Origin of the sequence: Streptomyces yunnanensis, from assembly GCF_029011865.1 — a bacterium.
Classification (GTDB): Bacteria; Actinomycetota; Actinomycetes; order Streptomycetales; family Streptomycetaceae; genus Streptomyces; species Streptomyces yunnanensis.
This window is the reverse complement of record NZ_CP095749.1, coordinates 9,936,254-9,982,274: the sequence shown is the minus strand read 5'-3', so window position 1 is coordinate 9,982,274 and position 46,021 is coordinate 9,936,254. Positions and strand designations below refer to the sequence as shown.

Annotated in this window: 23 protein-coding genes and 6 pseudogenes (1 of these 29 only partly in view); 18 read left to right on the top strand and 11 right to left on the bottom strand. The window is 69.5% G+C overall.

Annotated features, from left to right (window positions below):
• Positions 1-24: 24 nt before the first annotated feature.
• The 7 genes and pseudogenes from MOV08_RS44385 (at position 25) to MOV08_RS43620 (ending at position 19,484) form a co-directional block, all read left to right on the top strand.
• A pseudogene (locus tag MOV08_RS44385) lies at positions 25-2,240 on the top strand (type I polyketide synthase).
• 53 nt (positions 2,241-2,293) lie between these two features.
• Positions 2,294-5,344: pseudogene (locus MOV08_RS43640) on the top strand (type I polyketide synthase); the annotation flags it as partial.
• A pseudogene (locus MOV08_RS44380) lies at positions 5,245-7,155 on the top strand (type I polyketide synthase); the annotation flags it as partial. The pseudogenes MOV08_RS43640 and MOV08_RS44380, both read left to right, overlap by 100 nt.
• Before the next feature lie 351 nt (positions 7,156-7,506).
• A pseudogene (locus tag MOV08_RS44375) lies at positions 7,507-10,721 on the top strand (type I polyketide synthase); the annotation flags it as partial.
• On the top strand, positions 10,710-11,852 hold the full coding sequence (locus tag MOV08_RS44435) for a phosphopantetheine-binding protein (RefSeq protein ID WP_476718413.1): 1,143 nt from the start codon (positions 10,710-10,712) through the stop codon (positions 11,850-11,852). The pseudogene MOV08_RS44375 and the gene MOV08_RS44435, both read left to right, overlap by 12 nt.
• Positions 11,853-11,910: 58 nt before the next feature.
• Positions 11,911-18,462, top strand: a complete 6,552-nt coding sequence (locus tag MOV08_RS43625) for a type I polyketide synthase (protein WP_275311652.1) — start codon at positions 11,911-11,913, stop codon at positions 18,460-18,462.
• A gap of 167 nt (positions 18,463-18,629) precedes the next feature.
• Entirely contained in the window at positions 18,630-19,484 is an 855-nt protein-coding gene (locus MOV08_RS43620) for an AfsR/SARP family transcriptional regulator (protein WP_275311651.1), read from the top strand.
• A gap of 85 nt (positions 19,485-19,569) precedes the next feature.
• Here MOV08_RS43620 and ribA read toward each other — a convergent pair whose 3' ends face one another.
• Both ribA and MOV08_RS43610 read right to left on the bottom strand, forming a co-directional pair.
• A complete protein-coding gene (gene ribA, locus MOV08_RS43615) occupies positions 19,570-20,223 on the bottom strand; it encodes a GTP cyclohydrolase II (RefSeq protein ID WP_039639787.1) in 654 nt (217 codons plus the stop codon).
• 26 nt (positions 20,224-20,249) lie between these two features.
• The gene (locus MOV08_RS43610; protein ID WP_275305689.1) at positions 20,250-21,008 is read right to left on the bottom strand and encodes a CDP-alcohol phosphatidyltransferase family protein; all 759 of its coding nucleotides are present in this window, start codon (positions 21,006-21,008) and stop codon (positions 20,250-20,252) included.
• Positions 21,009-21,118: 110 nt separating this feature from the next.
• On the opposite strand from MOV08_RS43610, the gene MOV08_RS43605 reads away from it, so the two are divergent.
• The 5 genes and pseudogenes from MOV08_RS43605 to MOV08_RS43585 form a co-directional block, all read left to right on the top strand.
• Positions 21,119-22,150 carry a zinc-dependent alcohol dehydrogenase gene (locus MOV08_RS43605; RefSeq protein ID WP_275311650.1) on the top strand — a complete coding sequence of 344 codons (1,032 nt, stop codon included), beginning with the start codon at positions 21,119-21,121 and terminating at the stop codon, positions 22,148-22,150.
• A 2-nt stretch (positions 22,151-22,152) separates the two neighbouring features.
• Positions 22,153-22,551: a 6-pyruvoyl trahydropterin synthase family protein gene (locus tag MOV08_RS43600; protein WP_039639791.1), complete on the top strand. Its 399-nt coding sequence runs from the start codon at positions 22,153-22,155 to the stop codon at positions 22,549-22,551.
• A complete protein-coding gene (locus tag MOV08_RS43595; RefSeq protein ID WP_275311649.1) occupies positions 22,548-23,669 on the top strand; it encodes a glycosyltransferase family 4 protein in 1,122 nt (373 codons plus the stop codon). The genes MOV08_RS43600 and MOV08_RS43595 overlap by 4 nt, the downstream gene beginning before the upstream one ends.
• Positions 23,669-24,553, top strand: coding sequence for a class I SAM-dependent methyltransferase (locus tag MOV08_RS43590; RefSeq protein ID WP_275305690.1), 885 nt, complete (start codon positions 23,669-23,671; stop codon positions 24,551-24,553). Before MOV08_RS43595 ends, MOV08_RS43590 begins: the two co-directional genes overlap by 1 nt.
• Positions 24,526-25,371 (top strand): annotated as a pseudogene (locus tag MOV08_RS43585) (lysylphosphatidylglycerol synthase transmembrane domain-containing protein); the annotation flags it as partial. The gene MOV08_RS43590 and the pseudogene MOV08_RS43585, both read left to right, overlap by 28 nt.
• A 48-nt stretch (positions 25,372-25,419) precedes the next feature.
• Here the strand turns inward: MOV08_RS43585 and MOV08_RS43580 are convergent.
• The 3 genes from MOV08_RS43580 to MOV08_RS43570 all read right to left on the bottom strand — a co-directional run bounded on the left by MOV08_RS43580 (position 25,420) and on the right by MOV08_RS43570 (position 27,315).
• Complete coding sequence (locus MOV08_RS43580; RefSeq protein ID WP_275305692.1) at positions 25,420-26,307, bottom strand: RibD family protein; 888 nt, start codon at positions 26,305-26,307, stop codon at positions 25,420-25,422.
• Positions 26,304-27,026, bottom strand: a complete 723-nt coding sequence (locus MOV08_RS43575; RefSeq protein WP_275305693.1) for a creatininase family protein — start codon at positions 27,024-27,026, stop codon at positions 26,304-26,306. The genes MOV08_RS43580 and MOV08_RS43575 overlap by 4 nt, the downstream gene beginning before the upstream one ends.
• 79 nt (positions 27,027-27,105) lie before the next feature.
• A complete protein-coding gene (locus MOV08_RS43570) occupies positions 27,106-27,315 on the bottom strand; it encodes a DUF5988 family protein (protein ID WP_039628527.1) in 210 nt (69 codons plus the stop codon).
• A gap of 381 nt (positions 27,316-27,696) precedes the next feature.
• Between MOV08_RS43570 and MOV08_RS43565 the strand changes: the two genes are divergently transcribed.
• The 5 genes and pseudogenes from MOV08_RS43565 to MOV08_RS43550 all read left to right on the top strand — a co-directional run bounded on the left by MOV08_RS43565 (position 27,697) and on the right by MOV08_RS43550 (position 39,603).
• The gene (locus MOV08_RS43565) at positions 27,697-33,963 is read left to right on the top strand and encodes a type I polyketide synthase (RefSeq protein ID WP_275311648.1); all 6,267 of its coding nucleotides are present in this window, start codon (positions 27,697-27,699) and stop codon (positions 33,961-33,963) included.
• A pseudogene (locus MOV08_RS43560) lies at positions 33,963-37,838 on the top strand (beta-ketoacyl synthase N-terminal-like domain-containing protein); the annotation flags it as partial. The gene MOV08_RS43565 and the pseudogene MOV08_RS43560, both read left to right, overlap by 1 nt.
• 95 nt (positions 37,839-37,933) lie before the next feature.
• Entirely contained in the window at positions 37,934-38,479 is a 546-nt protein-coding gene (locus MOV08_RS44365) for an acyl carrier protein (protein WP_420834270.1), read from the top strand.
• Between the two features lie 229 nt (positions 38,480-38,708).
• Positions 38,709-38,894 carry a hypothetical protein gene (locus tag MOV08_RS43555; protein WP_078876150.1) on the top strand — a complete coding sequence of 62 codons (186 nt, stop codon included), beginning with the start codon at positions 38,709-38,711 and terminating at the stop codon, positions 38,892-38,894.
• 130 nt (positions 38,895-39,024) lie between these two features.
• Complete coding sequence (locus MOV08_RS43550) at positions 39,025-39,603, top strand: transposase family protein (protein ID WP_275305698.1); 579 nt, start codon at positions 39,025-39,027, stop codon at positions 39,601-39,603.
• 104 nt (positions 39,604-39,707) lie between these two features.
• On the opposite strand, the gene MOV08_RS43545 is transcribed toward MOV08_RS43550, so the two are convergent.
• The gene (locus MOV08_RS43545) at positions 39,708-40,043 is read right to left on the bottom strand and encodes a DDE-type integrase/transposase/recombinase (RefSeq protein ID WP_420834331.1); all 336 of its coding nucleotides are present in this window, start codon (positions 40,041-40,043) and stop codon (positions 39,708-39,710) included.
• A 466-nt stretch (positions 40,044-40,509) separates the two neighbouring features.
• On the opposite strand from MOV08_RS43545, the gene MOV08_RS43540 reads away from it, so the two are divergent.
• Positions 40,510-40,989 carry a hypothetical protein gene (locus MOV08_RS43540; RefSeq protein WP_159030711.1) on the top strand — a complete coding sequence of 160 codons (480 nt, stop codon included), beginning with the start codon at positions 40,510-40,512 and terminating at the stop codon, positions 40,987-40,989.
• A 55-nt stretch (positions 40,990-41,044) separates the two neighbouring features.
• On the opposite strand, the gene MOV08_RS43535 is transcribed toward MOV08_RS43540, so the two are convergent.
• The 5 genes from MOV08_RS43535 to MOV08_RS43515 form a co-directional block, all read right to left on the bottom strand.
• Positions 41,045-41,212 carry a hypothetical protein gene (locus MOV08_RS43535; protein ID WP_275311646.1) on the bottom strand — a complete coding sequence of 56 codons (168 nt, stop codon included), beginning with the start codon at positions 41,210-41,212 and terminating at the stop codon, positions 41,045-41,047.
• A gap of 665 nt (positions 41,213-41,877) precedes the next feature.
• Positions 41,878-42,885 (bottom strand): ParB/RepB/Spo0J family partition protein, encoded by a 1,008-nt coding sequence (locus tag MOV08_RS43530; protein WP_275311645.1) that lies wholly within the window; start codon positions 42,883-42,885, stop codon positions 41,878-41,880.
• 625 nt (positions 42,886-43,510) lie between these two features.
• Positions 43,511-44,677: an IS701 family transposase gene (locus tag MOV08_RS43525; protein ID WP_275311644.1), complete on the bottom strand. Its 1,167-nt coding sequence runs from the start codon at positions 44,675-44,677 to the stop codon at positions 43,511-43,513.
• 130 nt (positions 44,678-44,807) lie between these two features.
• Positions 44,808-45,428 (bottom strand): TetR/AcrR family transcriptional regulator, encoded by a 621-nt coding sequence (locus MOV08_RS43520; protein WP_275311643.1) that lies wholly within the window; start codon positions 45,426-45,428, stop codon positions 44,808-44,810.
• A 451-nt stretch (positions 45,429-45,879) separates the two neighbouring features.
• Positions 45,880-46,021 carry the 3' end of an SDR family NAD(P)-dependent oxidoreductase gene (locus MOV08_RS43515; protein ID WP_039639801.1) on the bottom strand. It continues 593 nt past the right edge of the window, so 142 of the gene's 735 nt are visible here — the last part of the coding sequence; its start codon lies beyond the right edge, outside the window; it ends in the stop codon at positions 45,880-45,882.

Genomic DNA, 46,021 nt, shown 5'->3' with positions numbered 1-46,021 from the left:
AGCCATCCGCTGCTGGGCGCGGCGGTGGGGTTGGCGGAGCGGGACGAGTATGTGTTCACCGGGCGGCTGTCGCGGCAGGCCCACCCCTGGCTGACGGATCATGCGGTGGCGGGAACGGTGTTGGTTCCCGGGACGGGGCTGCTGGAGCTGGCCCTGCACGCCGCCGAGCAGGTCGGGAGCAGCGGGGTCACGGAGCTCGCACTCGCCGCGCCGCTCGTGCTGCCCGAGCACGGTGGCGTACAGCTTCAGTTGACAGTTGGTTCAGCCGATGAGGGCGGGCAGCGCGGCATCGATGTGCACGCCCGGCTCGACCATACGGGCGAAGACGGGCCGTGGACGCTGCATGCACGCGGGGTGCTAACCAGCGAACTTCCAGACTCTGCGCCCCGCGCCCTGACGTCCTGGCCGCCGGCCGGGGCGACAGAGGTGGATCTGATCGGTGCGTACGAGCGCCTGGCGGAGAGGGGTTATGAGTACGGACCGGCCTTCCAGGGCCTACGGCGCGCCTGGAAGAGCACGGCCGGCGGCGCGGTGTTCGCCGAGGTCGCACTTGACGATGAACTCCACGCCGAGGCAGCCCTGTTCGGTGTCCACCCAGCCATGCTGGACGCCGCCCTGCACACGCTGCTGCCGGGCGTGGTGGAGGACGATGCGCCGGCGGTCCTGCCGTTCGCCTGGTCCGGGGTCCGTGTACATGCCGTGGGGGCGTCGGTACTGCGCGTCCGTCTGGCCAGGACCGGGGCCGAGTCGGTCGCCCTGGACATCGCCGATGCGACCGGCGCTCCCGTCGCCACCGTCGAATCGCTTGCCACCCGACCCCTTGCGCAGGACGCCCTCGCGGCCGCGGCGACGACCACGCTCGACGGGCTCTTTCATGTGGAGTGGCGGCCGGTACCGGCACCGTCCGAATCGCCCTCGTATTCGGATGCCTGGGCTGTCATCGGTCCTTGCACAGACCTTGAACCGGGGCGTCATTACGCCGATCTGGACGCACTGTCGCGGGCGGTGGACGACGGTGCGGACGCGCCACCGGTGGTGATCCTGGCACTGACCGAAGACGGACCGGTGAGCGGGGACGTACCCGAGCGAGCCCACGCCGCCCTCCACCACACCCTTCAGACACTGCAGACCTGGCTGGCCGACGACCGGTTCGCCGCCACCCGCCTGACCATCGTCACCCACCACGCCATCGCCATCAGCCCGGACGAGGACGTCACCGACCTGACCCACGCCGCCATCTGGGGCCTGATCCGCACCGCCCAAACCGAACACCCCGACCGCATCCACCTCATCGACACCGACCACACCACCGCCCTACCCACCGCCCTGGCCACCGCCCTGGCCCTGGACGAGCCACAACTCGCCCTCCGCAACAACCAGTTCCTCATCCCCCGCCTGGCCCGCGCCACCCCCGACCCCACCACCACACCCCCCGACTGGAGCGAGGGCACCATCCTGATCACCGGCGGCACCGGCACCCTCGGCAGCCACCTCGCCACCCACCTCGCCACCCACCACGGCGCCCAACACCTCCTCCTCACCAGCCGCCAAGGCCCCAACACCCCCGGCGCAGCAGAACTCCAAGAAGAACTACACCAGTTGGGAACCCAGACCACCATCGTGGCCTGCGACGCAGCCAACCGCGACGCCCTGGCCGCACTCCTGGACACCATCCCCACCGAACACCCCTCACCGCCGTCATCCACACCGCCGGCACCCTCGACGACGCCCCCCTCACCACCCTCACCCCCCACCAACTCCACACCGTCCTCAAACCCAAAATCGACGCAGCCTGGAACCTCCACCAACTCACCCAACACCACCCCCACCTCAAAACCTTCATCCTCTACTCCTCCCTCGCCGGCCTCCTCGGCACCCCCGCCCAAGCCAACTACGCCGCCGCCAACACCTTCCTCGACGCCCTCGCCCACCACCGCCACACCAACAACCAACCCGCCACCTCCTCGCCTGGGGCCTCTGGCAAGACACCAGCACCCTCACCCACCACCTCACCCACACCGACCACCAACGCCTCACCCGCACCGGAATCCAACCCCTCACCACCCACCACGCCCTCACCCTCTTCGACACCACACACACCACCCCCCACACAACCCTCGCCCTCACCCCCATCAACACCACCACCCTCCGACAACAACACAACCCCACCCCCCTCCTCCGCGACCTCACCCCCACCACCCGCCGCACCACAGCCCAACAGCAAGCCGGACCGTCACTGACCCAACGCCTGGCGAACCTTCCGACCACCGAACGGGACCGCCTACTGACCGATCTCGTCCGCACCCACACCGCCGCCGTCCTCGGACACCCCGACCACACCGCCATCGCAGCCGACCGCTCCTTCCAAGAACTCGGCTTCGACTCCCTCACCGCAGTCGAGTTCCGCAACCAACTCACCACCGCCACCGGCCTGCGACTACCCACCACCCTCGTCTTCGACCACCCCAACCCCACCGCCCTCGCCACCCACCTCGCCACCCAGATCTCGGGCGCCCCCGCCGGGACGGCCTCGGCGCCCGCTGCGGTCGCCGGCGTGGACGAGCCGATCGTCATCGTCGGCATGGCCTGCCGCTATCCCGGCGGCGTCACCTCGCCCGACGACCTGTGGCGCCTGGTGGCGGAAGGCAGGGACGCGATCGGCGAGTTCCCGACCAACCGCGGCTGGGACCTGGAAAGCCTCTACCACCCCGACCCCGAACACCCCGGCACCTCATACGCCCGCCACGGCGGCTTCCTCCACGACGCCGACCAATTCGACCCGGAGTTCTTCGGCATGTCCCCGAGGGAGGCAATGGCCACCGACCCGCAGCAGCGACTGCTGCTGGAGACCGCCTGGGAAACCTTCGAGAACGCCGGAATCACCACACCGCAGCTCCGCGGCAGCCGCACCGGAGTCTTCACCGGCGTCATGTACCACGACTACGCGCCACAGACGCACACCGTCCCTCAGGAGTTGGAGGGCTTTCTGGTCGGTGGTATCGCGGGCAGTGTCGCCTCGGGTCGGCTCTCGTACGTCTTCGGGCTGGAGGGCCCGGCCATCACCATCGACACCGCCTGCTCCTCCTCCCTCGTCGCCCTCCACATGGCCGCAGGCGCCCTCCGCACCGGCGAATGCGACCTCGCCCTCGCCGGCGGAGCAACCGTCATGGCCACCCCCCAGGCATTCATCGAGTTCTCCCGCCAGCGCGGACTGGCACCCGACGGCCACTGCAAACCCTTCGCCCAGGCCGCCGACGGCGCAACCTGGTCCGAAGGCGTGGGCCTCCTCCTCGTCGAACGCCTCTCCGACGCCCGCAAGAACAACCACCGCATCCTCGCCGTACTACGCGGCTCCGCCATCAACCAGGACGGCGCCAGCAACGGACTGACCGCCCCCAACGGCCCCTCCCAAGAACGCGTCATCCGCCAGGCACTGGCCAACGCAGGACTGGTGGCCACCGATATCGACGCCGTCGAGGCCCACGGCACCGGTACGCCCCTCGGGGACCCCATCGAAGCCCAGGCACTGCTGGCCACCTACGGCCAGGACCGACCCGCCAACCAGCCCCTCTACCTCGGCTCCCTCAAATCCAACATCGGCCACACCCAAGCCGCCGCAGGCATCGCCAGCGTCATCAAAATGGTGCAGGCGATACGCCATGGCGTATTGCCCAAGACCCTCCACGTCGATGAGCCCAGCCACCACGTCGACTGGGACGCAGGCGATCTCTCCCTGCTCACCGAGGCCCTCGCCTGGCCAGAGACAGACCGACCACGCCGCGCGGGTATCTCCTCCTTCGGTATCAGCGGCACCAACGCGCACCTCATCCTCGAACAAGCACCCGCAGAGGAGACAACGGCAACAGCCACCGAGGAGCCCGCGCCCGTTCCGGTGGTGCCGTGGGTGCTGTCCGGCAAGACCGACAAGGCTGTACGGGACCAGGCCGCACGACTGCTAAGCCGGGTCGAGAACGATCCCTCGCTCGACCCCATCGATATAGCCTTCACCCTCGCCACAAAGCGAACCGCCCTGGACCACCGCGCCGCCGTCATCGGACGCAACCGCGACGAACTCATCGCGAACCTGTGCGCCCTGGCGTCGGGCGAGCCGGTCGCGGGGGTGGTGCAGGGGGTCCCAACGGACGGCAAGCTCGCCTTTGCTTTCACGGGGCAAGGCGCGCAACGGGTCGGTATGGGCATGGAGCTGTACCACACCTACCCCGCCTACGCCGAAGCCTTCGACACCGTCTGCACCGCACTGGACCCCTACCTCGACCAACCCCTCCACCACACCATCACCACCGGCCACCAACTCCACAACACCGCCTACACCCAACCCGCCCTCTTCGCCCTCGAAGTCGCCCTCCACCACCTCCTCACCACCTTCAACATCCACCCCGACATCCTCGTCGGACACTCCATCGGCGAACTCACCGCCGCCCACATCGCCGGCATCCTCACCCTCCCCGACGCCGCCCGCCTCGTCACCGCCCGAGGCCACCTCATGCAAACCCTCCCCACCGGCGGCACCATGATCGCCATCCAAGCCACCGAAAACGACCTCACCCCCCACCTCACCGGCCACGAACACCACCTAAGCATCGCCGCCATCAACGACCCCACCTCACTCGTCATATCCGGCGACCACCACACCGCCCAACACATCGCCAAAACACTCCAACAACAAGGCCACAAAACCAAACGCCTCACCGTCTCCCACGCCTTCCACTCCCCCACATGGACCCCATCCTCAACCAATTCCACGCCATCACACAGGAACTCACCTACCACACCCCCACCATCCCCATCGTCTCCACCCTCACCGGCAACCTCACCACCAACGAACTCACCAACCCCCAATACTGGGTCGACCAACTCCGCAACACCGTCCGCTACGCCGACGCCCTCCACACCCTCACCCACCACGGCACCACCACCCTCCTCGAACTCGGCCCCGACACCACCCTCACCACCCACACCCGCAACACCAACCCCACCATCAACGCCCACCCCACCCTCCGCCACAACCACCCCGAACCCCACACCCTCACCACCACCCTCACCCAACTCCACACCACCGGCACCACCCCCAACTGGCACACCCTCCTCCCCCACACCCACCACACCGACCTCCCCACCTACCCCTTCCAACACAACCGCTACTGGTTCAACCACCCTGCAACCACGGGCAATGCAACAGGACTTGGGCTCAACCCCACAGACCACCCCTTGCTCGCCGCCACGGTGGCGCTGGCCGAGCGCGACGAGTACGTGTTCACCGGGCGGCTTTCCCTACACAGCCACCCCTGGCTGCTCGATCACGCGGTCGCGGGCACACATCTGATTCCCGGAACCGTCCTGCTGGAGCTGGCCCTACACGCGGCCGAGCAGGTCGGCGCCGGACAGGTCGAGGAGCTCACCCTCACCGCGCCACTGATGCTTCCCGAACGCGGGGGCCTTCACCTGCAGTTGACAGTCGGCGCCGAGGACGAAGCGGGGCGCCGCACCTTCGATATCCACGCCCGTCCCGAGACCGAGCGCGCGGATGCCGCATGGGTGCGGCACGGCGGTGGCACGCTCACCGCCAGGTCAGCGGCACCGGCCACCGTCCACACCGACTTCGCTTCCTGGCCGCCGAGCAATGCCACCGAGCTCGATCTCACCGGCGGCTACGAGCGCCTGGCCGACCAGGGTTACGAGTACGGTCCTGCCTTCCAGGGCCTGCGCCGCGCGTGGAAGCACAGCACCGAGAACACCGTGTACGCCGAGATCGGCCTCGACGGCGAATTGCACGCAGACCTCGACCGCTTCCACCTCCACCCGGCTCTGCTGGATGCCGCCTTCCACGCCCTCCTTCCGGGCATCGCGGACGACGACGTCGAAGCAGCTCTCCCCTTCGCCTGGTCAGGCATCGAAATTCAGGCCGGCGGCGCCTCTACCCTCCGCGCCCGCCTCACTCGTACGGGAACGGAGTCCGTCTCCCTCACCATCGCCGACGGCGCCGGGGCTCCGGTCGCCACCATCGACGCCGTCACCACCCGCCCGTTGTCCCTGGACACCCTGCGGGCTGCCGCCCCTGCCGTCCGCGACGGGCTCTTTCATGTGGAGTGGCGGCCGGTACCGGCACCGTCCGAATCGCCCTCGTATTCGGATGCCTGGGCTGTCATCGGTCCTTGCACAGACCTTGAACCGGGGCGTCATTACACCGATCTGGACGCACTGTCGCGGGCGGTGGACGACGGTGCGGACGCGCCACCGGTGGTGATCCTGGCACTGACCGAAGACGGACCGGTGAGCGGGGACGCACCCGAGCGAGCCCACGCCGCCCTCCACCACACCCTTCAGACACTGCAGACCTGGCTGGCCGACGACCGGTTCGCCGCCACCCGCCTGACCATCGTCACCCACCACGCCATCGCCACCAACCCCACCGAGGACGTCACCGACCTGACCCACGCCGCCATCTGGGGCCTGATCCGCACCGCCCAAACCGAACACCCCGACCGCATCCACCTCATCGACACCGACCACACCACCGCCCTACCCACCGCCCTGGCCACCGCCCTGGCCCTGGACGAGCCACAACTCGCCCTCCGCAACAACCAGTTCCTCATCCCCCGCCTGGCCCGCACCACCCCCGACCCCACCACCACACCCCCCGACTGGAGCGAGGGCACCATCCTGATCACCGGCGGCACCGGCACCCTCGGCAGCCACCTCGCCCGCCACCTCGCCACCCACCACGGCGCCCAACACCTCCTCCTCACCAGCCGCCAAGGCCCCAACACCCCCGGCGCAGCAGAACTCCAAGAAGAACTACACCAGTTGGGAACCCAGACCACCATCGTGGCCTGCGACGCAGCCAACCGCGACGCCCTGGCCGCACTCCTGGACACCATCCCCACCGAACACCCCCTCACCGCCGTCATCCACACCGCCGGCACCCTCGACGACGCCCCCCTCACCACCCTCACCCCCCACCAACTCCACACCGTCCTCAAACCCAAAATCGACGCAGCCTGGAACCTCCACCAACTCACCCAACACCACCCCCACCTCAAAACCTTCATCCTCTACTCCTCCCTCGCCGGCCTCCTCGGCACCCCCGCCCAAGCCAACTACGCCGCCGCCAACACCTTCCTCGACGCCCTCGCCCACCACCGCCACACCAACAACCAACCCGCCACCTCCCTCGCCTGGGGCCTCTGGCAAGACACCAGCACCCTCACCCACCACCTCACCCACACCGACCACCAACGCCTCACCCGCACCGGAATCCAACCCCTCACCACCCACCACGCCCTCACCCTCTTCGACACCACACACACCACCCCCCACACAACCCTCGCCCTCACCCCCATCAACACCACCACCCTCCACACACACAGACACAACCTCCCCGTCCTCCTCCACGGACTCGCGCCATCAGCCACCCGCCGCGCGACCACCCGACAGGAAATCGGTCGGTCGGCGACGGAACGACTGGCAGGGCTGGCACCTTCGGAGCGCGACAGTGCGCTGATCAGCCTCGTACGTACCCACGCCGCCAAGGTGCTCGGCCATGCGAACCCCGACGCCATCGCCACCGAACAGGCCTTTCGTGACCTGGGCTTCGACTCCCTCACCGCAGTCGAGTTCCGCAACGAGATCTCCACCGCCACCGGCCTGCGACTACCCACCACCCTCGTCTTCGACCACCCCAACCCCACCGCCCTCGCCACCCACCTCGCCACCCAGATCTCGGGCGCCCCCGCCGGGACGGCCTCGGCGCCCGCTGCGGTCGCCGGCGTGGACGAGCCGATCGTCATCGTCGGCATGGCCTGCCGCTATCCCGGCGGCGTCACCTCGCCCGACGACCTGTGGCGCCTGGTGGCGGAAGGCAGGGACGCGATCGGCGAGTTCCCGACCAACCGCGGCTGGGACCTGGAAAGCCTCTACCACCCCGACCCCGAACACCCCGGCACCTCATACGCCCGCCACGGCGGCTTCCTCCACGACGCCGACCAATTCGACCCGGAGTTCTTCGGCATGTCCCCGAGGGAGGCAATGGCCACCGACCCGCAGCAGCGACTGCTGCTGGAGACCGCCTGGGAAACCTTCGAGAACGCCGGAATCACCACACCGCAGCTCCGCGGCAGCCGCACCGGAGTCTTCACCGGCGTCATGTACCACGACTACGCCTCTCAGGTGCACAGCTTCCCGGAGGATCTGCAAGGTCTGCTGGCAAGCGGCAACGCGGGCAGTGTCGCCTCGGGTCGGCTCTCGTACGTCTTCGGGCTGGAGGGCCCGGCCATCACCATCGACACCGCCTGCTCCTCCTCCCTCGTCGCCCTCCACATGGCCGCAGGCGCCCTCCGCACCGGCGAATGCGACCTCGCCCTCGCCGGCGGAGCAACCGTCATGGCCACCCCCCAGGCATTCATCGAGTTCTCCCGCCAGCGCGGACTGGCACCCGACGGCCACTGCAAACCCTTCGCCCAGGCCGCCGACGGCGCAACCTGGTCCGAAGGCGTGGGCCTCCTCCTCGTCGAACGCCTCTCCGACGCCCGCAAGAACAACCACCGCATCCTCGCCGTACTACGCGGCTCCGCCATCAACCAGGACGGCGCCAGCAACGGACTGACCGCCCCCAACGGCCCCTCCCAAGAACGCGTCATCCGCCAAGCCCTCACCAACGCAGGACTCACCCCCACCGACATCGACGCCATCGAAGCCCACGGCACCGGCACCACACTCGGCGACCCCATCGAAGCCCAGGCACTACAAGCCACCTACGGCCACGACCGACCCACCGACCAACCCCTCTACCTCGGCTCCCTCAAATCCAACATCGGCCACACCCAAGCCGCCGCAGGCATCGCCAGCGTCATCAAAATGATCAAGGCCATGCACCACGGCACCCTCCCCCAAACCCTCCACATCGACGAACCCACCCACCACATCGACTGGGACACCACCCCCCTCACCCTCCTCACCGAAACCACCCCTGGCCCCACACCAACCACCCACGCCGCGCCGCCATCTCCGCCTTCGGCATCAGCGGCACCAACGCACACCTCATCCTCGAACAAGCACCCGCAGAGGAGACAACGGCAACAGCCACCGAGGAGCCCGCGCCCGTTCCGGTGGTGCCGTGGGTGCTGTCCGGCAAGACCGACAAGGCTGTACGGGACCAGGCCGCACGACTGCTAAGCCGGGTCGAGAACGATCCCTCGCTCGACCCCATCGATATAGCCTTCACCCTCGCCACAAAGCGAACCGCCCTGGACCACCGCGCCGCCGTCATCGGACGCAACCGCGACGAACTCATCGCGAACCTGTGCGCCCTGGCGTCGGGCGAGCCGGTCGCGGGGGTGGTGCAGGGGGTCCCAACGGACGGCAAGCTCGCCTTTGCTTTCACGGGGCAAGGCGCGCAACGGGTCGGTATGGGCATGGAGCTGTACCACACCTACCCCGCCTACGCCGAAGCCTTCGACACCGTCTGCACCGCACTGGACCCCTACCTCGACCAACCCCTCCACCACACCATCACCACCGGCCACCAACTCCACAACACCGCCTACACCCAACCCGCCCTCTTCGCCCTCGAAGTCGCCCTCCACCACCTCCTCACCACCTTCAACATCCACCCCGACATCCTCGTCGGACACTCCATCGGCGAACTCACCGCCGCCCACATCGCCGGCATCCTCACCCTCCCCGACGCCGCCCGCCTCGTCACCGCCCGAGGCCACCTCATGCAAACCCTCCCCACCGGCGGCACCATGATCGCCATCCAAGCCACCGAAAACGACCTCACCCCCCACCTCACCGGCCACGAACACCACCTAAGCATCGCCGCCATCAACGACCCCACCTCACTCGTCATATCCGGCGACCACCACACCGCCCAACACATCGCCAAAACACTCCAACAACAAGGCCACAAAACCAAACGCCTCACCGTCTCCCACGCCTTCCACTCCCCCCACATGGACCCCATCCTCAACCAATTCCACGCCATCACACAGGAACTCACCTACCACACCCCCACCATCCCCATCGTCTCCACCCTCACCGGCAACCTCACCACCAACGAACTCACCAACCCCCAATACTGGGTCGACCAACTCCGCAACACCGTCCGCTACGCCGACGCCCTCCACACCCTCACCCACCACGGCACCACCACCCTCCTCGAACTCGGCCCCGACACCACCCTCACCACCCACACCCGCAACACCAACCCCACCATCAACGCCCACCCCACCCTCCGCCACAACCACCCCGAACCCCACACCCTCACCACCACCCTCACCCAACTCCACACCACCGGCACCACCCCCAACTGGCACACCCTCCTCCCCCACACCCACCACACCGACCTCCCCACCTACCCCTTCCAACACAACCGCTACTGGCTGGAAGCCGGACAGCAAACAACCGATGCCGCCGCCATAGGACTCACCGACACCGGCCACCCCCTCCTCGGCACCGCCATCACCCTCGCCGAAACCAACGAAACCCTCTTCACCACCCGCCTCTCCCTCACCACCCACCCCTGGCTCACCCACCACACCCTGAGCAACACCACCACCCTCACCCCAGCAACCCTCACCGAACTCGCCATCCGCGCCGGCGACCACCACGGCGCCACCACCCTCGACCACCTCACCCTCCACACCCCCCTCACCCTCCCCCCACACCAAGCCATCCAACTCCAAGTCCGCATCACCACCCCCGACCACACCAACCACCACAACCTCACCATCCACACCCGACCCGACAACAACGACACACCCTGGACCTGCCACGCACACGCCCGACTCCTCACTGAGGAGTGCGGTGACTTCGACGTCGACGCCTGGATCGCAGCATCGACGCCGAGCGGTGACGGGAGCGGCGCGGTCATCGAGGCGGAGGTGCCCGTGGAGGACCTCGCCGAGTCACTTCAGGACGTGTCCCGGTTTGGGATTCATCCGGCCTTGCTGGACGCCGCCCTCCTCAACCACCCCTTCCTCCCCCGCGAAGGCACCCTCCTCCTCCCCACCGAATGGCACGGCGTACGCCTCCACGCCACCGGCGCCACCACCGCACACATCCGGCTGACCCGCACCGGCGACAACACCGCCACCGCCCTCCTCACCGACCAAACCGGACAACCCCTCCTCACCATCGACAACCTCACCTACCACGAAATCCCACACGAGCAACTGGTCCCCGCGGCCGGATGCGGTGGCGGCATGCAGCTCCCTGGTCCTCGGGGTCCGGTCCGCCGCACCGCAGCCACGACCGGCTCGGCAGCCGGAGCCATCGCCTCGCTCGCCGACCGCCTGTCCGGGCTGTCCCCGCAGGAGCAAGAGCAGTTGACCCTGCATCTGATCCGTACTGAGGTGGCATCCGTTCTGGGGTACCGGGACAGCGCCGCGATCGATCCGGACCGGGCCTTTCAGGAGCTGGGCTTCGACTCGCTCCTGGCGGTCGAGCTGCGTAACCGGCTCAATGCGATGGCCGGTGTGCCGCTGCCCGCAACGGTGATCTTCGAGCATCCGACCCCCGCCGCACTCGCTGGTGCGCTGCTGGCGCGTGTGGTCCCCGAGAGTTCGGCAAGGCCGCCGCTGATCGCTGGACTGGAGCAGCTGGAGGCGTCCTTGACGGATCTGACCGCTGGTTCGTGGGACGAGCTGGGTCTTGACCACAGTGCGATCAGCGTGCGTCTGCAAACCCTGCTGGCGAAGGTACGAGAGGCAGCTGACGCGGCGGATGGGCCGGCGCGGGCCACCGGTGCGGCCGGTGCGGCCGGTGCGATCGAATCGGCCACGGCGGAGGAGATCTTTGCTCTGATCGACTCCGAGCTCGGCCCGCCGCAGTGATCACCACGGCGCCCGCCCGTGCATTCATTCCGACCGCCTAGGAAGGCCGAGGCTTCGCATGTCCCACACCACGTCCGAGACCGCGTCCAACGCCGAGTCCACCAACGAAGAGAGCACCAACGAAGAGAAGCTGCTTGCCTACCTCAAGCGGGTCACCGCCGACCTGCAGAAGACTCGACAGCGGGTAGCGGAGCTGGAGTCCGGCAGCGAGGCACCGATCGCGATCGTGGGGATGGCCTGCCGCTATCCAGGCGGTGTGTCCTCGCCCGATGAGCTGTGGCAGATGGTTCTGCACGGCACCGACGGCATCGAGCCGATTCCCACCGACCGCGGCTGGGATATCGAGCGGATCTACGACCCGGACCCCGACAAGCCTGGTACCGCCTACACCCGCGAAGGCGGGTTCGTCAGCGGTGCGACGCACTTCGATGCCGCGTTCTTCGGTATCTCGCCGCGCGAGGCGCTGGCCATGGACCCGCAGCACCGGCTTCTTCTGGAGGCTGCCTGGGAGACCTTCGAGAACGCCGGTATCGACCCGGCATCCTTGAAGGGCAGCCGGACCGGTGTGTTCACCGGGCTGGTGGAACAGAGCTATCTCGGCCTCAACGGTCCCGAGGAGCTGGAGGGCTATCTCATGACGAGCAAGCTCAGCAGCGTCGCCTCGGGCCGGGTGTCGTACTTCTTCGGGTTCGAAGGCCCCGCGGTCTCCCTGGACACGGCGTGCTCGTCCTCGCTGGTCTCACTGCACCTTGCCGTCCAGTCGCTGCGCCGGGGTGAATCGGACCTCGCCCTGGCCGGCGGCGTCTCGGTGTGGGGGTCGCAGGGTGGCATGGTCGACTTCTCGCGGCAGCGCGGGCTGGCGCCCGACGGACGCTGCAAGTCCTTCGCCGCGGCGGCAGACGGCACCAGTTGGTCCGAGGGGGTGGGCCTGCTTCTGGTCGAGCGGCTCGCGGATGCGCGTAAGAACGGCCATCAGGTGCTGGCCGTCGTGCGGGGCACGGCGGTCAATCAGGATGGTGCATCCAACGGCCTGACGGCGCCCAGCGGCCCATCCCAGGAACGCGTCATCCGCGAGGCGCTGGCCGGCGCGCGTCTCACGTCGGCCGACGTGGACGCCGTCGAGGCCCACGGCACGGGAACGCGGCTTGGCGACCCGATCGAGGCGCGGGCGCTGTTGGCCACCTACGGCCAGGGCCGACCCGCCGACCGACCGCTGTATCTGGGGTCGTTCAAGTCGAACATCGGCCACTCCGTCGCCGCTGCTGGTGTCGGAGGTGTGATCAAGATGGTCCAGGCCATACGGCACGGGGTACTGCCCAAGACCCTCCATGTCGATGAGCCAACGCCCTTTGTGGACTGGGAGGCAGGGGCGGTCGCGTTGCTGACCGACGCAAGGCCCTGGCCGGATACCGGGCGGGCACGGCGCGCGGGGGTCTCGTCGTTCGGAGTGAGCGGCACCAACGCGCATGTGATCCTTGAGGAGGCGCCGGCCGCGGACACCGAGCCGGCCGCCGGCGAACCGGTAGCGCCGCACACCCTGCCGTGGGTGCTGTCCGCCAAGTCCGCCACGGCACTGCGGAACCAGGCGGGACGTCTGTTGCGTCGGGTCGAGTCCGATCCCGCACTCGACTCCGTCGATATGGCATTCACCCTGGCCGGACGCTCGGCTCTCGATCATCGCGCAGTCGTGATAGGCCGCGACCGGGAAGAACTCACCGCAGGTCTGCGGGCGCTGGCCAACGACACACCAGCCCCCAACCTCGTCGCGTCCGCCACGGGCACCGGCAGCCGAGCCGGGCAGCGGGTGGTCTTCGTCTTCCCCGGACAGGGCTCCCAGTGGACCGGCATGGCCACCGAACTCCTCGACACCACACCCCTCTTCGCACAACACCTGGAGGAATGCGCAGACGCCCTGGCCGAGTTCACCGACTGGGAGGGCTGGAGCCTTCAGGACGTGTTGCGGCAGACACCCGGAGCCCCGGATCTGGACCGCGTCGACGTCGTCCAGCCCGCCCTCTTCGCCGTGATGGTCTCCCTAACGCGCCTGTGGCAGGCACACGGCATCACACCGGCCGCCGTCATCGGCGCCTCACAGGGCGAGATCGCCGCCGCCCACATCGCCGGCGCACTCACACTGCGCGACGCCGCCCGCATCGTCACCCGCCGAGCCCAGATCCTGCGCACCCTCACCGGGCGCGGCGGCATGGCCTCCCTGACGCTGCCCGCCGACCGGACCGCCGACCTCATCGCGTCCTGGGGCCAACAGCTGTCCATCGCCGCCCATAACGGCCCCACCACCACTGTCGTCTCCGGCGATGCCCGAGCACTCGACGAGTTCCTCGCCCACTGCGCCACGCATCACGTCCACGCTCGCCGCATCCCCGTCGACTACGCCTCCCATTCTGCTCAAGTCGAGGACCTGCGCGCAGAACTGGCACAGGCGCTCTCGGGCATCGTCCCCCTGGCCGCCCACATCCCGTTCTACTCGACGGTGAGCGCCGCACCGGCTGACGGCACCGCCCTCGATCCCGTCTACTGGTACGACAACCTTCGCCACCCCGTTCGGTTCCAGGAAACCGTCGCCGCGCTCCTCGCCGACGGCGACGCACTCTTCGTCGAAGTCTCCCCCCACCCCGTCATGACCGTCGGCATCGAGCAGACCGCCGAAGCCCACAACGCTCCCCGCACGCAAGCCCTGCCCACCCTCCGCCGCAACGAAGGCGGCCCCCACCACTACCTCGCCTCCGTCGCGCGCGCCTGGACCCATGACGCCTCCGTCAACTGGGCCGCGCTCTTCGAGAACACCGGCGCCCACCGCGTAGATCTCCCCACCTACGCCTTCCAACACAACCGCTACTGGCTGGAAGCCGGACAGCAAACAACCGATGCCGCCGCCATAGGACTCACCGACACCGGCCACCCCCTCCTCGGCACCGCCATCACCCTCGCCGAAACCAACGAAACCCTCTTCACCACCCGCCTCTCCCTCACCACCCACCCCTGGCTCACCCACCACACCCTGAGCAACACCACCACCCTCACCCCAGCAACCCTCACCGAACTCGCCATCCGCGCCGGCGACCACCACGGCGCCACCACCCTCGACCACCTCACCCTCCACACCCCCCTCACCCTCCCCCCACACCAAGCCATCCAACTCCAAGTCCGCATCACCACCCCCGACCACACCAACCACCACAACCTCACCATCCACACCCGACCCGACAACAACGACACACCCTGGACCTGCCACGCACACGCCCGACTCTCCTTTTCCGTTCCCGGGGTTGTGCCCGCGCTCGGCCAGTGGCCGCCACAGGGGGCCGAGGACACCGACCTCGAACGGACCGTGTGGCAGCAGGGAGACGATCTCTTCTCCGAGGTCCGGCTGAGCGAGAAACAGATCGGCCGCTCCGGTGACTTCGGGATTCATCCGGCCTTGCTGGACGCCGCCCTCCTCAACCACCCCTTCCTCCCCCGCGAAGGCACCCTCCTCCTCCCCACCGAATGGCACGGCGTACGCCTCCACGCCACCGGCGCCACCACCGCACACATCCGACTGACCCGCACCGGCCACAACACCGCCACCGCCCTCCTCACCGACCAAACCGGACAACCCCTCCTCACCATCGACAACCTCACCTACCACGAAATCCCACACGAGCAACTGGCCGGGGGGTGGGAAGCCACACCGGACGCGCTCTTCCAGCTCGACTGGACGCCGGTGGCCGTGCCGCGGCCGGCCGAGGCGGCGGCGTGGGGCGTGCTGGGAGCAGACGTACCGGGTCTGTTCGGAGCGGCGGAGCGCTTCGCGGATGTGCCGGCGGTGGCCCGTGCCGTGGAGTCCGGCGCTCGACTGGCAGCTGTAGTTGTTCCGTTCGCCGACACGGACGAGGTCGTTGACGCTGATGTGGACGACATGGCGGCCGCTGCCCACCGCACCACCCGGCGCGCGCTCGCTCTCGTCCAGGCCTGGCTGGCCGACGAACGTCTCGTCGACACCCCGTTGATCGTCCTCACCCAAGGAGCCGTGAGTACCTCCGACGGCGCCGAAGACCTGGCCCCAGCCCGAGCCGCCCTGTGGGGCCTGCTGCGCTCGGCGCAGTCGGAGCACCCCGGCCGGCTCACCCTCGCCGACCTCGACTCCGCCACGCCGCACCCGCTGGAAGCTCTCCAAGCCCTCCTGATCTGCGGCGAACCCCAGGCAGCCATCCGCGAGGGCCGCCTCTTCCTCCCTCGCCTCCAGCGGGTCCAGACGGCCCGGGCCGCCCGCCGTCCCGCTCCCTGGAACCCGGAGGGGACGACTCTGATCACCGGTGGTACCGGTACGCTCGGTGCTCTCTTCGCGCGCCATCTGATTGCCGAACACGGCATCAAACGGCTGCTGCTCACCAGCCGCCGCGGTCTCAAGGCCGAAGGTGCCGACCAACTCGTCGCGGAACTGTCCGGATTGGGGGCTGAGGTCACCGTTGTCGCGGCCGACGCCGCCGACCGGGCCGCGCTCCGGGCTGCCCTGGACGTCATTCCGGACGAGCACCCGCTCACCGGTGTCGTCCACACCGCCGGTGTTCTGGACGACGGCCTGTTCAACGCCCTCACTCCCGAGCGCCTCGAAGCCGTGCTGCGCCCGAAGGTCGACGGGGCCTGGAACCTCCACGACCTCACCCGCGACCAGCAGCACCTCACAGCGTTCGTCCTCTTCTCCTCCATCGCGGGCACCATCGGCGGCCCGGGCCAGTCCAACTACGCCGCTGCCAATGTCTTCATGGACGCCCTGGCCCAGCACCGCCGGGCCAACGGCCTGTCCGCCACCTCCGTCGCCTGGGGACTGTGGGAACAGATCTCGGGAATGACCGGGCAACTGGACGAGACCGATCTCAAGCGCATGGCCCGCGCCGGGTTCAAACCGGTCGGGATCCAGGACGGCCCGGCCATGCTCGACAGCGCGCTTCAGCTGGACCGGGCAGCCGTGGTGGCCAACCCGCTGGACATCGCGGCCATGCGACGTCAGCCGGGAAAGCCGCTCACCGTGCTGGGTGCCCTGGTGCGTACACCGTTCCGTGGCAAGGCGCGCAACACCGGCACCGGTGGGGGCACGCTCGCCGAGCAGTTGGCCGTGCTGGCCCCGGAAGACCGGCTCGCGTTCCTGGTCCGCCGGCTGCTCGCGGAGGTCGCCGAGGTGCTTGGCCACACCGACGCCGGGCGCATCGACGCCGAGCAATCCTTCACCGCTCTCGGGTTCGACTCCCTCACCTCGGTCGAGCTGCGCAACCGCATCAACGAGTTCGCCGCAACCAAGCTGCGGGCCACGGTGGTCTTCGACTACCCCACCCCGGCCGCGCTGGCCCATTTCCTGCTGACCCAGGTGGTGGCTGAGCAGGAGACCGCTGATTCCCGTACGCAGACGGATCATGCCGCCGCGCCGGCGGTGGACTTCGCCGCGGACATCCGTCTCGACGCCGACATCCAGCCCGCCCCCGAGGTCGCGCACACCGTCCACGAACCGCAGGAGATCCTGCTCACCGGCGCGACCGGCTTCCTCGGGGCGTTCATGCTGCGTGACCTGATGCGTACCACCCGAGGACGCGTCCACTGCCTGGTACGGGCCGAGGACGGGGCCCGGGCATGGGAGCGACTGCGTGCCAATCTGGAGTGGTACCGCGTCTGGGACGAGGTGAATCCCGAGCGGATCACGGTGCACTCAGGCGACCTGACGCAGAATCACCTTGGGCTGGACGAAGTCGATTTCGACGAGTTGGCACGCCGTGTCGACGTCGTCTACCACTGCGGGGCCGCCGTGCACTGGCTGCGCCCCTACTCGGATCTCAAGGCGGCCAACGTCCTGGGCACACAGGAGATTCTGCGGTTGGCCGCCCGGCACCGCACCGTCCCGGTCCACCACGTGTCCACCGCCGGGGTCTTCGCCGGCGGCGGAGACGGTCACGCACCGCTGCGCACCGACGCCCCGACGGGCCCCGGCGAGGCACTGCCCAGTGGGTATGTGCAGAGCAAGTGGGTGGCGGAGCAGGTCATCGAGCTGGCCAGGGATCGCGGCCTGCCGGTGTCTGTCTACCGGGTCCATGTGATCTCCGGCGACCAGATCAACGGTGCCTGCCAGACACAGGACTTCGTCTGGCTGAGCCTTAAGGGCATGGTGCAGGCGGGCGCCGTTCCCGCGACCGGTGGTGGGCGGTTCCACCTGCTCCCGGTCGACTACACCAGCGCGGCCATCATCGGCCTTTCCCGGCAGGAAGAGAGCGCGGGCCGGACGTTCCATCTGTTCAACCAGAACGCACTGAGCCTGGCCACCTGTGTTGAATATCTCCGCTCGCTCGGCTACCCCTTGGCCGAGAAGGAATTGGGAGAGTGGAGCGCATGCATACGCGGTGACCACGACAACGCGGTGACCCCACTGCTCGACGCCTTCGAGTACATGGTCACGGAAACGGATTCCTTCTACCCGCCCATCGACACCAGCGAGACCGATGCCGCCTTGCTGGACAGCGGTATCCAGTGCCCGCCGGTGACTGAAGAACTCTTCGCGAAATACATAGAGTTCTTTGTGGCCGCCGGACATTTTCCGCCCGCGGGAGGGCGCGTCGGGCGCTGACCACGTCAGCGAAGGAGAGTCTTTACCGCAGGCCGCGTCCCGGTCTAGTCTCTCGTCATCTCCTTTCAGGATCCCAGCGCCGCGTGGGGGCCGGTGAATTCGGCGGCAGTTCTCAGCGGTTTCGCTGCCCTGAGAACGCCGACCGGACCGGAACGGGAGCATACGCCGTGCGATTCAACCTTCTTGGCCCGTTCGAAATCAGGACCGATGACGGGAGAACGTATGCGCCCAAGGCACCGAAGATCTCTCAGCTGCTGGCCCTGTTGGCGCTCAGGCCCCGCGAGGCGGTAGCGGTGGATGTACTGGCCCGAGAGCTGTGGGGCCAGAGCCCTCCGGGCAGCGCGCTGCGAACGCTGCAGACGCACGTCTACCACGCGCGCAAGATGCTGGCCGGGGAGCGAGTCACCGAACCGGGCCGGGACCTGCTGCTCACCGAGGCGCCCGGCTACCGGCTCCAGGTGGACGACACCGAAGTGGATGCCTTGACGATGGAAGGGCTGGTCCAGCGGGCGCAGCGGGAGTTCGCGGCCAGGGCGTGGGAGCGAGCGGCCGACCTGGTGGAGCGGGCACTGGAGTTGTGGCGCGGCCCGACGCTGAGCAACGTCCCGGTCGGCGGTGTGCTGCTGGGCCGGCTCGGGTGGTTGGAGGAACTGCGGATCCGTGTACTGGAGCTGCGGATCGATATCGCCGGTCAGCTCGGCCGGCATAAGGAGCACCTGCCGGAGCTGCGGACGCTGGTGGCCGACTATCCGCTTCACGAGTGGTTCCACGGCCAGCTGATCACGGCGCTGTACCGTTCGGGCCGCCGTATCGAGGCGCTGCAGGCGTATCAGAATCTCCATGCCATCCTCCAGCGCGAGTTGGGCGTTGAGCCCCCGGCCCATCTCCAACGACTGCGGGCCGACATTCTGGACCGGGCCGGCAGCGATCCGGCTCTGCTGTGGGACCGGTCCGGCGGTGCCCCCGCCCGCCCGGAGAGGTGCCGACTGATGACGTCGACGACGACCGGCACAGGCGGGTGACGCCCGCAGTCGGACGGCGCACAGCGACGTGGCCGGCACCGGATTGCGGTGTCGGCCAGGCTGGTTGGCGAACGTCGCTCTTGTCTCAGTGGGCAGCCAAGCCGTCCAGCTGCGGAAGGATGTGGTCCAGGCGCTCCCGTTTGGTGCGCAGATAGCGGAGGTTCTCCTTGTGCGGGGTCGCCAGCAGTGGGACCCGTTCGGCGATTGTGATGCCGTTTCCCTCCAGCGCTTCCTGCTTTCGCGGGTTGTTCGACATCAGGCGGACGGAGCGCACGTTGAGGTCGTGGAGAACCTCGGCGGCCACGCTGAAATCGCGAGCGTCCACAGGGAGCCCGAGTGCCAGATTCGCCTCGACGGTATCGAGGCCCTCGGACTGTAGTTTCATCGCCTTGAGCTTGGCCAGCAGGCCGATGCCGCGCCCTTCGTGGCCCCGGATGTAGAGAAGGATTCCGCGCCCTTCGGCGACAATGGCCTGAAGCGCGGCGGAAAGCTGATCGCCGCATTCACAGTGCCGGGAAGCGAAGGCGTCTCCGGTAAGGCATTCCGAATGGACCCGGGTCAGCATCGCATGCTCTTGGATTTCGCCGTGGACCAGGGCTATCTGCTCCTGCCCGGTGCTGCGGTCCAGATAGCCGACGGCGACGAATTCGCCGTACTCGGTGGGCATCCGGACATCCACCACCCGCTCGATCCCGGATATCCGCGAAACACCGTTTAATGCGAGAGCTTGGTCTGCCATGCGCTTGATCGTACCCGCGCGGTTGATCATTCGCCCGTTCCGCCCAGGCGGAGCCGGGGCAAGCCGAGTTGGGAACGGCTGGATTGCCACAACCATATGGTGTCGCGCCCGAACGACCACACCAGCAGGGCCAGGGACAGACCAACCACGGCTGCCCCAAACGGATTCGGCAGGAGTGTGGAAGCGGCGAGGACGAGGGCGATCCCCTGGGCAGCAGCCACGGCCTTACGGGCGAAACTCGGCGGCAGCGGCGCCTGCATCCACGGCAGAGTCAGCTCCAAGGCGGCGAAGGCGTACCGCATCGCGCCGATGGCCAACACCCACACGCCGTAGAAGGTGGAGACGAAGACACTGAGCACGAGGATGAGCAGCGCATCGATCTCCATGTCGAAACGCGCTCCCACAGCCGAGGCCGTCTCGGTCCGCCGGGCGACCTTGCCGTCGACCGCGTCGAGGACCAAGGCGGGTACCGACAGGGCCACGAGAGCGAGGGGTGCCGAGTGCGGACCGGAGTCGGCCACCAGCGCCAGTACGCCGCCGATGAGCGTGGCCCGCGCCACGGTCACGCGGTCGGCCGGCCCCAAGGAAAGTGCCCCGGACCTGCGCAGGGCGCGTATGAGGACCGCCCAGACGGTGACGGCCGCGGCCGTTCCGGCCAGCCATCCCACCGCGCCCAGGCCGACGGTGGACCCCAGCAGCGCCAGGAGGGCGAGCTGGGCGGCCGTTCCGGTGAGCGCCTGCCGGATCAACGCGTCCGGGCGGCGGCCGTCTTGCGTGATCAACATGTCTCCTGTCGGAGTGTGGCGGAGTTCGAAGGAGCTGCTTACGGTACTTGTCGCCATGGCGATACGACGTGTCGTGAGTTGTCGGCCCATTGTTGTTCTGGAGGATGCCGATGGAGTGCGCAGTCCGCGCCTACTGGCTCCGTTCCCCCGGTCTCGGCGAGATCCGCCCGGGGTCCGTACCCGCGCCCGATGAGGGAAATGTACTGGTCCGTACGCTGTATTCGGGCATCAGCCGAGGAACCGAAACCCTGGTCTTCGACGGCAGGGTTCCCGCGAGCCAGCGGGCTTCGATGCGGGCACCTTTTCAGGAGGGGGAGTTTCCCGGGCCCGTGAAATACGGCTATCTCAATGTGGGGGTGGTCGAAGAGGGCTGTGGAGAAGACGCCTTGGCGCTGCTGGGGCGTACGGTCTTCTGTCTCTATCCGCACCAGACCCGGTATGTGGTCCCGGCGAGTGCGGTGACACCTGTGCCGGATGGCGTGCCGCCTCAGCGGGCCGTGCTCGCCGGGACGGTGGAGACCGCGGTGAACGCGCTGTGGGACGCGGCACCGCTGGTCGGTGACCGGATCGCGGTGGTCGGCGCGGGGATGGTCGGCTGCTGCGTGGCTGCCCTGCTCGGCCGTTTCCCGGGCGTGCGGCTGCAGTTGGTCGATGCCGATCCCACACGGGCCGCCGTCGCCCGGGCGCTCGGAGTGGACTTCGCGCTTCCCGAAGGGGCCAACGGGGAGTGCGACCTGGTCGTGCACGCCAGCGCGTCCGAGGCCGGGCTCGTCCGCTGCCTTGAACTGCTCGCCCCGGAAGGCGAGGTCATCGAGCTGAGCTGGTATGGAGACCGCCGGGTCAGTGTGCCGCTGGGCGCGGCCTTCCACTCCCGCCGACTGGTGCTGCGCAGCAGCCAGGTGGGTGCGGTTCCGGCTGGCCGGCGGGTCCGCCGCGGCTTCACGGACCGGATGTCACTGGCCCTGCACCTGCTGAGCGACCCTGTGTTCGACGCCCTGTTCACTGGTGAATCCGACTTCGAGGAGCTTCCCCGTGTAATGCCCCGCATCGCCAACGGCGAGATCTCTGCCCTGTGTCATCGCATCACCTACGGCCGCACCTGTGACGAACAGACGGCTGCGGTCCCTGGCTCCGGAGAGTGACCTTGTTCAGCATTACCGTCCGCGATCACATGATGGTCGCGCACAGCTTCCGCGGCGAGATCTTCGGACCCGCGCAGCGGCTGCACGGCGCGACCTTTGTGGTGGACGTGACCTTCCGCCGCGCCGAACTGGACGTCGACAACGTCGTCGTCGACATCGGGCGGGCCGGCGTCGAGTTGGGCTCTGTGCTCGGCGAGCTCAACTACCGCAATCTCGACGACGCCCCCGCCTTCGCCGAGGTCAACACCACCACGGAGTTCCTGGCCAAGGCCGTCGCCGACCGGATCGCCGACCGGGTACGGGCCGGTGCCCTGGGGAAGGGCGCGCTCGGCCTGGACTCGATAGCCGTGACGCTGCACGAGTCGCATATCGCCTGGGCGTCCTACGAGCGGCCGCTGTGAGCTGGGACGTGGGCCACGCGGCGGCATCCGCCCCCACCGTGCACATGGTCCTGCCCGCCGGCGTGGACGACCCGGCTGCTCCCAGTGGCGGCAACGTCTACGACCGCCGCGTCTGCCAGGAGCTGCCCTCGGCGGGCTGGTCGGTGCACGAGGTGCCGGTCCGGGGCCGCTGGCCGCGGGCCGGCACGGCGGCGGGCGCCGAACTGGCGGAGGCGCTGGCGAAGTTGCCCGACGGTGCCGTCGTGCTGATGGACGGCCTGGTGGCCTGTGGCGTGCCCGAGATCGTCGTGCCACAGGTCCGGCGGCTGCGCCTGGCGGTGCTGGTGCACCTCCCGCTGGCCGACGAAACAGGGCTGGCGCCCGGCGTGGCCGCGGAGCTGGAGCGGCGGGAGGGAGAGACACTGCGCGCCGCGAGCGCGGTCGTCGCGACCAGCCCGTGGGCCGCAAGACAGTTGACGGACCGTCACTGGCTTGATCCGAACCGGGTGTACTACGCCGCGCCGGGCATCGACCCCGCCCCACCCGCCCGCGGCAGCCACGGCACTCCGCAGCTGTTGTGCGTAGCCGCCCTGATCCCCCGCAAGGGGCAGGATCTGCTGGTCGATGCGCTGGCGGCGGTCGCCGGACTTCCGTGGCGCTGCGAGCTGGTGGGAGCGGGGGACCGGGACCCGGTGTACACGGGGCGGTTGCGTGAACGCATCGGGGAGTTGGGGCTGACCGGTCGGGTGCGGCTGGGGGGAGTGCGCACCGGCGAGCGGCTCGCGGGCAGCTACGCCGCCGCGGACCTGTTGGTGCTGCCGTCTCGTGCTGAGACGTACGGGATGGTGGTGACCGAGGCGCTGGCCCGCGCGGTACCCGTACTGGCCTCGGCGGTGGACGCAGTGCCCGACACACTGGGGCGGGCCTGCGACGGGAGTGTGCCGGGCCTGCTGGTGCCGCCACAGGATGCGCGCGCGCTCGCCACGGCGCTGCGCCGTTGGCTCACCGATCCGGTGTTGCGTCGTCAGCTGGCGGCCTCGGCACTACGGCGACGAACCGCGCTGGATGGCTGGCAGGGAACGTCCCGCCGGCTGGCCGAGGTGCTCAGCCGCCTCGGCCGCGAGCCCCGGAGGGCCTGATGACCACTGCCGATTCGAACCTGGCCGGCACCCCCGGCTCCCCCCGTTTCGCCTCCCAGTGGCTGACGCTGCGCGAACCGGCCGACGCCGCGGCCCGCGCCCCTGAGCTGCTCGGCCCGCTGCGCGCGTATCTGGACCGCGTGCGCCGGCCAGGCGAGGTGCCTGCCTTCCGCGATCTGGGCTGTGGCACCGGGTCGATGGGGCGTTGGCTGGCCGCACGGCTCGGCGGCCCGCAGCGCTGGATCATGTGTGATCGCGACCCGGCTCTGCTGGCCCGCGTCGGTGCGCGGATGCCACGCCGCAGTGCGGACGGCGGCCGTGTCGAAGTGACCACCGAACAGCGGGACATCACCCGGCTGAGCTCGGGTGACCTGGCGGGTACGGCGCTGGTGTGCGGGTCGGCTCTGCTGGACCTGCTCACCGAGGACGAGGTGCACCGACTCGCCTCGGCCTGTGCCGAGGCTGCCTGCCCGGTGCTGCTGGCGCTGTCCGTCGTGGGCGAGGTCGTACTGGAGCCCGCCGACCCGTTGGACGCCGAATTCACCGCCGCCTTCAACGCCCACCAGCGCCGCAACGACGGTGGGCGACGGCTGCTCGGACCGGACGCCGTCGACGTGGCGGCGGCTGCCTTCGAGCGGCACGGTGCGCGGGTGCACACCCGTGTGAGCCCGTGGCGGCTGGGGGCGGACCAGGCAGGTCTGGCCGAACAGTGGCTGCTCGGCTGGGTCGCGGCGGCCTGCGCGCAGCGCCCGGCCCTGGCCCGGTGCAGCGAGCGCTATGTCAGCCGACGGCTTGTCCAGTGCCGGTCCGGTGCGCTGCGGGTCACCGTCGGGCACCGTGATCTGCTCGCGCTCCCGTGCTCCTTGGGGAGCGTGACCTTGTGACCCGCACGCTGTGGGGGCGGTTGCGGATACCGGCCGTCCTCGGTCTCCTCGTGGCCGTGGCGTACGAAGTGGGCAGCACGCAGTTCCTGAAGGTGCTGGCCCACATCGACGTCCTGGTCGTCGTGGCCACGTTCGCGGTCAGTGTGCCGACCACTGTGTGCGCTGCCTGGCGGTGGTGTCTGGTGGCCCGGCGGCTGGGGCTCGAACTGTCGCTGGGGACGGCGGTGGCGGACTACTACCGGTCGCTGTTCCTCAACGCCGTACTGCCCGGAGGCGTGCTCGGCGATGTGTACCGCGGGATGCGACACGGCAAGGAATCCGGGGCGCTGGGCCATGGTGTGCGGGCCGTGGTCCTGGAACGCTGCGCGGGCCAGATGGTGCTGGTGACCGCCGGGCTGCTGGCGCTGGTGGCTGGACCGTCTCTGCCGGCGGTTGTCGGCGCGGCAGGGGTCCCGCTGTCGGTGACCGCGGCCGTGCTGGGTGTGTCGGCCGGAGCTCTCGCGCTGGTGCTGTGGCGGGGGTGGGGTGCGGCGCGGTGGCGACGGGCGCTGGCCGTGGTGCTGGCGGAGGTGCGTGTGGGGTTGTTCGGCCGCGACGTCCTGCCGGGCGTGCTGGTGCTGTCCGTGCTGACGCTGACTGGTCATCTGGGGCTGTTCGTCATGGCCGCGCGGGTGGCGGGGGTCACGGCGTCCGTAGCGACGCTGGTGCCGCTGCTGCTGTTCGCTCTGATGGCGATGGCGCTGCCGGTGGGTCTGGGCGGATGGGGACCGCGGGAGGGCGCGTGCGCGCTGGTGTTCGGCGCTGCCGGGCTGGGGGCCCGGCAGGGCCTGGCCGCCTCCGTGGTGTACGGGGTGCTCGCGCTCGTCTCAAGCCTGCCTGGCGCCGGGGTGCTGGCCGTCCGTTCCCTGGCCGGGCGTCGCACGGGTTCTCAGATCCAGTTCGAAGAGGGTGTCCTCACCGAGCGCGAAGGTGCGGACCGAGGGGCGTAGCGCCCCGTCCATACGGTCGGGGCCGGAGAAGCGCAGACCGGGCACGCCGTCCCCGAGCAGGACGGGGGCGATCGTGACGTAGAGCCGGTCCAGGGCGCGGGCGTGTAGGAAGCGGGAGACGGTCACGCCGCCGCCCTCGACCAGGATCCGGCTCAGCCCGCGTGCGGCGAGCGCGGCCAGCACCTTGTGTGGTGCGAACCCTCCTTCGCCGCAGGGCACCCGCAGGACGTCCGGGCTCGCACTGCTCGCCTTCTGGTCGTCCTCCGGGCCATCCCGGCCGATCACACGCAGTGTCCGGCCACGGCCATCGGTGAACAGTTGTGCGCCCGGTGCCCGGTGCAGTGCGCGGCCCCGTGGATCGAGGACGACCCGTACGGGGTTGCGGCCAGGGCAGGCGCGCACGGTCAGCTGCGGGTCATCGGACACGACTGTACCGGTGCCCACGATGACAGCGTCGGCCAGGGCGCGCAGTCGGTGCAGGTGCAGGCGGTCCTGCTGCCCCGTGACGTAGTCGGAATGGCCGGTGCGGGTGGCGATGAATCCGTCCACGCTCTGCCCGAGCTGGGCGAACACCAGGCCCGGGCCGGCCAGGCACAGCGGGGCGTACACCTCGGCGAGGTGGTGCGCTTCGGGTGTGGCGGGCTGCCGCCACCGTCGGCTGCCGTCCGGCCGCCGACACAACCCCGCGGCCTCGGCCTGCGACTCGGTGCGGACGGACAGCAGCCTCTCCCATGCCTCTTCGGCTTCCAGCAGTGGCCGGTTCATCGGACACCGAGCGCGCTCAGATGGTCGGCGAAGGACTCGGTCAGCCCGGCGAGCAGCCGCTGTCCCTTCTCCGCCGAGGCCAGCGAGGGGCGGCCGATGACGCCGGAGGCGGTGTAGGCATCCATGCCCAGGGTGAGCAGGTGCCTGCGGTCTTCGTGGACGTGATCCATCGATTCATGGCCGATACGGACCAGTTGGGGGCCGACATGCAAGAGGATGGAGGTCTCCAGTTCCCCGGCGTGCATGTCACTGTGCGCGTCGGTGTGTATCCCGGCGTCCTCGGCCGCTGTTCGCCAGTCGTCCGCGGTGGGGAACAGTGCCATCCGCTCTCCGCGCGCCGTGCTCTCCTGGACGGTGTTGCGCAGGACGTGATTGCCGCCGTGGGCGTTGACCACGACGAGGGCGGTGGTGCCGCCGCGGCGCAGTGAGGCGGCGATGTCGGATACCACCGCGTGCAGCGTGGTCGCCGAAATGCTCACCGTGCCGGGCCAGCGCTCGTGTTCGTGCGAGCACGAGATGGTCAGGGGCGGCAGTTGCTGGACGGGGTAGGCGGCGGCGAGACGGTCGGCGATGGCACACGCGATGAGGGTGTCGGTGACCAACGGCAGGTGGGGGCCGTGCTGTTCGTAACTGCCGACGGGCAGCAGGGCCACGGCCGCAGCGCGTTCGTCCACCTCGGATGTGGTGTCCGAGGGCAGCGGGTAGGGGAAGTTGATCATGATGACAGAGGGTACCGATGTGCCGTGACGGCGCTCTCGCGACGGGAACGCCGTCTTCCCGGCGCCGTTGGCGTCGTGCTCACTCCGCGATGGCTGTCCGGGCCGTCCACTCCAGGGCCGGAAGCTCCTCGCCTTCCACGGTGTGGAAGGCCCCCTGATGCACGAAGTGCTCATAGCCGTTCCGGAAGCGCTTCTTGAACGTCTCGGTGAGCGAGGGGGCGTACTGCACTCGTTGGTCGTCAGGGAAATAGGAAGGGCCGCCAACCAGTACAACCTTGATTTCCGCCATGACAGTTCCCTTCGTGTGCCGGCTCGTTTCTCTGACTCGACCGATTCGTGGAACGCGGTGCCGCCGGCTGCTTCACCGACATGCGTTCAACTGCCCGAAGTGGATGGTTGAACAGTTCGGCCCGGACCTGGCCAACTGTTGCGACAGGCTACCGGGCCTGGCGCGGTACAGCGGCTGCCATTTCCTGGTTGCGTCTTTCTCGAACAGCCGTGCATGCTCGTCATGGGCGAGCAGAACCGCCGGCGCACCAAGCATCCGCATATCGCGCCCACACCGGTCGACGCCCCTTTCCCCAGCGCATTTGAGACCTCGCGCACGAGTGGTTCACGCCACCGCCCAGCGTCCCGTGCGACAGCCGAGGAATTAGCCGAGGAAGAGGTAATGCACGCAGACCATGTGACTCAGGATCCGGCCCGACTCCTCGCTGTCGTCGGTATGGCGGGGCGTTTCCCGGGAGCTGACGACATCGGCGCCTTCTGGCAGCGGCTGCTGGACGAGCACGATGCCATTGGGCCGGTGCCCACCGAACGCTGGGACAGTGGGGCCCAGTTGGACCCCCACAAGCGCATCCAGTCCGTGGGCGGGTTCCTCTCCGGCATCGACCGGTTCGACGCCACCTTCTTCGGGATCTCCCCCCGCGAGGCCGAGGCGCTGGACCCTCAGCAGCGGCTGATGCTGGAGACGACCTGGCAGGCGCTGGAGGACGCCGGAACACCGGCCGGCTCGCTGGCGGGTTCGCGGACCGGTGTCTATGTCGGAGCGCAGTGGCACGACTACGAGATCCTGCGCAGGGACCGCGGGGCCGGGGCCACCCAGCACAGCGCGGTCGGCGCCGCCCTCGACGTCATCGCCGCCCGGGTCTCCTACTTCCTTGGACTTACCGGCCCTAGCATGGCCGTCGAAACCGCCTGCTCGTCCTCCCTGGTGGCGCTGCACCTGGCCGGACAGGCCCTGCGGCAGGGGGAGATCGACGCGGCCGTCGTGGGCGGGGTCAACGTGATGCTGACCCCCGACGTCATGATCGGCCTGACACACTTCGGCGGACTGTCCCCCGACGGCCGCTGCCAGACCTTCTCCGCCTCCGCGAACGGATTCGTCCGCGGCGAGGGCGTGGTGGCTCTGTATGTGAAGACCCTCGCCCGCGCTGTGGAGGACGGCGACCGCATCCACGGCGTCATCGCGGGGACGGCGGTCAACAACGACGGCGGCGGGGAGAGTTTGGTCACCCCGAACCCGGCCGGCCAGGAAGACCTGCTGCGCAGTGTGTACGGCCGGCTGGGCATCCCCGTCGACGAGGTCGCTTACCTGGAGGCCCACGGCACCGGCACCAAGCGCGGCGACCCCATCGAGGCTGGGGTCATCGGCCACGTCCTGGGGCAGCCGCGCAGTCGCGCCATGGGGCCGCTGCCCATCGGGTCGGTCAAGACCAACATCGGGCACCTGGAAGCCTGTGCGGGTATGGCGGGCCTGGTCAAGGCGATGCTCGTGCTCAAGCACCGCACGGTGCCGCCAAGTCTGCACTCCGAGGTCCTCAACCCCGACATCCCCTTCGACGAGCTGAATCTGCACGTGGTGCGCGAGCGGCTCCCGCTGCCCGCCGACGGGCGGCTCTTCGCGGGGGTCAGCTCCTTTGGATGGGGCGGCACCAACGCGCATGTCTGCGTGATGAGTCCACCGCCCACCGAGCGAGGCGAACCGTGCTCCGGGACGGCGGGAGAACGCCTGGTGCTGCCGCTGTCCGCGCACTCGCAGGCGGCGCTGGAGCAGCGGGCGCTGGGGGTGGCCGAGGCCCTCGCCGCCCAGGGTGCCGCGTTGCTGCCCGCCCTGGCGGGCACCCTGGCCTGGCAGCGCGACCACTTCCCCTTCCGGGCGGCCTTCACCGGCACCGGCCCCGAAGAGATTCACGACCGGCTCACCCGCTACGCCGCCGGGCCCGATGAGGAGCTTCCCGGTGTGGTCAGCGGCCGAGCCGCCGAGGAAGCGGGCCGTGTCGCCTTCGTCTTTCCCGGGCAGGGATCGCAGTGGGCGGGGATGGGCCGCCAACTGCTCGCCACCGACCCGGTCTTCGCCGCGGTGATCCAGCGCTGTGCCAAGGCGCTTGAGCCGCACTTCCCCTGGGATCTCGTCAAGATCGTGGCGGGCGAGGCCGGTGAGGAGTGGCTCTCGCGCATCGACATGCTTCAGCCGACCCTGTGGGCCGTCTCCGTGAGCCTGGCCGAGGTGTGGCGGGCGGCAGGCGTCGAGCCGGACGTGGTCATCGGGCACAGCCAGGGCGAGGTCACCGCCGCCACGGTGGCCGGCGCGCTGTCCTACGAGGACGCCGCGCTGGTGATGGCCCGGCGCAGCGCGATAGCCCGCCGTACGTCCGGCAAGGGCCTGATGCTCGCCGTGGATCTGGACGTCGAAGGCGCCCGGGCGGCCATCAAGGGTTTTGAGCACGGGGTGTCGCTGGCGGTGAACAACGGCCCCAGCTCCTGCGTGCTGTCCGGCGACAGCGAGCTGATTCAGGTCCTGAAGGAAATCCTGGAGGCGGAGGGCACGTTCTGCCGCCTGGTCAACGTGGACTACGCCTCGCACAGCCCGCAGATGGACGAACTGGAGGAGGACCTGCTGGCCGCACTGGGCCCGGTGACCCCTCGCCAGGGCACGATCGAGTTGCTGTCGACGGTGCGGCTGACGGCGCTGGGCGGTTGTGAGCTCGACGCCCGCTACTGGGTGGACAACCTGCGTCGCCCGGTGGCGTTCGCCGACGCACTGGACAAGGTCTTCGACGACGGCGTCACCCATGTCGTCGAGATCAGCCCGCACCCCGTACTCACCCCAGCCATCGAGCAGTTGGCGGCACAGCGCACCTCTCCCCCGCGGGTACTGTCCACCCTTCGGCGCGACAGCGGATCGCCGCAGCATCTGTGCGAGTCCTTCGCCCGTGCCTATGTGGCGGGACTTGCACCGTTCAACTCCCTGCCGCGCAAGGCATGGGCCCCGGCGCCCGGCTACCCCTGGCAGCGCACTGCCCACTGGATCCGGCCCGGTCGCCGCGGGGCCCGGCAGCCCGGCCTGGACATCGTGCTGGCTCCGTCCGTAACCGAACAGGATCGCTGGACAGGAACCTTGGAGGTGGCGCTGGAGGACCAGCCCTGGCTGCGCGACCACCAGGTGCACGACGCCGTCGTCCTGCCTGGCGCCGCGATGCTGGCGTTCGCCGTACGCACGGCACTGGCCCGCACCGGAGACCTCCCCGGCGCGCTCGCCGACATCGCGTTCCGCAGCGACCTCACCCTGAGCGAGGACGCGGCCAGGGTCAGCGTCCAGTGGCGCGACGAGCCCGCCCAAGGCGGGTCCTTCACACTCGCCTCCCTGCCGCCGGGAGCCACGGCCTGGACCGAACACGCCGTCGCCCGTGCCCTGCCGCCCACACTCACCCCTGAGGTGGCGGTGCCGCGATTCCCCGAACACCTGCTGGTGGCCTCCCCGATGGAGGCCGAGGAGTTCTACGCCTCCTGCGCCGCCAAGGGCCTGAACTACGGACCGGCCTTCCGCGGGGTGAACGGCGTGCGCCGGGGCGAGGGCGAGACGCTGGCCGAGGTGCACCTGAGCGAACAGTGCCTGGCCGGCGCCCGGGCCCGCGATCTGCACCCGGCCCTGTGGGACGGTGCGATGCAGGTGTCGCTGCCGCTCGCCGAGGAGGCGGACGCCGTGGTGCCGACCAGTGTGCGCCGGGTTCACCTGCTCCAGGATCTCGCCGAGCCGGTCGTGGAGGTGTGGTCGTACGCGGTATGCCGCGGCCACCTGCTGTTCGACGTGTACTTCTACGACGCCGGCCGCCGGCCCCTGCTCGTGATGGAGGGGCTGCGCCTGACGCCGCTGGCCGTCACCGCCCAGGTGGCGGGCGCCGAAACGGACCGTATCCATCGCCTGGTCTTCACCTCCCGGCCGCGTGCCGTCGCGGAGCCGCGGGGCACCGTGCACGGTACGTGGGCGGTGTGCGCGCCCAGCAGCGGTATCGATGCGGCCGGCGCGCTGGCCGGCGCGCTGGGTGCGCTCGGCGCCCACACGGCCACGGCCGTGGTCAGCGGGGACGACGCGGTGAACGAGGCGGTGTGGGCCGAACGTCTCTGTGCCGCCGGTGAGGTGACGGGCGTCGCCTTCCTCGCGCCGCGGGCTGACGACGGCCTGGAGGCACAGCGCGAGGGACTGCTCGGTTTGGCCGCACTGGTGCGTGCCTGTCTGACGCTGCCCACGCCGCCGCGCGTGGCCGTGGTCACCACCGGCGCGCAGGCGGCGCTCGCCGCCGACCTGCCCGATGCGGGCTCCGCCCTGTACTGGGGCTTCGGCCGGGTACTGCGCCGCGAGCACGCGGAGCTGCGGCCGCTGCTGCTCGACCTGGGCTCGGGCGAGGCGGGGTGGGCGGCGGACTGCGCTGCCGAACTGCTTGCCGAGGACGAGGAGGACCAGGTCGCGCTACGTGGTACCGACCGCTTCGCCGGACGGCTGCTGCGTGGCCCGGACGGCTCCGCCGATCCGCGATCGGAGCCCGCCTGGCACACCCCGCCGCAGCCGTTCCGGCTGGCCGCCGCCCGCCTGGGCGCTGCGGAACCGCTGGAGTGTCGGCCGCTGGGGCGGCGGGCGCCGGCTCCCGGCGAAATCGAGATCGCTGTGCGCGCCGCGGCGGTGAGTACCACCGATGTCCCGCGTTTCACCGAAAGCTTCGATGAGCTCTACGGACTGGATGCGACGGGTGTGGTAACCCGTGTCGGCGAAGGCGTGACCCGCTTCGCCGAGGGCGACCGCGTGGTCGGGTGCGCGCCCGGTGCGCTCGCCTCGTACCAGATCCTCCGCGCCGACCACGCACTCCCGCTGCCCGGCCACATGGACGAGGCCACTGCCGTGGCGCTGCCCTCTGCGCTGACGGCCGCCTGGTACGCACTGCACGAGGTGGCCGGGCTGGGCGCGGGACGGACCGTACTGATCCACGAGGCGGCGAGCGGGCCGGGCCTGGCGGCGGTCCAGGTGGCACAGGTGCTGGGTGCCGAGGTCATCGCCACGGCCTCGGGCACGGAGCAGCGGGACCATCTCACCCGGCTGGGTATCGAGCGCGTCTTCGACTCCCGTGACCTGTCGTGGGCCCATGGTGTGCGCGAGGCGACCGTAGGCCGGGGGGTGGACGCCGTCCTGGGCTCCCTCGTCGGCGCGGCCCTGGAGCACGGCCTGGACGTGCTGGCCGAGGACGGGCACTTCCTCGACGTCGGCATGCGGGACGGGCGGGAGAAGCACTCGGTGAGCCTGGCTGCGTTCCGCAAGGGCATCAGCTTCGTCTCCGTGGACCTGGCCGGACTCATCGTGCGCAGGCCCGAGCGGTTCTCCCGGCTGCTGGCCGAGGTCTGGGCACTGGTGGCGGAAGGACGGCTGACTCCGCCGCCGGTGACGACGTACTCCTTCGGCGACGCGCAGAAGGCATGGCGCGCGCTGTCGGAAGGCGGCCGCATCGGTACGGCCGTGCTCGTCGATCCGGACTCCGCGGGCGCGGTGGCGCCGGAGCCGATGCCGGGCGGCCGCTTCCGTGCCGACGGCACGTATCTGATCAGCGGTGGTCTGGGGGCGCTCGGCCTGTCCCTGGCCGAGTTCCTGGCCGGGCGGGGAGCCGGTGCGCTGGCGCTGGTCGGCCGCTCCGCGCCGGACCCCGAGGCCGCCGCGCGCATCGAGGTGCTGCGGACTGGCGGGGTGCGCGTGGACACCTTCCAGGCAGATATCGCCGACGAGGAGGCGCTCAAACGGGTGCGTGCCCAACTGCCGCCGCTGCGCGGAGTGGTGCACGCCGCCGGTCTGCTGGATGACGCCACGATCCAGAAGCTGCGGCCCGAGCAGCTGCGACGGGTATTGGCACCCAAGGCCGCCGGCGCCCGTAACCTCGACACCGTCACGGCGGGCGACCCGCTGGACTTCTTCGTGCTGTTCTCCTCGGCCGCCGCCCTGTTCGGCAACGCGGGCCAGGCGGCGTATGCGGCAGGCAACGCCTTCATGGACGCACTGGCCGTATCCCGCCGCCGACGTGGACTGCCCGGATTGAGCGTGCAGTGGGGGCCGTTCTCCGACGCCGGGCTCGCCGCGCAGGACGCCAACCGCGGCGCGCGGCTGGCGGAACGCGGCATGGGCGGCATTACCACGCACGAGGCGTGGCAGGCGCTGGAGCGCTTCCTTGCCGGCGAGGAGCAGGTCGTCTCCTATGTACCGCTCAATGTGCGCCAGTGGTTCGAGGCATATCCGGACACTGCCGCCCTGCGGAGCTGGAGCACGCTGCGGGAGGCGGCCAAGGACGTACCGGGCGCGGACGGTTCCGGCCGTGCCTTCCTGGCCGAACTGCGCGCGACCGCGCCCGAGCGCCGGGCCGAGCTGCTGGAGACCACGGTGCGGGAGCTGGCGGGCCGGGTGTTGCGCCTGGAGACCGGGGCCATCGACCGGGACACCCCCTTCAAGGCGCTGGGCCTGGACTCGCTGATGGGCCTTGAGTTGCGCAACCGGCTCGAAGCAGCGTTCGACCTCAAGCTTTCGCCCACGCTGCTGTGGACCTACGGCAGTACACGCGCTCTCTCCGGCGTCCTGGCGGAGCAGTTGTCCGCCGCCCCGGCCTCCGATGACGACAAGGACTGATGGATATGGACGTCACGCCCGACGCCGCCACCCCCACCCCGCTGAGCAGGGCGCTGGACACGGTCAAGAAGCTGCGGGCCCAGCTGGAGGAGGCCGGTGGCAGCCAGCCGCTGGCCATCATCGGCGCGGGGCTGCGGTTCCCCGGTGGCATCGATGACCTCGACTCGTACTGGCAGGCGCTGGCCGAGGGCCGTGACATGGTGCGGCCGCTGCCCGAGCAGCGCAAAGGGCCCTTCGCCGCGGAGTGGGACCGGCTTGTGCCCCGTGGCGGATTCCTCGACGAGGTCATGGACTTCGACGCCGCGTTCTTCGGCATGGGTGCCGAGGAGGCCACGGCCCTGGACCCGCAGCACCGGCTGCTGCTGGAGGTCGCCTGGGAGGCGCTGGAGAACGCCGCGCTGCCCGCCGACCGACTCGACGGCGCCCGTACCGGTCTGTTCGTCGGCATCATGAACCACGACTGGTGGCAGTGGCTGGACGGCGACCCCGACCGCCACTGGACGACGGGCAACGGGCACTATTTCGCGGCTGGCCGGCTCGCTTACGAGCTGGGGCTGGGCGGGCCCGCCATCGCGGTGGACACCGCCTGCTCCTCGTCACTGGTCTCCGTCCACCTCGCCCGGCAGGCGCTCGCCCGCAAGGAGTGCGACGTGGCTCTGGCCGGCGGCGTCAACCTCGCGCTGTCCCCCCACATGACCAAGCAGCTTGACGCGCTGGGTTCGCTGGCACCGGACGCCAAGTGCAAGGCGTTCGACGCCCGGGCCAACGGCTTCGCCCGCGGTGAGGGCTGCGGAGTGGTCGTCCTCAAGCGCCTGTCGGACGCTCGGCGTGACGGGGACCGCGTCCTGGGCGTGCTCAAGGGCTCGGCGGTCAACCAGTACGGCCGCTCGACCGGGTTCACCGCGCCCAACGTGCTCTCGTCGATCAATCTGATGGAGGCGGCGCTGGCGGACGCGGGGCTGGCCCCGGCCGACATCGGTCTGGTGGAGGCGCACGGCACCGGCACGTCGATGGGCGACACCATCGAGATGGAGGCCATCGTCTCCGCGCTGGGCCGCAAGAACGGCGGCGCCCCACTGCCCGTGGGCACCGTCAAGGCGAACATGGGCCACCTGGAGTCGGCGGCCGGCATCGCCGCGCTACTCAAGGCAGTTGCGTGCTTGCGGCACGGCGCTGTGCCGCCACTGGCGCACTTCTCCACCCTCAACCCGCTCATCGACCTCGACGGCACCGGCGTGACCGTGCCGACCGAGCTCACCCCCTGGCCGCGGGATGCGCGCGGCCGCCATGTCGCGGTCAGCGCCTTCAGCATGGGCGGCACCAACGCCCATCTCATCCTCGGCCCGGCCGAGGACACCGGGCCGGCGGCACAGGCCGGTACCACGCCGGTGGAGGGGTTCGAGCTGTCGGCCAAGACACCGGAAGCCGTACGTGATCTGGCGGCGCGGCTGCACCACCGCCTGGCCGAACTGCCCGCGGACAGCTATCCGGCGTTCGCGTACTCCGTCACCTCCGGGCGCGCCCGGCACAAGTGGCGCGCCCAGGTGAGTGCCCCGGACCGCGAGCTGGCACTCAACGCGCTCAAGGCGCTTGCAGCCGGCGAGACCACGGACGCGGTGCTGGTGCAGGAGCATGATCCCGCAGGGGGCCTCGACGGTGCCGCGCCCGTGGAGCTTCCCCGCGTCGTGATCGATCTTCCGGCCTACCCGTGGGAGCGCCGACGCTACGCCCCCCAGCCCGCGGACCGTACGGCCGCTGAGGTGAACACCACCCCGGCGACCGGTGTGCCCGGTGTGCAGCCGAACCGGCCCGAGGCGGGCAGGGAAGGCGATGTCGCCGAGCGCCTGCACGAGGTGCACTGGCAGGAGGCTGACGACACCGGCACGAGGCGTGCGGCGGGCTCCGGGTGGTGGCTGCTGTTCGCCGACCGCACCGGAGTGGGTGACGCGCTGGCCGGTGAACTGGCCGCCCGTTCCAGTCGTTGTGTCACAGTACGAGCCGGGCAGTGCTACCGGCGGCTGGACGCCGCCCGCTTCGAGATCGACCCGCTGCGGTGCGAGGACCTCGCCGCTCTCTTCGAGGAGCTGCGCAGCCAGGAGACGGAGCCCTGTGCGGGCGTGGTGCACGCCTGGGGCCTGGACGACGTCCCGCTCAGCTCTGACGCGCCCCGCCGGCTCCCGCCAGGTCAGCACCCGTTGCCGGGTGCCTCCTCGGCACTTGACCTCATCCGGGCGCTAGCCCGGGAGGGGATGGACGGCGCGCCCCGGCTGGCGCTGCTGACCCGTGGTGCGCAACGGGTGGTGGGACAGGACTCGCCCTCCCCGGGCGCCCCGACCCCCTTGTGGGCGCTCGCCGGGGCGGCTGCGGCCGAGCATGCTGCCCCGCTCCCCGCGCTCATCGATCTGGACCCGCTGCCCGCCGATGACGAGGCCGCCCGTCTCCTCGACGCGCTGCTGCGCACCTGCGACCGCGGCGAGGAGCACGTGGTGCTGCGTGGTGGAGGTCGTCGCACGCCGGCCCTCGTCCCGCACCGCGCTTCCGGTTTGGCTGAAATGGCAGTCCGGCGCCGTCCGTTCGACGCCGGGCGGGATGGGAATCACCGCGTCCTGGCGCTGCGGCCCGGAATCCTGGACAGCCTGGAGTCGACGGTGTGGCGGCGCACTCCTCCCGGCCCCGGGCAAGTCGAGATCGAGGTCACCGCGGCCGGGCTGAACTTCAGCGATGTGCTCAAGGCCATGGGTGCCTACCCCGGTGCCCACGGGTCGGTTCCGCTCGGTATCGAGTGCGCAGGCCGCGTCACCGCGGTGGGCGAAGGGGTTGAGGGCCGCCACGTCGGGGACCCGGTCATGGCGGTGGTGACCTCGGGTCTGGCGGCGTACGCCACGACCGAGGCACACCTGGTGACGTCACGGCCGGTGGGCCTGACCGACCAGCAGGCGGCCGCCACCCCTGTGGCCTTCCTCACCGCGGTGTACGGGCTGGAGTACCTCGCCCGGCTGCGCGAGGCTGAGAAGGTGCTGATCCACTCCGCCACCGGCGGAGTGGGCCTGGCCGCACTGATGGTTGCACGGCGGCGCGGTGCGGAGGTCTTCGCGACGGCCGGCACCGAGGAGAAGCGGCGGATGCTGCACGAACTGGGCGTCAGCCCCGATCATGTGTTGGACTCGCGGTCCCTGGACTTCGCCGCCGGGATCCGCCGCCTGACCGGCGGCTACGGCGTCGATGTGGTGCTCAACTCCGTCACCGGCCAGGCGCTGGTGCACAGCCTGGGACTGCTGGCTCCGGGCGGGCGGTTCGTCGAGATCGGCAAGCGGGACATCTACGACGACAGCCCCATCGGGCTGGGGTTCTTCAAAGACAACCGCTCACTGTTCGCCGTCGACCTGGAAAAGACACTGTGGGAACAGCCACGGATCGTCGACGAGCTGTTCGAGGTGGTGCAACACGGCTTCGCAAGCGGGCAGTTCGAGGCACTTCCGGTCACGTCCTTTCCCTACGCCGAGGCGGGGGCGGCCTTCGCCCGCATGGCACAGGCTCGGCACGTCGGAAAGCTGGTGCTCACGGCGCGCGGCGACGAGACGGTCACGCTGGTGCCCGGCAACACTCCCGTCAGTGCCGCCGGCACCTACCTCATCGCCGGCGAGCCTGGCGCTTCGGGCCTTTCCGCCGCCCGCCGGCTGGCCGACGAAGGCGCCCGGCACCTGGCACTCGTGGGTCACAGCGTGGCGGACGGCGACGACGCCGCGTGGGAGGAGCTGCGCTCCCGACGCGTCCAGGTCGAAGTGCTGGCCGCCGATGCGGGCACGCCCCAGGATGTGGCCGCCGTACTGGACCAAGTGGCGGATTTCATGCCGCCGCTGGCGGGGGTCGTGCACGTCGCCGGCTCCCCGGAGGGCCGGTCCGGGCTGCTGACCTCGGCAGCCTGGCAGCTGCAACAGGCTGCTGCTGAAATGCGGTTGGACTTCTTCGTGTGGTGCCGCACGGCCACCGCACGGTGCGGTGGCGCCGCCCCACGAGCACCGCCGGCGCGGACGGGGACGAGATCCGCCGCCGGCTGCTGGAGGTCGAGCCAGGCCGTCGGCGCCGGCATCTGCTCGTCACGCATGTCACACAGCTGGCTGCCGAGGTGCTGGAGGCGCAGGGTGCGCCCATCGATGCGGCGGCGCCGCTGGCCGGCCTGGGATTCGACTCCATGCGGACGCTGGAGCTGCGTGCGCGGTTGCAGACGTCGCTGCGTATCAAGCTCCCGGCCACGGTCGGCTGGCGGTATCCGACCATCGAGGCGCTGGTGCCGTTCCTCGCCGAACGCATGGAGATCGCGCTGGAAGCCGGCCCGGCGACCGGGTCTGTGACCGCGCCCGGGGCCGGCGTGAGGCCCGCAGCGCCACGGTCCCATCCCCCCACCGAACCCCTCGTCCGGAACGAGGAGAGCGATCTGGAGGCGCTGTCCGACAGCGAGATCGCGGCACTCCTCCTTGCCAAGGCAGAGCAGCTCGACGAAGGACTTCAAGGATGACCAGGCGACAGGACCAGCAGTGAGCGGTGTGCATCGTGAAGTTGCAGGTTGCGGGTCTGGTGTGAGGGTCGAGTGGGTTACTCGTGCTGGTCGCGGGCGGGTGTCCACGCTGAAGATCGTCTGACATGTCGGCCGGAGCCGTTGTCGGGTTCTGCTGCGCCGTGGACCTTGCCGCTCTTACGATCCGTGGCCGGGCCGGTACGGCGGGATGTCCGGGGAGGGTGTGGGTATGCAAGAGCTGGAGCGGATCGCGGCTCGCCGAAGTGAACTGGACGCGCTTGCAGAGGAGTTGGCCAAGACGTTGCAGGAGGTCCAGGCCGAGGGGGAGGAGCTGGTGCGGGCGAAGATGACCAAGCTCGCCGACCGCGGCTGGCTGCACGAGCGGGGCGACGGGCGGTTCACCGCGCGGCCGTGACCGTGCGGAAATGCGGCGTAACCGGAGTCCTCTCAGCGGAAGTTGAGTTTGCTGTGAAGAGCACCGTCGAGGACCCTGACGGCCTTGTCTATACCGCCGCCTGCCGCTGTCGAGCGTCACCCTCAACTACGTGGCCAATCCGATCCGCGGCCAGGGGAAGATCGCCGGACTCGTGCTGGCCGTACTGCGCTGTGATCAGCGGCCCGGCGATCTGGCCGGCGGCAACGGCATACACCGCACCACCGTGACCCGGTGGGTTCGGGAAGTCGTCAGCCTGCTGGCCGCCCGCGCCCCACGCCTGGACCGCGCCCTGAAGAAGATCGCCCGAAAGGGCGGCGGAGCCGTACTGCTGGACGGCTCGGTCATCCGTACTCGGCGCAGACCCGGCAAGGAGAACCGGAAGAACTACTCCAGCAAGAACAAGTGCCATGGCCTGTTCGTGATCGCGCTCACCGACGACCGGGGTCGTCTGCTGTTGGTCTCGGCGACCCGGTCCGGACGCACCTCGGAGATCACCGTCTGCCGCTACGACCAGCTCACGGCCAAACTGCGGACGGCTGGCCTCCAGGCCATGGCCGACCTGGAATTCGTCGGCCTCGACGACGGCGACCCTGATGCCGACCCGGCGTTGATCACCGGCTACAAGGCCGCCCGGAACCGGACCCTGAGGCACGGTCAGAAGCTTCCGACAAGGCATTGGCGGCCATGAGGGCGCCCCGGTCGAGCGTGGGTTCACCCGGGGCGTGTCAACTTACGGTTGACTAGCGTGAGTTGAGGCGTACTGGGGCCAGGATGGCGTGGCGGGTGCCGTCGTCAGGCGGTCGCCGGGGTGCGGCCGGCAGCCTGCGTCCAGGGGGTGGAGCGCCGCTCATTGCTCGTCGGCAGGCGGGGGCGGTGAGCAGGTGGCGGCGGAGCCGGAAGCGGGGTGAGATATCGGAGAAGGCGGACAGGGATTGAGGAGCGGAGCTTGTCTGCGACCGCCACGCGCGGCACGTACTGAAGATCCCTGAGGAGGCGGCGGAAGAACCACTGGGCGGCCCTGGCGTCTCGCTTGGCGGTCACGAGAACGCCGAGGACGTTCCCGTCCTGGCCGGCCACGCGCCCCAGGCAGTGGAGCTTGCCGCTGATCCGGACGAAGGCCTCGTCCAGGTGCCACGTGTCCCCGGGCCGCGGATGCCGGCGGCGCAGCCGACTCGCGTCATCTCATGGGCCGGCTCAACGTGACAATGCCGCTCGCCCAGTTCCGCCGGATGCTCTCCGACACCCTCGGCCCGCACCTCCGCCTCTTCCCCAAAAGCGACTGGGCCGAATATTTCACCGCCCAAGTGAAAGCGATCGAATCCAAACTGGAGATAGCCGCAGGCCCCAGGCCCCGGCTAACCCACCATCCGGGAAACGATCACGCAGCCGACGGGGGAACGATCTCTCAATGCCTCAGACACTGCAGGCCATGCACACTCGTAAACACCCTCTTGAAATTGGCCGATTTCATGCCCCCTAGGGGATCCCTCCCCAGCGGTTCAGGGAATACCTAAGGGTTCTCCCTGATCCCTCAACGGTCAACGCGCGAGAGGGTAAGCAACATGCCGGATAACGCACCTACCAAGGAGGATTCGTGACCACAGCCACAGCACCGCAGTCAGTCCCGCCCCAAGCACGCCAGGCGGTCGCAACCATGTACACCGGCATGGCGCTCACGGCGATCACGACCATTCTCGTCCCCGTGTTCATCGCGTTAGCCACCGACGATTACACGGACTACATCAGCGTGGCGTATCCTAAACTCGGCGCCGAGAAGGTGAGCAATTACCAACAGACCATGGTGATTTACCTCGTCGTCAACGGCGCTGTTGGCATCCTGGCGTGGCTGTGGACACTGCGGTCGGCGAAGAAGGGGAAGCGGTCGGTGCCCGTTGTCGCGAGCGTCGTCTTCGCCCTCGGGCTCGTCCTTGCGCTGTTCAATCTCCTCATCAAGGACAGCACCGGGTATGCGGCCCTGTCCCCCCTGCTGGGCATTGCCGGTCTACTCCCCTGCGCGGCAGGGCTGGCAGCGGTTGTCATGTTGTGGCGAGCCCGCCCCTCTGGCCAGGTGTGACCCGGCCGGCTGACGCCGGCCCCAAGACAGCCATCCCATCCATGTGTGTCCCCCGTCACGCACGGATGGGATGGCTTCCCCATGCGTCGTGCGGGCCTGGCAACCGCCGGGCCCCCACGACGTCGAACGAGGGGATCATCCGGTCGAACTTGGTGTGCCGGTACATCTCTTTGTCGCGACAGTCGAGGTGGCAGGAAGTCCCCGGATGAACGACGATGAGCATCTGGCAGTTCCTCGGCAGGCACTCACATGAGAGTTCGTCCGATGTAGAACGGCAGGTCAGCGGACTCCTCACGCTGCTCTGCTCGTACCTACCGACGCAACCGCTCCTGCCCGAGCCAAGGAGATCCCCGCGCGAGGAGCCAGCAACGAGAGCAGAAGTCGACCCACTGCCCGGCGACGGCGACCGGGCTCAGGGCCTTCACAAGCAGTCAGGATGACACGGGCGGCGAGCGACGCCGGCAAAGCGGGCCAGGGCCTGTGCCTGGGCACGATCGCTTGGGGGTGCCGCGCCCCTTCTCTGCAACGGGTCAGGCTGGCGCAGGCCCCGGATGGCTCTAGGGGCTGTCGTCAAACTCCCGTCGTTCGCCCGGAGGGCGGGCCTCGCGGCGTCTGGTGCGTGCGATCTCAAGGCGGAGGGTCATCCCGGTACCGGGCGTACCGGGATGAGCCCGACAACGCAGAGAGCGTGCGTGCCAGGCGTCGCGAGGCAGGCGGGAGTTTGACGACAGGCCCTAGGGGCCTGCGCTATAGCAACTCAAGGTCTTCGCCTGGACGTTGTCCCTGATGTCGATCAGGACCACGTGACACCCTAAGGATCAAGCAGATATCGCAATCGGCCCCGGACGAGACCTTCCCCGCATCGCCCAGGGCGTTCCTCACACTTGCTCAAGCAATCCGTCGCAATGCCAGTTCCGATGCGAACGCCTCCCAGGCTCGGGCACATTGAGCGGCCGCGGCAGACACCATCTCCGTGCGGTGCGCCGGAATGGCCTGGGCGATTCCGTTCCAGCACCGAGCACCCGCCAATTGCATGTCGAGCATCCGCAGCAGCAAACGCCCCATCTCCGTATGCCTCAGTGAGGGGTCCCTGCACAGATTCCGGAAGAGCACGTCCAGATTCGCCTGGGTCAACTCCTCAAGGGCCCCTCCTGGGGTGGGCATGGATGGGCCGTCCGCCAGCTGCGACCGCGACTGTTCAGAGGGGTGCACCTGGCCCCGTCCTTCCAGCCGATCCTGCGCCACGCCCGTCAGTCGTGCCCGCTTCCCGGGCTTCGACGATCGGCGCGTGGCAGGCACCGGGTCCTCCCCTCTTTGCAGCCGCTCGCGCACGTCCCGCACGGTCCCCGGTGAGATCCCGGCCTTCTTCGCTATCTCCCGCAGTGGCGCGTCGGGCGATTCGGTGATCAGCTTCCCCGCCGCCCTGCGTCCTTCCTCAGTGCTCAGCGGGCGGACCTTGCCGTCCCGTCCGATACGAGCGGTGGGCGCGACACTCCCCACCCCCTCGCGGCGCCGTAACGCACCGACGGTGGTGGCCGACAGGCCGGTCGTCGAAGCGATGGCGCGGTCCGACCACTGGGGGTGGGTGAGGACGATGCGCGCGGCGGCAGCCGTCCGCTCGGTCAGCGTCAGCGGCAGTCCGTGCCCGACGTTCGACTCCACGGCCAGCACGAAGGCATCAGCCTCGGAACCCTCGAAGAAGCGGACCGCGATCTCCGAACAGCCCCGTATCAGCGCCACCCTCAGTCGGTGCATTCCGTCGATAACCCGCATCGTCGAACGGTGCACGACAATCGGCGGAAACTCCTTTTCCGAGGCCGCGAGGGCGCGGGCGTGTTCCATGTTCTCGCCCGACAGTCGTGGCGAGTCGGCGGGTAACAGCAGCGTGATCGGCACAGTGGCCACCGCAGAAGACCCCGGATGCCTCGACGGACCTGTGGCCGCCCTACACGCCGTGCGGGCACCCTCAAATTGCAGTGACTCAACGTTCATTGCGCTCATTGCCAGATACCCCCGTACACGATGGAGTTGAATTTTCTCTGGCCGGATCTTTCTTGGCCGGGTTCACTCATTCCCATGAATCTCTGCTCCCCCTCGCGACATTCAGATGCCAGATTCACTCATTCCAGAAGGATCTGGTCAGCGACGGCGCACCGGAATCTCTGCCCGAATGCGGCGGCTCACGCTTTGCGGCCGCGCCCGAAACGACAGCCTGCTCCGCCCCGGCCGAAAACCGGCCAGTGCTTTCTCCGCCATCTGATGAACATCCGGAAGGCAACAACGTCATGGGCGGAATTCCGTACCCTCCGCGCTCCCGACCGAAGGCCTAGTGCTGCACCGAGATCCTGGCCATGGCGCATAAGCGGCCCCCGCAGTCCCCCGTGCCTCACTGTCCCTCCTCCGTCCGGTGTGTCAGACACACGAACAGCGGCCATCACGGCCTCAAGCGCCCCAGTGCGCCTCCCACGGTAGCAAAGAGATCGTTCTGTTTTCTATTGGTCCGGCGTCTTGCGGCACACGGTCAGGCGGGCTCCGCACGCCGCGTGGCACCCGCCAGACACCTGTAGGCGTAGGCCGCCGAAACCAAGGTCATGTGGTGGTGCCACCCGGGGTAGGAACGCCCTTCGAAGTCCCGCAGTCCGAAGTCCTCGCTCAACCTCCGTACCGCGGCACGGGTCGCGGACAGATGACGAAGCAGCGACAGGCACTCACCCGGCCCGGCTCCCGTGAGACTGGTGAACCACAGACGGTTCGTCGCGCGCTCGCTCTTCCCCTGCTGCCACCACAGCCGGTAGACGCTACGGGCACGGGCGACTCCATGCCTCCCCGATGGCAGCCGCACCAAGGTCGATCCGAGTGCCGAACGCGGCGCCGGCGGCTGGCTCGATGCCACGGCGGGGAATGGATACCGCCTACCGTGACGGCGCAGGCACTGCTCGGCGCCGAGCGGACCGGAGTCGGGCCCGGACAGTGGCACCACGGGCTGCCCCGGAGACACTTGAATGAGGAAGTCCATGCCTCGCCGGGTGAGGGCGGCGGCAAGCTGCGTGACATCAGCGGGGTCGCACGCCCCCGCCACCACGGGCGTCCGGTCCGCCGGACGCGCAGCAGCGAGCCGGTCGATCAATTCGAGTGCGTAGGCCCACAGCGGCTGCTCGACGACCCCGTGCGGCAAACGAGAGCGGCGGCGGCGTTCGGCGTCGCCGGACCAGACCCGATCGATCGCGATCTGCCAGTCGACGGGGAGGCTCCACGCATGGGAGGCCAGAAAGAGCCCCACTCCCATCTGGCAGTTGCGGACCCGCCCTGCGTCGGCGTCGAAACGGCGGTGCACACCCACCGAATGACTGCCGCGTTTGGGTATGACCGCCGCCCCGATCGTCCACGCCTGTACGGGCAGGGCCTCGGCGGCCATACAGGCCAGGGCCTCGCGAGGGGCGCTCCAGTCCCACGGACTGGAATTGACGAAACGTCGCAGGGAGTGGGTGGCGGTGTGCGGGTCCGGCACTGTCACCGCCAAATGCTGCGGCACCTTGCGCCCCGGCATCACCAGCAGTCCTCGCAGGTAGGCAGCCGCCCATCGGCGCTGATCCACGCGCGGCAGGCTCTTGAACACCTCTTCCGCAAACCCGCCAATCGAGACTTCCGGGGCCAACTCCGGGCGCTCCTGCACTCCTTGCACCGGCATCCGACCTCCTCGGCGCCTTCCGGGACCACAAAGAGTACAGAACGTTCTCTTTATTTTTTTGCGGCGGCTATATTTCGGCCACCGCCGGGACCGTGTGGGTCCAGCCCTGCACGCTCGCGCTCCGATGCGATCAGCGGGAGGTTCCCGCCGGATGCAGATAGGTGTGGTGCGGGGCGCGCGCCAAGCCGGGGAGTATCAGTGCCCAGGCAGCGGCGAGCTGTTCCCCCACCTGCCGCTGCTGCCTGCCCGGGCAGGCAGCGGTCTGCACATGTACTTCAATACCTGCCATGAGGCACTGGACCAGTCCTGCCGCCGGTGCCGGTTCGACGGCCAGCATGCCCTCGTCCCAGGCCCGGTCGAGGAGTTCCCTCAGTACCGAGGTCCATAACGCCTGCCAGTCCCTGCGCGGGGACGTTCCCTCGCGCGCCAGCCGCGCGGCTGCGAGCACGACTTCCTGCGCAGTGAGCAGACCGGCCAGTGCGTGCGAGGCGTCGATGACCGCCTGCAACGCGCTCTGCGCCTCTGTCCGAACGCGCAGCAACGCCGCCTCCGTCAGCACCGCTGCCTGGCCGCACACTTCGTCGGCCAGCGCCCGTTTGGCCGGAAAGTGGAACGTGAGCGCCCCCATCGTTCCGCCGGCGGCCTCGCAGACTTGCTTGAGCGATGTACCCGCGTACCCGTGCCGGACGAACTCCGTGGCGGCCGCACGGACGAGAGCCGCCCGGGTGCGCGCTGCCCTCTCCTGCCTCATCGCACCCCCGGCCAACGGCCCCGACAACGGCAGGCAGCCCCGCTGGGAAGGCCCTCGCGGTGTTTCTCCACCCAGACGGCACGCAGAGCCGCATCTACCGACCGCTCACGGGCACCTGAGCTGCTCGGGGGCATCCCCACTCCTTAGCATGATGACGCCGGACAGCTGATCCTGGATATTCCGGCCCACACCGCCGTATCGATGGGCATCAGACACTAGTCAGAACAGCGATCGACAGCGGCCTCACCTGCCGTACTTGCGAGCGACTTTGACGGGTTGCCCGTTTCCAGCCGTACGGCAGCTCCCTTCCACCTGCCCACCCCACGCCGCGGCCCTGTACACCCACACGGATCCGACCGTTTTCCCGGCCCTGCGCACCCGCGGGCCCGCCGGCAGCTTCGATGCTTCCCCCACACCGCACAAGGGCGTGCGCGATGTACCGGGCGGTGCTCTACGCGGCGGTCCAACCGCCGTCCACCGGTACCGCCGCACCGGTCACGAAAGACGCCCGGTCGCTGCACAGCCACACCGCTGCCTGCGCGATCTCCACGGGGTCGGCCATACGCTTCTGGCTCGAGCGCGCAACGAAGGCG

Bases quoted from the DNA above. Each gene is read 5' to 3' on its own strand.
- MOV08_RS43625 (WP_275311652.1), top strand. From the start codon at position 11,911: ATGTCCCACACCACGTCCGAGACCGCGTCCAACGCCGAGTCCACCAAC.
- ribA (WP_039639787.1), bottom strand. From the start codon at position 20,223: ATGGCAGACCAAGCTCTCGCATTAAACGGTGTTTCGCGGATATCCGGG.
- MOV08_RS43610 (WP_275305689.1), bottom strand. From the start codon at position 21,008: ATGTTGATCACGCAAGACGGCCGCCGCCCGGACGCGTTGATCCGGCAG.
- MOV08_RS43605 (WP_275311650.1), top strand. From the start codon at position 21,119: ATGGAGTGCGCAGTCCGCGCCTACTGGCTCCGTTCCCCCGGTCTCGGC.
- MOV08_RS43590 (WP_275305690.1), top strand. From the start codon at position 23,669: ATGACCACTGCCGATTCGAACCTGGCCGGCACCCCCGGCTCCCCCCGT.
- MOV08_RS43580 (WP_275305692.1), bottom strand. From the start codon at position 26,307: ATGAACCGGCCACTGCTGGAAGCCGAAGAGGCATGGGAGAGGCTGCTG.
- MOV08_RS43575 (WP_275305693.1), bottom strand. From the start codon at position 27,026: ATGATCAACTTCCCCTACCCGCTGCCCTCGGACACCACATCCGAGGTG.
- MOV08_RS43570 (WP_039628527.1), bottom strand. From the start codon at position 27,315: ATGGCGGAAATCAAGGTTGTACTGGTTGGCGGCCCTTCCTATTTCCCT.
- MOV08_RS43565 (WP_275311648.1), top strand. From the start codon at position 27,697: ATGCACGCAGACCATGTGACTCAGGATCCGGCCCGACTCCTCGCTGTC.
- MOV08_RS43555 (WP_078876150.1), top strand. From the start codon at position 38,709: ATGCAAGAGCTGGAGCGGATCGCGGCTCGCCGAAGTGAACTGGACGCG.
- MOV08_RS43535 (WP_275311646.1), bottom strand. From the start codon at position 41,212: ATGCTCATCGTCGTTCATCCGGGGACTTCCTGCCACCTCGACTGTCGC.
- MOV08_RS43525 (WP_275311644.1), bottom strand. From the start codon at position 44,677: ATGCCGGTGCAAGGAGTGCAGGAGCGCCCGGAGTTGGCCCCGGAAGTC.
- MOV08_RS43520 (WP_275311643.1), bottom strand. From the start codon at position 45,428: ATGAGGCAGGAGAGGGCAGCGCGCACCCGGGCGGCTCTCGTCCGTGCG.